This is a genomic window from Vibrio sp. Vb0349 (assembly GCF_033338975.1).
In genome coordinates this window covers 1-53,190 of the sequence record NZ_JAWOTS010000025.1, presented here as the reverse complement: position 1 = coordinate 53,190, position 53,190 = coordinate 1, and the positions used below count along the sequence as shown (strand labels likewise).

The following is a 53,190-nucleotide window of genomic DNA, read 5'->3' as shown; positions in this document are numbered from 1 at the left end:
AACTGTCATCTGTAATTTCTACTATCCAATCAGCAACTTGTACGCTGAGGTAAATATGGATAGTTCAACCCCTTTTCGTCTCCCTCGTAAAACGCCGTTTGGCATTGGTGAAAACGTTGCTGAATGGGCAACCGGTTTAAACCAACTTGATAAGTTCTACGCCCAACGCCCCGTTAATGCCGATACCAAAACTTTTCTCCGCTTCACGCTGGATATCTTAGGTATCGATTATCGCATTGCTCATGGTTCACTCGACTCAGTACCTAAACAAGGTGCTACCGTCATTGTGGCGAACCATCCGCTTGGTTGTGTGGAAGGCGTCATCTTGGCCGAACTCTTGTTGATGGTACGAGACGATATCCAAATTCTAGCCAATCACTACCTGAAAACCGTGCCGGAGTTAGATCAGCTCTTCATTGGTGTCGATGTGTTTGAAGGCAAAGACGCCGTCAAATCGAATATGAAGGCCCTCAGAGCGGCTAATAAACACCTAGCAAGTGGCGGCTTATTGCTTGTCTTTCCTGCCGGTGAGGTTTCCCAGTTAGTCGATGCCAAACAGCAACGCTTGGAAGATAAAGCGTGGAGTCGAAGCGTAAGTAGCCTAATCCGCAAAAACAAAGCAACGACAGTTCCAGTATTCATCAGTGGTCAGAACTCGAAACGCTTCTATATGGCAGGGAAAATCCATCCACTTTTGCGCACCCTACTGCTCGGGCGGGAGCTACTGAACAAACAGGCGCAAACCATCAACTTATCCTTTGGCCAAGCGATAAAATTTAAAGAGCTGAACACACTTAGCGATGATCAAGTGGTGAACTATTTGCGGCTCAACACTTACTTACTCAATCGTGAAATCCAATCGGTGGAGCCCTCTTCCTCATCAGAACGGCTCTCACCAATAGCGGCAGGGTTACCCGTAGGCGAATTGCTTGAAGAACTGAACAACTTACCAAAAGAGTCCAAGCTGCTAACAAGTGGTGAGTTCGATGTTTACTGCACGGAGTCGCAGAGTATCCCTTCCCTACTGCATGAAATTGGTCGCCTACGTGAGCTCAATTTTAGACAAGTTGGCGAAGGGACTGGACTAGCAATAGACATTGACCATTTCGATCATGATTACCTGCATCTGTTTGTGTGGGACAGAGAGAACCAATGCTTGGTGGGCGCGTATCGTTTAGGTCTGGTTGATCAACTGATTGAAAAGCGCGGCGTAGCAGGTCTGTATTCACGAACGTTGTTTAACTATGACCAACGCTTTATCGACCAAATGGGTAAATCCATTGAGATGGGGCGCTCTGTGATTGCACAGCAATATCAAAAGAGCATGAGCGCGCTACTGCTGCTGTGGAAAGGCATCGCAACGTTCGTTCATCAAAACCCAGATTACACTCACCTATTTGGTCCGGTAAGCATTAGCAACGACTATAGTGATACTGCACGCCAACTGCTGGCTCAATCAATGACGCTTCACCACTACGATAACAACTGCGCAGAGTATGTCACACCTTCTAACCCACTTCCTGAGCACCACCGTGACTGGAACACCAGCATGCTCACTGCTCTGGGTGATTTACAGCTATTGTCACGTGTCATTGCCAGAATCGATGAAGGGAAAGGAGTGCCCGTTTTGCTGCGTCAGTACTTAAGCCTCAATGGCAAGCTGGTATGCTTCAACGTCGACCCTGCATTCAATAACGCTCTAGATGGATTGATTATGGTGGATTTGCGCGATGTTCAAGAAAAGACGTTGGCAAGGTATATGGGACGCGAGCAAGCTCATGACTACCTCGTCTATCATACTAAATAGCAACGATGATTAAGAACAGTGATTAAATAGAGAGTTGGGAATCACAAGAAGAACCGTGTGGCGACTCTCTTTATTTGTACCCTTTCATTAACTAATTAGGCGTGCTCCGTGAAGTGCGCCGAAAAGAATCTTATAGATACAATCTATCGAAAGATCTAGATAGCATTTATCTCACCAATTCCGTCACAAACTTTCACAAAAAACAAAAGCAGACCCAAGTCACACTTTAAATCCACCACAACTCAACACAAAACGTGATATTGATCATCGCAAGTATTTAATTCGAATTTCAAAAAAAATCAAAAGTGATCAAAGTCACAAAGTATTTTGATTTTAAATTTGTCAGAAGATCGGATTGATCACTAAGATTTTTATTGACAGATTTAAAAGTGGCTTTTTGTTATTAAGTTACAAGTTAATAAGTTGAACTTGGTCACTTAAAAACCGTTTCTCAGCCTAAGAAATGCGGGCGTAGATCACGAAAAACCCGTTGTCAGTTCCAATTGGAAAATGTGTGGTAAATTGATTGGGTACTAAGCAATCAAACAAACGGTTTTGGCGAACCGTTTACTACAACAAGATTCATCAGAACATCGAACGGGGAATTGTTATGATATCACCAGATGCCAAGATCAAGATACAAAATTTTGGTCGTTTTCTGTCAAACATGGTAATGCCAAACATCGGCGCGTTTATCGCGTGGGGCTTTATCACTGCTCTATTTATCCCAACTGGATGGCTACCAAACGAAACGTTAGCCTCTATGGTTGGCCCAATGATTACCTACTTGCTGCCACTACTTATCGGTTACACCGGTGGTAAATTAGTTGGTGGCGATCGTGGTGCGGTAGTCGGTGCAATCACAACAATGGGTGTGATTGTCGGCACAGACATCCCAATGTTTATGGGTGCAATGATGGTCGGCCCAATGGGCGGCTGGGCTATCAAGAAATTCGATAACTACATCGATGGTAAAGTAAAAAGTGGCTTCGAGATGTTGGTTAACAACTTCTCTGCGGGCATCATCGGCATGCTATGTGCGATCCTTGCTTTCATCTTTATCGGTCCATTCGTAAAAATTCTTTCTGGTGGCTTGGCGGCAGGCGTTAACTTCCTAGTTTCTGCTCACCTACTACCACTAACTTCAATCTTCGTTGAACCTGCGAAGATCCTGTTCCTAAACAACGCGATCAACCACGGTATCTTCTCTCCGCTAGGTATCCAACAAGCGTCTGAGACAGGTCAATCGATCTTCTTCCTAATCGAAGCAAACCCAGGTCCTGGTCTTGGTATCCTGCTAGCTTACATGGTGTTTGGTAAAGGTACGGCTCGTCAAACTGCAGGTGGTGCATCAATCATCCACTTCTTCGGCGGTATCCACGAGATTTACTTCCCATACATCCTAATGAACCCTCGCCTAATCCTTGCGGCTATCGCAGGTGGTATGACTGGCGTATTCGTACTAACTATCTTTAACGCAGGTATCGTTTCTCCAGCATCACCAGGTTCAATCTTTGCAATCTTGTTGATGACTCAGAAAGGCTCAATCGTTGGTATTCTAGCGTCTATAGCTGCAGCAACAGGCGTGTCATTCGCCGTAGCAGCACTGCTAATGAAGACACAAACGTCAACAGAAGAAGACGGTGATGAAGCAGCACTAGAAAAAGCAACATCACAAATGAAAGACATGAAATCTGCATCTAAAAACGATGCGGTGGTAAACAGCCAAAGCAAAGGTGACGTAGACCTAGCGACAGTACAAAGCATCATTGTCGCTTGTGATGCGGGCATGGGCTCGAGTGCAATGGGCGCGAGCATGCTACGCAAAAAGGTTCAAGACGCAGGTCTGAACATCCACGTAACCAACCTTGCCATTAACAGCTTACCAGAGAGTGCAGATATCGTGATTACTCATAAAGACTTAACGGATCGTGCACGTAAGCATGCTCCAAACGCACACCACATTTCATTGACTAACTTCCTAGACAGCGAGATGTACAACCAGCTAGTCACCAAACTACTAGCAGCGCAAAACCAATCCGCAGCCAATGACGACCAAATGGTAAAAGTTTCGCTCGTGGCAGCAAACGACGACAACTTCGAGCCACAGCAAACGTCGGTGTTCCAAATCCAGCGTGAAAACATTCACCTAGGTTTGAAAGCTGCCAACAAAGAAGAAGCGATTCGCTTCGCGGGCAACAAGTTGGTCGAACTTGGCTACGCAGAACCAGAATACGTAGACGCGATGTTTGAGCGTGAAGCATTGGTTCCAACTTACCTAGGCGAATCTATCGCAGTGCCTCACGGCACGGTAGAAGCGAAAGACCGCGTTAAGAAAACCGGCATTGTAATCTGCCAATACCCATCGGGTATCCAATTTACTGAAGACGACGATGATGTAGCGAAACTGGTTATCGGCATTGCCGCTAAGAACGATGAGCACATCCAGGTGATTACCACCATTACGAACGCGCTCGATGAGCCGGAGGCAATTGAGAAGCTAACCAGCACCAACGATGTGGAAGAGATTCTGAACATCCTTGGCGGTCAACAAGCGGCTTAATTACCCCTTTAATTTGCTCCTGAGGCAAATGAGGTCAGCTGTCACCCCCTATGCGGTTGGCCTCCCCCTAGTTTCGTAAGTCAACATTTTAGACATTGGTAGGTAAGAATTATGAAAAACGCAGTTCATTTTGGCGCAGGTAACATTGGTCGTGGCTTCATCGGAAAACTCTTAGCAGATGCAGAAGTCGAGGTCACATTTGCAGACGTTGACGCTCCACTCGTCGACCAACTGAGTCACAAGCAAGAATACAAAGTAAAAGTGGTCGGTACTGAGTGCCAAATCGACACAGTAACTCACGTCACCGCGGTAAACTCAGCCAGTGAAGATGTCATCGACCGCATTGTAAAAACCGACTTGGTAACAACAGCGGTTGGCCCTAACGTACTGGACATCATTGCAAAAACCATCGCTACCGGCATTGCTAAACGCTTTGCAGCAGGTAACGATAAACCATTGAACATCATCGCGTGCGAAAACATGGTTCGTGGCACGACTCACCTAAAAGGTGAAGTGTACAAACATTTGGATGAATCATTACACGCGAAAGCAGACGAGCTAGTTGGCTTCGTCGACTCTGCAGTGGACCGCATCGTACCACCAGCAGAAGCGGCGAACGATGACCCACTAGAAGTCACTGTAGAGAGTTTTAGCGAATGGATTGTGGATGAGCAGCAATTCAAGGGCGAAATCCCTGACATAGCTGGCATGGAAAGAACCAACAACCTAATGGCATTCGTAGAACGCAAGCTATTCACTCTCAATACAGGCCACTGCATTACCGCTTACCTAGGTTGCTTGAAAGGCCATCGCACCATTCGTGAAGCAATTGAAGACCCAAGCATTCACGCTGAAGTAAAACAGGCGATGCAAGAGAGTGGTGAAGTGCTGATCAAACGCTACGGCTTCGACCGTGACATGCACAACGCCTACATCGAGAAGATTTTAGGACGCTTTGCCAACCCATACTTAGTGGATGAGGTGGATCGCGTAGGTCGTCAACCAATTAGAAAATTGGGTGCAAACGATAGATTAGTGAAGCCTTTACTCGGTACAATTGAGTATGGCACTGAAAATAAAACACTTTTGAAAGGCATTGCCGCTGCGTTGAAGTACACTAACGACACCGACCCACAAGCAGTAGAACTGCAAACCTCATTAAAAGAAGTGGGTGTGAAGAAGACGCTAGCGACATACACAGGTCTTGCAGAAGACAGTGATGAAGTGGCTCAAATCGAGACACTTTACAACCAACTTTGATTTACCTAGGGGAGCTTGGCTCCCCTTCTATGTCCTTCTCTGCTTGAAGAGTTGGGATAGCTAATAATTAGAAATGTATTCAGTATATGGCAGATAACATCAACGAAACCGAGATCATTGAGCGATTAAACAGCGCCCCATCGGTACGAGGCTTTTTCATTGCAGCAGTCGACGTTTTTAACGATTCGATCGACGGGTTAGTGCAAAGAATCTTTCGTAAAGATAACTTCGCTGTTCAATCGGTTGTCGGTCCGCTGCTACAAGACTCTGGACCGCTGGGCGATCTGTCTGTTCGTTTGAAGTTATTGTTTGGCTTGGGAGTGCTCCCCGATGACATTTACCACGACATCGAAGACATCATCAAACTCAAAAACCAACTCAATAGTGACGCTTCAGATTACGAATTCACTGACCCGAATATTCTAGAACCAATTAAGAAACTGCACTTGGTGAAGAAAATGGGCATGGTGCAACTGGAAGTCAGCGAACCAGATGACGACATCGACCTTGAGTTTTATCAGCTACAACTGCAACGTCAACAACAAATCATTAAGTCAGGGCTCTCACTTGCCATTGTCGAGATTTGCAATGAGCTCGGCAAAGACAGCCCTTTTTAATCGAAAAACTGGCACGGAAGCCTCCTCAACTCGCCCCTCTTTTTGCACATTCTTCTATACAACGTGCGTGAAAGCCATCACAGTCCATATTCCGATGTCTCTGTAACATCAGACCAATCTATCGCTAGTATTGAAACGGTATCGCATGCTTTCAATCGAAGACACTAAAACTAAGTGGGAGTTTTTCCAGAAACACCACTGGGTATCTCCAGAATTTTCCCGCACTCCCGTCCTCGAGTCGTGGGAGCGTTGCATAAAGCAATGCAGCCCTTACACCTGGTCAAAACCACATATTGCCTCTGGATTTACCTTCTCATCTCTAATGAAGCGCAACGAACATCTCATCGAATGCGCCACGACCGTACTTGAAGACACTTACGACATGCTAGGGGACGAAGACCTGGTATTGATGGTAACCGATGGCAACGGCTGTATCCTCTCTACCGTCGGGCACGACTCTATGCGACAAGAGATGCAAGCACTCGGCATAAAACAAGGCTGCTTTCTCTCCGAAGGAAAGATAGGCACAAATGCAGTCAATCTCTGTATCAATACTCATATCCCGTGTGAAGTTTTTGCTGCCGAACATTTCAATCGCCACTTGCACTCTTATGCCTCTGTAGCGGCGCCTGTTTTCGACCAATTTGGCAAATTACGCGGTACAACATGCCTTTTCAGAAAAGCGGAAAACTATAAGAAAGAAGACTTAGTCATCATCGCGTCGAGCGCGAAAGAAGTCAGCTTGCAAATCCACATTCAGTCGGAACAAGAAAACATGAACCGCCTCACTTGTGCGCATAACGCAACGTTAGAGTGCATGGATGACGGCCTTATGGCCTGGGATGAAGAAAGCCGTATAACCATGGTAAATCACCAATCAGAGCGCTTGTTAAACATTGAAGCCAGTCAGATCTTGGATAAAGAAGTCTTTTCTGTTTTACGCTTCCCACCGAATGTCCTTACTAGTATTGAGTCAGGTGCGAGCATCAACCGAAAACTCACAACGGTAGAGGTTCGTGGCGAGTTTGTTGAAGCGATCATCACCTTGCGTCCACTCAACGACGGCACACACTTATTGTTCTTGCACCCTATCGATAAAATTCGCGAACTTGCTCAACAACAAATAGGTGGCAGTGTGCGCTATACGTTCAGCACTTTGCCCGTCATTTCACGAAAAATGAAGCATGTCATTACCGTGGCAAAACGGGCCATAAAGTCCAAATCACCGATTCTAATTACAGGTGAAGAAGGCGTAGGAAAAGCCACTCTCGCCATGGCGATTCATAACGAAAGCACCTACAAAGAAGGGCCGTTCATTACGCTCAACTGCCGCTCCATCAATACAGAGCAACTGGTCAAAGAAACCCTGGGGTATGACGAAGGGCAAGGCATGCCTTCAAAGTTTGAGCTCGCCCATGGCGGTACGCTCTTTTTAGAAAAGGTGGAATATCTGTCACCCGATTTACAAGCCGTGCTACTTAAGTTGTTAAAAACTGGGCTCGTCAGCCGCAGCGACAGTTTGCGATTGATCCCCGTAGATTTTCAACTTATTACCAGCACCGCTTCAGAGATCAGCGAGTATGTCACTCAGCGCTCATTTGGTCGGCAACTTTATTATGAAATCTCCTCGAACGAGCTGCATATTCCACCACTACGAAAGCGTAAAGAAGACATTGAATTTCTCGTCCAGCAGCTTATCAGCCATTACGAACGCCGCCACAATGTGACGATCTCGATAGAGCCAGTCGCACTGGAAGCGTTGATGAATTTTCGTTGGTCAGGCAACAACTCTGAATTAAGAAACCGAACTGAGCGAATTTTGCTGAACCGCAGTTCCAACTTAATCAAGCTGAACGATATTCCTGAAGACATTAAACTGAATTCTCGCCATACCGCAGAAAATACGCCAGTAATCACGTTAGAAGAAGCCGAGAGAAGAGCGATTGTTCAGGCTTGGAATCAGTGTGATGGCAAAATGCATGATATGGCGAAAGCATTGCAAATTGGCCGCACGACCTTATGGAGAAAAATTAATAAGTTTGGGCTGCAGGAGCAAATGAAGCTGTATTAAGTCGTGAATTGGCGTTCCTATAACAAAAGTAAAACCGGCGTAAGCACGCCGGTATAGATGTACTAACGATACGGTTTCGATTAAACATCGACAGACAGCTGACGAATCTGCGCTTTTAGTCCCGGGAGCATACTCGAACTGGCGCTGAATTTTCGCAACCCCACGCGAAGCAATGTTTCTGTGGCATTTGGATCGCCAGCCATCTCACCACACATACTAACCGGTATGCCCGCGCGATCGCCTGCTGCACACGTGAGCTCAATGGCTTTTAGTACCGATGGTTCAAAGTAGTTCACCAATTCAGCAACAGCGGCGTTACCTCGATCGGCAGCCATAACATATTGAGTCAAATCATTGGTGCCAATAGAGAAAAAGTCGACTTCTTGGGCTAACGCATCAGCATTTAACACCGCGGCTGGTACCTCAATCATAATACCAACGGGCAAATGAGTCACATCCAAGCCGAGTTGGTTTGCTTGATGCGCCAACAGCACTTTTACTTTTCTCACTTCTTCAACCTGAGCCACCATCGGTATCATCAATTGAATATTCGGTTGCTCGTGAAAGGCTCTCAGAATGGCTCGAAGTTGAGCGGCAAACAATGACTCATGTTGAAGGCACAACCGCACCCCTCTCAAACCTAAAAATGGATTATCTTCTGCTGGCATAGGATAAGCGGCTAAAGGCTTGTCACCGCCAACATCTAGACTACGAATCGTAAGTGGCTTATCACCAAGTGCGGCGGCAATATCACGATACACTTGGTATTGCGCTTCCTCAGTCGGCAACTCATCACTGTTTTGAAATAGAAACTCAGTCCGGAATAGACCAACGCCTTCAGCTCCTGATGTTAGTGCATCATCAATATCTTTCGGTCCACCAATATTGGCGAATACTGGAATATGGACACCATCACAGGTGACTGCGACTTGCTGAGCACTCGCTAGTGCACTCTGTCGGGAATTTTGCCACTCAATTTGCTGAGCTTCTAATTCCTGCTGTACGGAATCTGAAGGAGAAAACCATAAATGCCCTCGGAAGCCATCAATAGTCACCACTTGACCAGCACGCACAGCATCAAGGCAGCCCTGAGCTTTAACGATGGCAGGAATCCCCATCGCACGAGCAAGAATCGCACTGTGAGAGGTTTTTCCTCCTTCACTCAAACAGATACCAAGCACTTTCGATTTATCAAGCCCGGCCACATCAGAAGGCATCAGGTCGCGGGCCAACAAAATACTCGGTTCCTGAATGTCGATGGCATTAGGCGTTACACCTGTCATTTCGACCATAACTTGGCGTGCGATATCATGGACATCTGCTTCGCGTTCCCGCATGTACTGACTTTCTGCCTGGCGAAACTCTTCGGCCAACGTTTGCAGTGATTCTACCCAAGCTTGCTCGGCTATCATGCCCGTTTGAATTCGCGACTCGACCGATGCCCATAATTCTGGGTCACTGAGCATCATGCTATGAGCGGAAAATATTTCCCCTTTCAGCTGCTTCGCTTGCTCCTGCAAATGTTGAACAACCACGCCTATCGCACGCTTAACCCGTTCAATTTCATCTTGTTCACTTTGGAAATCACGTTCAGGCACTGCTGGCATTTCATGAGTAAAAAGGACAGCAGGAGCAGTAGCGATACCGTCATTGACTCGAATACCAACAACAGCACTTTCAATCTGACTTGAGGCCATGCCATCGAGCAGAGTATCTGAACTTTCTTCAGGTTCGATAATGCCTTGCTCAACCGCCTCTTTTTCTCCGAAGTGCTCATAAGCTAAGGCTTCAAATGCCTTGATTGCTTCACTGGATTGAGGTCCAAGTGCGCATAAGGTGATCGTCTCTTGACTACGAACGCCAAGTTTCGCAATGCTGTTCAAGCTTTTCGCGTTCACACGGCGCTCGCCTTTTTTCAACCATAATTGGCAGTCGAAAGGCGCGAGTGCACCAACAATGGCCGCAGCGGGACGAGCATGTAATCCATGCGGATTTTGCACTACCCAATCAAATGTCCGTTCTTGCTCAAAGTTCTCTGATACTGGCGCTATCTCAGCGGATGTTAGTGGCTGATCACCAAGATGCTCTTGTTTTACGCTTAACGCATTCTGTGCCTCTTCGACTACCGTCGATAAAGGTAGTCCGGCAGCAGCAGCCACCGACGCCGCCATGGTTCCTTCAACAATAGGTGCCGAGATAAGGGTGACATTTTCCCTCACATGATCATCAATCAGGTCCAGAGCCATTTCCGTGCTAAGCAACGCGCTGCCAAGATCCATCAACACAACAACCCCTTGTTGATCTTGTACCTGCTCAATCGCTTCCATCACGGCAATGGCATCGGTTCCGATCGGGTTCTCTGGATCATCAATCCCAGCAGCAATCGCAAGCTTGGCTTTGCCTTGCGTCATTTGGGTGGCAAGTTCTGCCACCCCTTCTGCAAGTCGACGACTATGAGATACAACTACAATTCCCACCATCTTAATTACCTGCTATTGCCTGCTGTAGTGCTTTAATCATTAACAAAGAAGAGGTTGCACCGGGATCTTGGTGACCAATACTGCGTTCACCTAAATAGCTTGCTCGCCCTTTTTTCGCCAACATTTCAATCGTGGCAACCGCGTTCGTTTCTGCTAGCTCAACCATTTCATTAAGTAAGTGATCGGCGCTCATGCCATTTTCTAACGACGCCTTCACGCTAACTAAAACGGGTAACCAAACATCACACATGGTTTTATCACCCAGCTCTGCTTTACCACGAGACACCACGCCATCCACACCGCTTTTTAGTGCATCCACTAACTCTTCAAACGTTAATTGCTCTCGAGTTCCGACAGCGGCAGCCGTACGAATAAACAGCGTGCCATACAGCGGGCCACTTGCCCCACCGACACTAGAAAGCAAGGTCATACCCGTATTCTTGAGAATGCTGCCGATATTTTGGTCCGCAAATTGCGGCAGTTTTTCAGCAACTTTTTTAAAGCCACGGTTCATATTGAGACCGTGGTCGGCGTCACCAATATCACGATCAAGGTCGGTCAGAAAATCTTGATTCTCTTGATACGTTTTTGCACATAACTCTAGCCAGTGAACGATATGTTGTTTTTCAATTTGCATGTTTGCTCTCCCCTGTTACCACTTGATCGCGGCCGTATCGACAGGAGCATCAAACAGCTCCAACATCTCTTTGTCTGCCTTTAGCAACGTAATCGAAACGCCTTCCATATCAAGTGACGTACAGAAGTTACCAACCATATTACGCACGATACGGAACCCTGCTTGCTCGCAGTTATGAGCCAGACGACGGTACACTCCGTAAAGCTCTGAAGTTGGCGTACCACCCATACCATTCACCATCACGATGTAGTCGTGTTCAGCGGCGAAAGGCTCAATGCTGGATTCCACTTCATCCCATTCACCTTCGTCACGATTCCAAATACGCAATGTGCGCTGATAAGGTGTGTTTTCAGCAACTTCAGCAAACATTTCATCCACTAACGTATCGACATCGGTGTATTTCACTCGCTTGATACCTGGTTCACCATGGATACCAACACCAAACTCCACTTCATCATCTTCCAGAACAAAAGATGGTTTACCTGCTGCGGGTACAACACAAGCATTAAGCGCCACGCCAAATGAACGACAGTGATTATTCACGCGACGAGCCAGCGCTTCACATTGCTCCAACGAATAACCTTTGTTCGCGGCAGCCCCAACTAACTTTTCAACCAATACCGTTCCAGCAACGCCACGGCGACCAGCGGTGTATAGGCTGTCTTTGACTGCAACATCGTCATCCACCAACACCGACCCAACTTTGATACCATCGGTATGAAGCAGCTCCACAGCCGTTTCAAAGTTCAACACGTCTCCGGTGTAGTTTTTAATGATAAATAGCACGCCTTCACCAGTATTCACTTGGTTGCCACATTCGTACATTTGATCTGGCGTTGGTGAAGTAAACACCTCACCAGGACAGGCGCCTGTCAGCATGCCTTTACCAATAAAACCAGCGTGCAAAGGTTCATGACCACAGCCACCACCAGAAACCAGTGCCACTTGCCCCGGCGTTTCCTCGTGCCACATGTAACGAGGCTCGTAGTTCGCTTTTAGCTCAGGGCGGGACAATGCCAGGCCTTCCATTTGCTGCAATACAACATCATCGACTTGGTTAATTAACTTTTTCATCGTTCTATCTCATTCCATTTATATTTTTATGTAGGGTATGAATTCATCTTAAACAGAGAAAAAACGTGCTCAACAAAAATCAATCTGTTTCATATTGAAACAACGACTTCGGTATTTTCGTTTCAATATGAAACGAAAAACGACAGATTAGCTTGAATAGTGATCGGCGCCATAAAGCATGCTGATGCTTATTACTTCTGAGAGTCAGTTTGACACAGAGGTCATAAAAGCATGGAACAAACCAGAGATATCCTTCACCACCTACCACACCAAACCTAATATAAACCTTATCCCTACAATGGATATTCATTGCAGTCCAAAACACACAAAAAAAGGTTAAAGGTTTGAATTATGGACAAAATTATTATCAGCCCAAGCAAATACGTCCAAGGTGAACAAGTACTTACATCTATAGCTCACTATGTGAAAACATTGGGTGAACGTCCGTTAGTAATTGCCGATGAGTTCGTGACTAACCTGGTTGGTGATGACGTCAAACAAAGTTTTGCTGACGAAAAGCTTCCACTCACTATGAACATTTTTGGTGGCGAATGTTCGCGCGTTGAGATTGAACGCATCACGGACATTTGTGCCACTCAGAAACACGATGTCATTGTCGGTATTGGTGGTGGTAAAACGTTAGATACAGCAAAGGCTGTTGCGTTTTACACAAAAATTCCTGTCGTGGTGGTTCCTACGATTGCCTCGACTGATGCGCCAACCTCAGCGCTTGCGGTGATATACACACCTGAAGGTGAATTTGCAGAATATTTGATGATCCCTAAAAACCCAGACATGGTCATCATGGATACGTCAGTCATCGCCAAGGCCCCTGTTCGCTTACTTGTATCGGGGATGGGCGACGCGCTTTCCACCTACTTTGAAGCTCGTGCCAACATGACTTCTGGTAAGGCAACAATGGCTGGTGGGTTAGCGACGCGTTCAGCACAAGCGCTTGCGAAACTTTGCTATGAAACCTTGCTTGAAGATGGTGTAAAAGCAAAAGCTGCGGTAGAAAATGGTGTGAGCACCAAAGCGGTAGAAAACATTATTGAAGCCAATACATACCTAAGCGGTATCGGTTTTGAAAGCAGTGGTCTAGCGGGTGCTCACGCTATTCATAACGGCCTAACTAAGCTTGAAGAGTGTCATCATCTCTATCATGGTGAGAAAGTCGCGTTCGGCACACTTGTTCAGCTGGTACTAGAAAACGCAGCGATGGAAGAGATTAATACGGTTCTTGCATTCTGCCGCTCTGTAGGTCTACCAACCAACTTATTTGATATGGGCGTTAAAGAGCTTAACCACGCTAAGTTGCGCGAGGTCGCCGAAGCCTCAACGGCCGAGGGAGAAACCATCCACAATATGCCATTCCCAGTGACGGCAGAAAATGTCTACTCTGCAATTCTAACCGCTCACCAGTTGGGTCAATAACTCACAAACCTTAAAATGGGTTTAAATAAAAAAGCGGCACATACTCTCGCATGTGCCGCTCAGGATTTTTGCTGTTAAGCGTAATTACTCAACCGTCACCGCTTTCGCTAGGTTACGTGGTTGGTCTACGTCCGTACCTTTGATCAGTGCTACGTAGTAAGACAGCAACTGCATAGGGATGGTGTAGTAGATCGCCGCCGTGATTTCACTAACGTGAGGCATTGTGATGATCTTCATTGTCTCATCGCCTTCGAAGCCTGCGTCTGCATCTGCGAATACGTATAGAAGGCCGCCACGCGCACGCACTTCTTCAACGTTTGATTTTAGCTTTTCAAGTAGGTCGTTGCTTGGTGCAACCACAACAACTGGCATGTCAGCATCAATTAGGGCCAGAGGACCGTGTTTCAGTTCACCCGCCGCGTACGCTTCTGCGTGGATGTACGAGATCTCTTTCAGTTTTAGAGACGCTTCCATCGCGATTGGGTAGAACTCGCCACGGCCTAGGAACAATGTGTGGTGCTTGTCTGCAAAATCCGTTGCTAGTGCTTCAATTTCTTTCTCGAAAGAAAGTGCCGCGTTGATTTGCTTAGGAAGTGCGTGTAGCGCTTCAACAATCTCTTTTTCTTTCTCTTTGCTGATGCGACCTTGCTCTTTACCCAGTGCTGTTACCAGCATAAGTAGTGCAGAAAGCTGAGTCGTGAACGCTTTGGTTGAAGCCACGCCGATTTCGACGCCAGCGCGAGTCATGAATGCAAAATCTGATTCACGAACCAAAGAGGAACCCGCTACGTTACAGATGGTCATCGCCGCCATGTAACCTTTCTCTTTTGCTAGGCGAAGTGCTGCTAGCGTATCAGCGGTTTCACCAGACTGAGACAACGTGATCAATAGGCTGTTTGGGCGAGTCACAAACTTGCGGTAACGGAATTCAGACGCGATTTCTACATCACAGCTCACGCCTGCAATGTCTTCAAACCAGTAACGTGCCGTCATACCTGCGTTGTAAGACGTACCACACGCCACGATTTGTACGTGTTCTACTTTGCTTAGAATGTCTGCCGCGTGCACACCGATCGCATCTGTCACAACAGAATCTGACGTGATACGACCTTCCATTGTGTTGATCAACGCTTTAGGTTGCTCATAGATTTCTTTTTGCATGAAGTGACGGTATTGACCTTTATCACCTGCATCATGCTCTGCATTAGATTCAACAATTTCACGCTCAACTGGCTCACCCGTTGCATCAAACACAGTGACTTCACGGCGAGTAATTTCTGCTACGTCCCCTTCTTCTAGGTACATGAAACGGCGCGTAACGTTAAGTAATGCAAGTTGGTCAGACGCTAGGAAGTTTTCACCCACACCAAAACCGATCACGATCGGGCTGCCTGAACGCGCTACTACGATGCGTGAAGGATCTTTGCGATCCAACGCTACGGTGCCGTATGCGCCTTCAAGTTGTTTTGCTGTTTTTTGTACCGCTTCTAATAGCGTTTCTGAAGTACGAAGTTCCCACTCAACCATGTGTGCGATAACTTCTGTATCCGTTTGCGATTCAAACACGTAGCCACGAGATTGAAGCAGCTCACGCAGCTCTTCATGGTTTTCGATGATGCCGTTATGTACCACTGCGATATCACCAGACATGTGTGGGTGAGCATTGATTTCAGAAGGTTCACCGTGCGTCGCCCAACGAGTGTGCGCAATGCCAGTTCCGCCGATCACTTTTGCTTCTTCTACTGCATCAGCCAATTCTTGTACTTTACCCAAGCGACGAACGCGCGTTAGGTTTGATTCGCCATCAACAACCGCAACGCCAGCAGAGTCGTAACCGCGGTACTCTAAGCGGCGTAGACCTTCAACCAAAATTTCTGCAACATCTCGTTGTGCTACTGCACCTACGATTCCACACATGTGTTTATCTCCGTTTGTAGTTTTGTTCTTCCCTAGCCATGATTTCAAATAGAGGCAGCAAGCAAAGGCCTTTATCCAGAGGGAAGTAAAATATGAAACTGATTACATTATTAGGCGCAAATGACTTTCACGCCATGTTGTTCAATCTGTACTTTATGCTCTGCTTGGATATCTGCATCGGTCACCAACACATCAACTTGATGCCAAGCGAGCTCTAAGTTTGGGATCTTACGGCCGACTTTTTCGGACTCGATCATTACGATCACTTCACGTGACGCTTCTGCCATTACCTTACTTAAGCCAACCAATTCATTAAATGTCGTGGTTCCACGCTCGAGATCGATGCCATCCGCACCGATGAATAGTTGGTCAAAGTCGTAAGCTCGTAATACAGATTCGGCTACTTTGCCTTGAAAGGACTCTGAGTGCGTATCCCAAGTACCGCCAGTCATCAGCAGTGTCGGTTCGCTCTCTAATTCATTTAGGGCGTTAGCAACATGCAACGAGTTGGTCATGACCACTAAGCCACGTTTGTCATTCAACTGTTGAATCAGCGCGGCAGTCGTGCTGCCACTGTCGATCACGATGCGATTATGATCGCGAATCAATGATGCTGCTGCTTTTGCTAAGCTTAACTTTCGAGTCGAAACATTAGCGCCCAATTCTTCGTGAATGACTTCCTTTGGGATAGCAATCGCACCGCCATAGCGGCGTAGAAGTTGGCCGTTTTTCTCTAAAGAAGCTAAATCCTTTCTAATCGTGACCTCTGAGGTTTCGAATTTCTGAGCAAGTTCATCAACGCTGACTTCTCCTAGTTCAGAAACCAAGTTAGAAATGGCGTGTCTTCTTAATTGAGTATTTCGTTTCGACATTTAAGTTTTGATTTTAAGTTTCGATGTGAAACTTATTATAGTCAAACCGAAACTTTTAAGTCCATTTATTTCGATCCAAAAAATTAATATTTCTCGATAAAACCTTGTCCTAAGACAATTCTTAAACAGTGATATTGGATTCATTCAGTGGTAGAATTCGCCACCGAAAAGAAAAAAAATTACAGAATTGAAGGCTATTTTTTTGCAACTTTCTGCATATAAAGTGGGATTAGTCACAAAAAGGTAACCAAAATCGCCGATCTTTTAGTCATAAAATGACTAAACTTGGTGAAAGACTTTCAGAATCTGAAGTTCTAATAATGAGACGAAAAATCGGTGGGTGACAGGTACTAAATGTCATCAAAAACGTCCTGACTTCAGAGTAAATAACCGACTTTCAAATTGTAACTATACTTACCGGAGAGTATCTTCCATGAAAAAGACCAAAATCGTATGTACGATTGGCCCTAAAACAGAATCTGTAGAGAAGCTAACTGAACTAGTTAACGCAGGCATGAACGTAATGCGCCTTAACTTCTCTCACGGTGACTACGAAGAACACGGCACTCGTATCGCGAACTTCCGTAAAGTAATGGAAGCTACTGGCAAACCACTAGCAATTCTTCTAGATACTAAAGGTCCAGAAATCCGCACTATCAAGCTAGAAGGCGGTAACGATGTTGATCTAGTAGCAGGTCAAGAATTCACTTTCACAACTGACACTTCAGTTGTAGGTAACAAAGATAAAGTTGCAGTAACTTACGCTGGTTTCGCAGCAGACCTAAACGTAGGTAACACTATCCTAGTAGACGACGGTCTAATCGAGATGGAAGTTATCTCTAAGACTGAAACTGAAGTTAAATGTAAAGTTCTTAACAACGGTGCACTAGGCGAAAACAAAGGTGTTAACCTTCCTGGCGTTTCTGTAAACCTACCTGCACTATCTGAAAAAGATAAGAACGACCTTAAATTTGGTTGTGAGCAAGGCGTTGACTTCGTAGCAGCTTCTTTCATCCGTAAAGCGTCTGACGTTCAAGAAATCCGTGAAGTACTTGCTGCAAACGGCGGCGAGAACATCCACATCATCTCTAAGATCGAAAACCAAGAAGGTGTTGATAACTTCGACGAGATCCTAGAGCTTTCTGACGGCATCATGGTTGCTCGTGGTGACCTAGGTGTTGAAATCCCAGCTGAAGAAGTAATCTTCGCTCAGAAAATGATGATCGAGAAGTGTAACCGTGCACGTAAGATGGTTATCACTGCAACTCAAATGCTTGATTCTATGATCAACAACCCACGTCCTACTCGTGCGGAAGCAGGCGACGTTGCTAACGCGGTAATGGACGGTACTGACGCAGTAATGCTTTCTGGTGAAACGGCGAAAGGTAAATACCCTGTTGAAGCGGTAACTATCATGGCTCAAATCGCGAACCGTACTGACTCAGCGCTAAAAGCTGAACTAGGTTCTCGTCTAGACAGCCCACGTCTTCGTATCACTGAAGCAGTATGTAAAGGCGCTGTAGACACAGCTGAGAAACTAGCAGCTCCACTTATCGTTGTTGCAACTGAAGGCGGTAAGTCTGCACGTTCAGTACGTAAGTACTTCCCAACTGCAAACATCCTAGCGCTAACAACTAACAAGAAAACTGCTGCACAGCTAGTTCTAACTAAAGGTGTTACTCCAGTAGTTGTTGATTCAATCGAAAGCACTGACGCATTCTACGTAGCGGGTAAAGAACTTGCTCTAGAATCAGGTCTAGGTAACAAAGGCGATATCGTTGTTATGGTTTCTGGCGCTCTAGTTGCTTCAGGTACTACGAACACAGCTTCTGTACACGTACTATAAGACTGAACTTTTAACACTTCAGTTTCTTGAGAAGGAGGGCTTATGCCCTCCTTTTTTATATGGCTTTCTTGCTCTCATAATAGGCTAATTGTATTATTCACCTCTATCAGAATTTCGTACTGTTTAATTTTATCGTCACGATTAAAGTTTCTATGAGGTGTATGTGTCTAGTCCCACTCTTACCGACAAAGTATTAAGAATGATCCGTCAGGATATTCTCGATGGCGAGCTTAAACCAGGTCAAAAACTCGTGGTTGCCGAACTCAAAGAGAAGTACAACGTAGGAGCGTCACCCATTCGAGAAGCATTGGTGCAATTATCTTGGAGCAAATACGTCAAACTCGAGCCGCAAAAAGGCTGCTGGGTTGCACCTGTATGTAAAGATGAGTTACATGACTTGTACGAAAGCCTGCAAATGGTCTCCGCATGCTTACTCAGTAAGGCAATTACGATTGGCGATGAAAAATGGGAACTGGATGTACTAACTGCTTATCACAAGTTATCCCGAGTAAAACCTGGCGAAAGCTTTTGCTGGAGGGAATGGGAAGAGCGCCAAAATCAGTTTCTTACTGCGCTGTTTGAAGGTGCTGGCTCTGTCAATATGTTTGGGTTTTTCCGCGATCTACTCACGCAAATTAAACGCTACCAATACTTCGCGATGCAGATTTTAGGCACAGGGAACCCTGGGCACTGTAATCTCGATGAGCAAGAAATACTGATGAAGGCATCGCTAGACAAAAAGAGTCAGGATGCTTTAGGTTATCTAGAGCGTTATTTGAGACAGTCAATACAGTGTATCGAAGCCGCCATCGACAACCAATGTCGCATACTGGCTAGCGAATAACGCTGAGACTAAAAAGCGGGGGTCTATCCCCGTTTTTTCGTTTTTGTAAAAGCACTAAGCAATATCATCATAACTATGACACAGCGATACGCAGTTACGCCCTGCACTTTTTGACTCATACAAAGCAATATCAGCACATTTATACGTTCTTGTACGATCAGAGGTTAAATCACTATACCCAGCACTGACAGTAATGCCTCTATCACTACGCATTTGAACCGCGACACGTAGCCTGTTCAATACAATTTCAGCCTCTTCTAGTGTTGTATGCGGCATAATCACTGCAAATTCCTCACCACCGACACGAGATACAAAATCTGTGCTGCGGACTTCTTCTAGGAGGGTTTCTGCGACACTACAAATCACCTTGTCTCCTTCGTCGTGGCCAAGCTCGTCATTAATACGCTTAAAATGGTCAATATCAAACAACGCCAAACAAGCAGGAGGGCTATCAGGATAGCGTTCAATAATCCCCGCATATTGCGCCAATTGCTCTTCAAATTTTCGGCGGTTCCACAACCCCGTCAAGCCATCTTTTTCGCTTAGGTTTCGTAATTTTTCTTCTAACTCTTTTTGCCCAGAGATATCCACCAGCGACGTAATGTAATAACTCACTTTACCTGATTTGGTTAAATTCGCCTGAATACGCATTATTGCAGTAAAGACTTGATTAAACTTAGTTCGACAACGAATCTCCCCTTCCCATACGTGTTCACTCTTCAGTGTTTTCCAGATACTCAGGTTTGCTTCGAGATCTTCAGGTAGAAAAATTAAATGATGTGCACTCCAACCTTGGGCATGCTTGGTTGAGTAACCCATCATGTTTTCAAACTCTTGATTAACCATGATGATTCTATGTGAAGCATCCGAGATCATCACCGCAGTCATACCATCAAGAGCAGCTCGAGCCAACTTCGATTCCATACTATGACGCCGATAATGCAGAGCAAGGGCTGCCGTCGGCAAAGTGAAGCCGAGCACCAAACTTAGAACAAAAAACGCTTCTTGGATTAAGTCATCAATATCCCTCTGAGCTCGGGATAATAACTGCTCATTGGTAAGATCAATAACCAGATGAAGAGGTTCGCTAGAAACAAACTGGATGGTGCGATACGCGACCAAATTCGAACCATTGTAAGCATAGCCCGAATCTTTTGAATTTAAACTACGCCAAATGTTTGGGTACATCCGGCCAAAATTAAATTGAGAGCGAGCGGGAATTATATGGCCATACAAACGAGCTGATTTAGGGCTATCAATGTAAAATCCGTCACTTTTAATCAGCTCAATATGGAAATCAAGCACTGACGAATAGTTGAGTCGAGAAGATAAATAGTCAATATCAACATTAAGGACGAGATACCCTTCGCGCTTTCCGTTAAGCGAAATAGGCATCAAAATGCGCAGTGACGGGCTATAGGGATAGACTAACTCGCCATACTCTCGTTCTAAACCTATCCCCCACGAAGCGATTTCGCCATCGTCTAAGTTCTTAGCGAATTGAAAGTAATCTCGCTCTGACTTATTTTGCAATTTGATCGCGGGCAACGCAGCGCCTGTTTCAATCTCATAATTAATCCTCACTTTTTCTCGACCAGAAACATCAAGAAAGCGAATTTGCTTATACAACTTTTGATTGATTGCGACCGAGATCCACATGTCTTCTAAGATGGAACGGTTCACCCGGTTAGGTTGGCGCAGATATTCATACAGACTTTGGCTGTGACCAAGTAGGTCACTGATCGTTTCGATTTGATCCTGAATATTGCTGTATTCACGGCCAGTATAGGCCAATTGATGTAACGCTTCTTGAGCGGTGTTCTCAACATTGTTTTCTAACAACGTCAGATATTTCTGATAGTAGTAAGCGGCAGTGAGTGCACTAAAAAATAGTGCTGTCGCCAATAAGGTGCCGACTCGCTTAGGTACTTTCACACGTCTAATGCCTATCATGCTTACTAAAACGACAATTATATCATTAATTGTTATTTTCTAAACAAAAAAGCCACTTAGATTAAGTGGCTTTTCTATATGCAATCAGAGAGTTAAGGTTTGAGGGCTCGCTCTCCTCGCGCAATGCCAACGACACCACTACGAGCAACTTCGACAACTTCGGTCACTTCGGATATCGCTTGAATGAAGGCATCTAGCTTTTCACTCGTACCCGCAAGTTGTACGGTGTATTGGGAAGCCGTGACATCCACGATCTGGCCACGAAAGATGTCTGCCGTCCGCTTCACTTCTGCTCGCGCAAAACCACTGGCTTTCACTTTCACCATCATCAGTTCACGCTCAATGTGCTCATACTCGGTGACTTCTTGCACTTTCAGCACATCGATCAATTTGTGTAACTGCTTCTGAATTTGTTCCAACTGCATCTCATCAGATGTCGTGGTAATGTTCATTCGCGACAGGGTTTCATCATCAGTCGGTGATACCGTCAAAGATTCAATGTTGTAACCACGTTGAGAGAACAAACCAACAACACGAGACAACGCACCCGGTTGGTTTTCCAATAGCAATGAAATAATGTGTCTCATATTAAGTTCTCTCCGTTTTGCTTAGCCACATTTTATCCATACCCTCACCTTTGATTTGCATCGGGTATACGTGTTCGGTTTCGTCTACGTTAATGTCCACAAACACCAGACGATCTTTCATATCCAACGCTTTTTGTAGCCCTTCTTCGAGCTGATCAGGCGTTTCGATACGAATACCGACGTGACCATAAGCTTCTGCAATCGCTGCAAAGTCAGGAACAGAACTCATGTAAGAATTAGAGTGACGGCCTTGATAAATAATGTCTTGCCACTGTTTTACCATGCCTAAGAATCGGTTGTTCAGGTTGATGATCTTCACTGGAATGTCGTATTGCATGGCTGTCGACAATTCTTGAATATTCATCTGAATACTGCCGTCACCAGTCACAACCACGACCTCTTCTTGTGGCATGGCAAACTTCACGCCCATGCCAGCCGGAAGACCAAATCCCATGGTGCCAAGACCACCAGAGTTTATCCAACGGCGCGGCTTATTGAATGGGTAGTACAACGCCGCAAACATCTGATGCTGGCCCACATCAGACGCCACATATGCGTCACCATTAGTTAGCTTGTGTAGCGTTTCAATTACTTGCTGTGGCTTGATTCGTTCTGGAGACGTTTCATAAGACAAGCAGTTGCGGTCACGCCATACTTGAATGTCATCCCACCATGCGGTGATAGCATCTTGATCATTTCCACTACCTTGCTCTGCAAGCAGCCCGAGCATGGTTGTCAGCACTTTTTCCGCAGAACCTACGATCGGCAAATCTACTTTCACGTTTTTCGAGATCGATGACGGATCGATATCAATATGCATCACTTTTGCGTTTGGGCAGTACTTTTCAAGGTTGTTGGTTGTACGGTCATCAAAACGCACACCGATACCAAAAATAAGATCCGCTTCATGCATTGCCATATTAGCTTCGTAAGTGCCGTGCATACCCAACATGCCCAGTGAGTTTTTATGTGTACCCGGGAATGCCCCCAAGCCCATCAAAGTACTCACAACGGGTAGGTTCAGTTTGTCGGAAAGCTCTAAAATATGTTCATGGGCGCCAGAAATCACCGCACCACCACCGATATAAAGCACTGGTTTTTTCGCTTCTAATAGCGATTTAAGCGCTTTTTTAATCTGGCCTTTATGGCCCGAAGTTGTCGGCTTGTAAGAGCGCATTGAAAGCGTTTCTGGATATTGATAAGGCAGTTTGATTTGCGGGTTCATTACATCTTTTGGCAAATCAATCACAACTGGACCAGGTCGACCTGTAGTCGCGATATAAAACGCTTTTTTGATTGTTTCAGGAATATCTTCCGCTTTTTTTACTAAAAAGCTGTGTTTGACCACTGGGCGGGAGACACCGACGATGTCACACTCTTGGAAAGCATCATTACCAATTAGGCTATTCGGTACGTTACCCGAGATAACGATCATTGGGATAGAGTCCATATACGCTGTTGCAATACCCGTAATGGTATTGGTCGCGCCCGGCCCCGAGCACACAAGTACGACACCCGGTTTACCGGTAGCTCGAGCGTAACCATCTGCCATATGAGTGGCGGCTTGCTCATGCCTTACAAGTACGTGTTTGATTTGATCGGTTTTGGCATGCAGTGCATCGTAGATATCCAAAACAGAGCCACCTGGGTAGCCAAAGATCTGCTCTACGTGCTCTTCTATCAGAGATTGAACCACCATCTCTGCGCCTGACAACATTGCTGTCATAATTGCTCTCCTTAGCCAGTTTCCTCACCGTAAGGTCAACGGATTGGTCTGGTTTTACATAGTCTAGGTCTTATTCGTAGCCTAATCGAAATACTTCCACGTTTTCGGCTATGTCTTGCGTTCGTCATAACATCCCGCAAGGTTACCCAACAAATGTAACGTTTTATTATCAAAGGGTCTAATGAGAGATTGATCTACTTTTTAAACAAGATACTAGTAATTAGAATGTTAGTAGGAATAGCAGCCACACATCTCCTATTTCACAGTACAACCTAAAAAGTTAACGCTCAAAAAAAGAACATTATTTCATAAGCTTTTAGCTATAGGGTGCGAAATAGCGTTATTTGACGAGAAAAACAGAAAAAATCAATACAAACAAAAATCCCCAGCAATGCGCGATCACATCACTGGGGATTTTTTCATCAATATAAAATCTAAGTCAGCTTAAGTTACTTTTTATCCGACTTTTCCTTATACATTTCTTCAATTTCATCTTGGTATTTGTCATTGATGACTTTACGACGAAGTTTTTGAGTTGGCGTTAACTCACCATCATCCATAGAGAAAGCTCTTGGTAACAATTTAAACTTCTTCACTTGTTCAAACTTTGCCAACTCTTTTTGAAGATCGTTCACACGCTTCTCAAGCATTTCGACCACCTGGTGGTGCTTAATCAACTCAACGCGATCGTGATATTTGATATTCAGCTCTTTCGCGTACTCTTCTAGCGAGTCATAGCAAGGCACGATAAGCGCAGAAACAAACTTACGAGTATCCGCAATGACTGCGATTTGCTCGATGAAGTGGTCTTTACCAATCGCACCTTCAATCATTTGTGGAGCGATGTATTTACCACCTGAAGTTTTCATCAACTCTTTGATACGATCGGTGATGAACAAGTTGCCATTTTCATCAATGTAACCAGCGTCGCCCGTTTTTAGGAAACCGTGCTCATCAAAGGTCTTTTCCGTCTCTTCTGGCATTTTGTAATAGCCACGCATCACCATTGGACCACGAACCAGAATCTCGTTGTTTTCGCCGATCTTAACCTGTGCGCCAGGCATCGACATACCAATAGAGTCGGGGTTAAAACATTTATCATCCCAACACGATACTGTCGCCGTGGTTTCAGTCATGCCATAGCCCAACTTAACGTTGATACCAATCGCATGGAAGAATCGACCGATGGTTTCATCCAGCTTTGCACCACCACAAGGCATAAAGTTGATTTGCCCGCCAAGTAGCGCACGCAGTTTGCTCAGAACCAACTTATCCGCCAAAGCGTATGACTTACGCAGCAAGAGCGATGGCTGACGTTTTTCTTGATGACAAGCGGCCATTTTTGCGCCCATGTTGACTGCCCAAGTAAACATGATCTTACGGTGAATCGGCGCGCGAGACACTTTCTCGTGAATCGCAGAGAAGATCTTCTCATAGAAACGCGGTACGGCACACATCACGGTAGGTCGCACCTGGCTCAGTGCATCACGTACTTGCATGGTGTCTTGCAAATAGCAGTTGGTCGCCCCTTTGTACAATACATAAAAGGTCCAAGCGCGCTCAAATACGTGTGACAACGGAAGGAAACATAATGACACGTCACTTTGAGAAAGGCTCAAGCGCTGATCGTGCCCTTCCAATTGCGCCGCAATGTTTGCGTAGTCCAACATAACGCCTTTTGGCTGTCCTGTTGTACCCGAGGTGTAGATGAGCGTGAGTAGATCATCTTCTTTTACCTGATCTAAACGCGCGTCCAATTCAACTTGATATGTAGTGTCGCCTTTGGCAACAAATGCTTGCCAAGAGATAACGAAATCATGATCGCCAAGTTCTATATCATCAGACATCGCAACAATGAACTCTAACTGTTCGCACTGGTCGAAAATGCTCACTGCTGCATCAAATTGAGGCTGTTCACCAACAAACAGAACTTTGACGTCTGCATTGTTAATGATGTACGCCGACTGAGCGGCAGTATTGGTTGGGTAAATAGGTACTGTCACGCTGCGTAATTGCAGTGCTGCGATATCAGCGATCGTCCATTGCGGCATGTTGTTCGAGAAAATGCCGATCTTATCTTGGACTCCTAATCCCTGAGCCAAAAGTGCAAGTGATAAAGCATCAACTTGCTGACCAAATTGCGTCCACGTAATACCTTGCCACTCCTCACCCACTTTATGCTTGAGTGCAACGCGTGTACCACCGTTCGCAATTTGTTCACGAATACGTTTAACGATATGAAAATCTAACTTGGCCATTCTTTTACTTACCTTTTGGCTTACAGGCGTAAGCTAATTGAGCGAACAAGTGTACTCACGGCTTGCTAAAACGCAACTGACCAGTATCAAACTTATCACTAATAAGAGACAACTATCACTTATACGTCGCGAACGTACCTCAAATTGCTGAATGATTACTCCATTTAACTTACTGTTTCGATTGTTGATTACGAAAACAAAAAGCCCCGAGAGACAAAAATCGCTCGGGGACCAATGAATTGTAAAAATTGATGATTATCAATATGGTCTAATCGAGAAGACCAAACGTCATCTTATTTTGCGGCAACGACTTCACCACAAGTGATCATCAGTTGATCGCGCAGCCAAATGTGGCCTTTATCTTTTTCGCTTGATTCATGCCAGCTTAAGAAGCCGCTGATTTCTTTGTTCGCAAATGGGAAATCAAGAATTTGCAGTTGATCGCTGTTTACCGCATTTTCCGCCATCCAACGTGGTGCAATAGTCACAAGCTCAGATTGACCCACCACGTATAGTAGGTTGCTTAAACTAGAACCTTCATACGCCGCTTGGCAATCCAGTTCACGGTACGCTTGCTCTGAGAAACTACGTTGGCCATGCACTTTCGATAACTTCGCATGCTTTTCGTTAAGCAGTTGCTCAGCCGTCACACCACCTTGAATGCGTGGGTGTGTTTTTGATGCGATAACCACTAATTCATCTTTGAAGATTTCAGTACTTGAGAAACCTTGCTCATCAAAACGAGCGTAGTCGATCACGAAATCAATTTCTTGGTAGCGCATACGCTCAGACAACAAACGGTCAAATTCTGCATCTAGGTGAAGCTGAACGTTTGGTGCTTGTTGATTCACTTTTGCCATGATCTTCGGAGCAAAACGCATGTCGCAAGGGCTGCAAATCGCAAGCTTGAATAAGCGAGTCGAAGATTCTGGTTGGAATACAGAGCTAGGAAGTTCATTGCGAATCAGCTGTAGTGCTTGGCGAATAGGGCCAAACAGTTGACGTGCTCGTTGCGTAGGCTGAATACCACGGCCTTGGCGCATGAATAGCTCGTCGTTAAACATCACTTTTAAGCGTGCCACGGCGTTACTTACCGCCGGCTGAGACATGCCTAGGTTATGTGCTGCACGAGTAATATTTTGCTCTTGCATTACAGCATCAAATACAGTCAGTAGGTTTAAATCTACACCACGCAAAGTGCTTTCCATACGGTAGCTAGCAATTGCGCTCATCGCGTCTTTCTTCTCTAACATTGAGTGCGCCTCTTTTGTAATCGTCAACTTTGTTCATTAAATTCATAACGAATAGAATCCCATCTCGCACAAAAGACGGCGGCTGGATTCGAATCATTTTACGAATAGATAACCTAACTTTTTATTATATTTATCGTCCGGATACTTCCGGCTCGAACTGTACTATCAACTAATCGATTGCGGTTTCGCAACTAGATTGATATTTAATCAGTAAATTTTAGCCAATTAGGTATTTATTTGTTAAATAACAAAGACTTGATAAAAACATAAAAAACTATAAAACACGTAAAAATGCATTCTTTGAGGACGTATTTAGCAAATTGATAGGACAGGCGGTCAACACAAGCATGCATTTAGCTCAGTTATTAGTTGGAATAAGAACAACAGATGACAGCTATATCTCTGATTGAATTTTGCACTTATCAGTCAAATTATCAGCAAATACACACTGAATAGAAATGAGAGAGGAAGAATAAAAATGCAGCCTTCCAAACAGAAAGGCTGCAACAAAATCGTGTCAAAAATGGAAGGAACAATGTACTTAGAACAACGTACTTAAATGTTCGACACGTAACTTGGAAAATCAACCTGCTCCCACAGCTGTCTGGATAACTCTGCTTTTGAATCCCATGCACCTTGCAGTACCCAATGAACAATAGCCTGAGCAACATCTGGGTATTTCACACTTTCGGCTTGTTGCTCCTTTAGCCACTGGCGTACTGCGGAAATGTCTAAGCTCTCCATCGACATCGCAAGCCCTAAATCTTCTAAGGTCGCAACATTGCTCTGCTGCTCGAATTGACCCGCGAGTGGCTTTAGTAACAATTTTTTCCCCAAAGACAAGGCTTCTGAAGGAAGCTCAAACCCACCATTAGCAATGACACCACTACAGCGATGCAAATGATGCTGGAAGTTGCTGTGGCATAAAGGGCGCAGTTCTATGTTTTCTACCTGCTCACATTCGATCACATCCGGGTGATAACAGATAAACGCTTGTTGATTAAAGTGGAACAATAAGTCCGAGATATCTTCAATCGATTCGAACGGTAGATACACCAACACGAAGTCGTCGTTTTCTGCTTGGCTATCGACGGTATGCACTATCGGTGGTAACAAAGGTTGATCAAAATGATGCCAATGCAAACCAAGGTGGTGTTGAGAAGGCGCAAAGTATTCAATGACGGATTTATCTAACCAACTTGCTCCCTTTAGTGGCACCGGATAACGGAAAGCATTTTGGTGGCTGATACCAATAGAAGGCTTATTTTGTTGTCTCGCTGCCCACGCAGTCACAGGTTCGAAATCATTAATGATAAGATCGTAGGACGACAGATCGAGTTGCTTAACTTCTTTGAAAAACTGCACCAAATTGTTATTCAATGCTGTTTTCGCGTAGTTTACAGAGCCTTTTTCGGTAACAAAGGTGAAGCCTCGGCGAGTCTGGTAATCGCCAAATGCTTCCATTGAAAAGTATTTTTCCGGCGCTCGCCCAGAAAACAAAAAGTCGACCTCAACATCGTGCTCTTTAAACGCATGACTCATCGCCCTTGCGCGTGCAATATGTCCGTTTCCTGTCCCTTGAACACCGTACAAGATTTTCATCAATTAGCCTCCCAACATCGCAATCGCTAATCCACCACAAAGACTGCCAAGCAGTGCACCAATGATGACATCGGTAAAAAAGTGCACACCCAATAAGATTCGCGCGGTTCCGATTAAACTTGCCCAAAAGAATGCAGCAACGCCTAGGCTCGGATAGAAATGGTCAATCAGCGTCGCCATGACAAACGCAGCGGCAGTGTGTCCTGAAGGAAGACTGTAGCGATCAGAGGGTGTAATAAAAGCAGGAAGGAGTGCATTAAGCTCTTCAGGGCGACGACGCTTAAAACTATTTTTCAGCGTCCAATAAATTGGTAGCTCGATAGCAAAAGCAAGTAAACCCGCCAGTAAAAACCAGACTCCTTGCTCCTTATCTAAATACCAAGCTAATAAACCCAACACCAAGTAAAGATGCCCGTCACCACTGTGGGAGACTCCTTTGCTGATATTGGCGACTTGTTGATTAAAACGGTGCTTAAGACAAACACTAGAGAGCGCTAAATCAAACTTAGCAATGGTTGCAATTGGCTGTGTAATTGTCTCTATGGTTCGCATGTGACCTTTCCTTACTTTGACAACGCCTTTGTGTGAAAAGTAGGAGGTTTAGGTGACAACAGCATGACGGGAGTTTGGACAATTAATGACAAAGGCCAAATTAAAGTGTGCCCAACAATTTATCTATTGGGCATAACCATAAAATAGAACACTAAGAAGGGTTTGCTGGTTGCGGTTGAGGGGTATCTATATACCAGACTTTTCTCTTCTTGCGGCAGGCGCGCAAAGAGCCTGTCGTCATGTCACCATCTTTTGTTAGCTCATAGCTCAGTGAGCGGCAAGTATAGTTTCCCGACAGTTCATGCTCTATACTCGTTTGCTCCGTTTTACTCGAGTTAGGCTCTAGTAAAGGGTTAGGCTGTGTAGATAAAATGTCACGATTTATCACATTGCTGCGCGCATAATCCTTATGGACATAACCTTTTATCACTCCTTTCTGTTCAACGAGAAACCAAGGTTGATCAACCACTTTTGCTAGCACATTAAAGACTTCCCCTTTCGATAATACGCCAAGCTTTGCCCCTTCAAGACTCGGTTTGGAGCGTAGGTTTAATGTGGTCTTAGAGCGGTAAGAGACATCCATAAACTCTACTGGGTTTGAGGTATCGACACCTTCAGTGGTTGGTCGGAAAACTTCCGCTTGCTGTTTCTCACTAGGCTGGACACGGATCTTCCACCAAGAATACGTTTCCGGATCTTTACCTTTAAACTTATTTCGGCTGTCAGACTCAAGGGCAACAAGCATCTGATTCAAGAACGATTCGCGTCCTTCATAACTCAAAAATCGATCCATTTGATCATTGATGACCATGACGCTCTGTGAGTGATCATTCATAACAACGGGGGAAGCCACTTCCACATAGGTCTGCGATTGAAACAGCTGACAACCCGACAAGCTGACCAGAGTAAGTACTATGGCTGAACGTCCAAATTGTTTTGTTAACCTCATTCTTTCCCTAACCCTTATATTTCTTTTACCTAGTGCAACTGGACTACTATAAATGGTCATTCAAAACTTTTGCCAAACAATTCGAACCTTTGTGTGACAAGTCGCAATCCCGATGCTTGTTTTGGTAATGAAACGTCGCAAACTTGATGAGAACTTACTTCTTCTAGCACGTTTCTATCGCATCATGTCGTTTCACTTAGTGCATCATTTTTTTCAAGCAAACGAAAAGACTCATCCGATATGAATAAAAAATCGACTTTAGGGTTGACGCGCTTCATGGAGTGCGGTACTAATTTGTTAACTTAATTATGTGGAAAGCTTAACAACTATGTCAGCTCATTTTTCTATCCTGCTTAGCCTCCTCCTGATCGTGACCAGTTCGCGCGGGTAGGCTGTGGAAGAAAAATAACCACACCAATTTCTAAGAACCCGCATGAGAATGCGGGTTTTTTTATATCTAAATACTGGAAGTAAACGATTCACTTGCGCGAAAGTGCAGAAATCAGGAAGGAAGCAAACATGAACGATCAGGTCATTATATTCGACACCACATTGCGTGATGGCGAGCAAGCGTTGTCAGCAAGCTTGACGGTTAAAGAAAAACTGCAGATTGCCTATGCGCTGGAAAGACTCGGCGTTGATGTTATCGAAGCTGGCTTCCCAATCTCTTCACCAGGTGATTTCGAGTCTGTACAAACCATCGCAAAAAACATAAAAAACAGTCGAGTTTGTGCCCTTTCGCGTGCCGTTGCGAAAGACATTGATGCTGCCGCTGAAGCCTTAAAAGTGGCCGACCAATTCCGTATCCACACATTTTTAGCCACTTCCACCATTCACGTAGAAGACAAACTACGCCGCAGCTACGACGATGTACTAGAAATGGCAGTCAACGCCGTTAAACATGCACGTAACTACACTGATGATGTCGAGTTTTCTTGTGAAGATGCTGGTCGAACTCCAATCGACAACCTATGTCGCATGGTAGAAGCCGCCATCAATGCAGGTGCGAGTACAATCAACATTCCAGATACCGTTGGCTACACCGTACCAAGTGAGTTTGGTGGGATTATTGAAACTCTATTTAACCGCGTTCCGAACATTGATAAAGCGATCATCTCCGTTCACTGTCACGACGATTTGGGGATGTCAGTTGCCAACTCTATTGCCGCCGTTCAAGCTGGCGCACGTCAGATAGAAGGCACGATCAATGGCATTGGAGAGCGAGCGGGTAACTGTTCACTTGAAGAGATCGCAATGATCATCAAGACTCGTCAAGAGTTTTTGGGCGTTCACACTGGCATTAAGCATGATGAAATTCACCGCACCAGTAAGTTGGTTAGCCAGCTATGCAATATGCCTATTCAAAGCAACAAAGCAATTGTGGGTGCAAATGCGTTTAGCCACTCTTCAGGCATCCACCAAGATGGCATGTTGAAGAATAAGAATACCTACGAAATCATGACCCCTGAGTCTATTGGCCTAAAAAACCAAGCTCTGAACCTAACCAGCCGCAGCGGTCGCGCTGCCGTGAAGAGCCATATGGACACCATGGGTTACAACGAAGACGAGTACAACCTAGACGCACTGTATGCGGATTTCTTGAAACTTGCTGACCGCAAAGGCCAAGTGTTCGATTACGACCTAGAAGCCCTAATGCACTTCTCGAACTTGCGTGAAGAAGATGACTTCTACAAATTGAGCTACCTAAGCGTGCAGTCTGGCAGCGTAATGGCTACCACCAGCATCAAAATGCAATGCGGTGATGAAGAAATGTGTGAAGCAGCGGTCGGTAATGGCCCAGTTGATGCGCTATACCAATGTATCTACCGCGTGACAGGCTACGACATCGTTCTGGATAAATTCGACCTAACCGCGAAAGGTGAAGGTGAAGATGGTTTGGGTCAAGCAGACATCATTGCCAACTACAAAGGTCGCAAATACCACGGTACGGGTGTTTCCACCGACATCGTTGAGGCTTCCGGCCAAGCATTATTGCACGTTATTAACAGCATTCATCGTGCAGATAAAATCGAAGAAATGAAGCAGAAAAAGATTGCGACTGTGTAATAACAACCGGGCTACACGGCTCAGGAAAGAACACGCTCGTTGAAATAATTAAGCTCAAAATTAGAAAACTTAAAGGAATAACATGACAGACAAATCGTACAAAATTGCCGTCCTACCCGGTGACGGCATTGGCCCGGAAGTAATGGCGCAGGCACATAAAGTATTGGATGCAATCGAAAAGAAACATGGTATTGCGTTTGAGCGTGACGAGCATGATGTAGGTGGTATCGCGATCGACAATCACGGTTGTCCACTTCCAGAGAGCACAATAAAAGCATGTGAAGAGTCTGATGCAGTCCTATTCGGCTCGGTTGGCGGCCCTAAGTGGGAGCACTTACCACCAAACGACCAACCTGAACGCGGTGCCCTACTTCCACTACGCAAACACTTCCAACTGTTCTGTAACTTACGTCCAGCGCAAATTCACTCAGGTCTTGAAGCTTTCTCACCGCTACGTGCAGACATCTCGGGTCGCGGCTTTGACATTGTGGTAGTCCGTGAACTGACGGGTGGTATCTACTTCGGCCAACCGAAAGGTCGTGAAGGTGAAGGCGCAACAGAAAAAGCATTTGATACTGAGGTGTACCACCGCTTTGAGATCGAACGTATTGCAAAAATCGCTTTTGACTCTGCTCGTCTACGTCGCAAGAAAGTGTGCTCTATCGACAAAGCGAACGTTCTACAAAGCTCTATCTTATGGCGTGAAGTAGTCGAAGAAATCGCAAAAGACTACCCAGATGTCGAGTTGTCACACATGTACATTGATAACGCGACTATGCAGCTTATCAAAGACCCTGCTCAGTTCGACGTAATGCTGTGTTCAAACATCTTCGGCGACATCATTTCTGATGAATGCGCGATGATCACAGGCTCTATGGGTATGTTGCCATCAGCAAGTCTAAACGAAAGCAAATTCGGTCTGTACGAGCCAGCAGGCGGCAGTGCACCAGATATCGCAGGTAAGAACATCGCTAACCCTGTGGCACAAATCCTATCTGCTGCACTGATGCTGCGTTATAGCCTAGGTGAGGAAACAGCGGCACAAGACATCGAAACGGCAGTTTCAAAAGCACTATCAGCGGGTGAGCTAACGGGTGACCTTGCTGGTGACAACCCTGCACTTTCGACGTCTGAGATGGGCGATAAGATCGCTGAGTACATCTTAAACTCTTAATACAAAACAGATTCATAATAAATACTAAATCCTCGGTCAACCAATGGCTTTCCTCTAAGTCATTGGTGCAATAGCAAGGCAGCAAGCCCATTTATATTAAGGCGTTTAGTTCGCTAAATAACTGGATAAATGGGTGTCGCTAACGCAGTTATTGCGGCAACGGCGACGAGGAAAGGAAGCAAACAATGGGCAAAACATTATACGAAAAAGTCTACGACGCACACGTTGCCGTCGCAGCAGAAGGGGAAAACCCAATCTTGTACATCGACCGTCACTTGGTACATGAAGTGACGTCTCCGCAAGCATTTGACGGCTTGCGTGAAAAAGGTCGCAAAGTGCGTCAGGTCAGCAAAACTTTTGCCACCATGGACCACAACGTTTCGACAACCACCAAAGATATCAACGCATCCGGTGAGATGGCTCGTATCCAGATGGAAACGCTATCGAAAAACTGTGAAGAGTTTGGCGTTACGCTTTACGACATCAACCATAAATACCAAGGTATTGTGCACGTTATGGGCCCAGAGCTTGGTATTACCCTACCGGGCATGACCATTGTTTGTGGTGACTCGCACACTGCTACACACGGTGCATTCGGCTCGCTAGCTTTTGGTATTGGTACATCAGAAGTTGAGCACGTATTAGCAACTCAAACGCTAAAACAAGCGCGCGCTAAAACGATGAAGATCGAAGTGAAAGGCAAAGTGGCTCCGGGCATTACTGCGAAAGACATTGTGCTAGCAATCATCGGTGAAACTACAGCTGCTGGCGGTACAGGCTACGTGGTTGAATTCTGTGGTGAAGCGATCACTGACCTTTCAATGGAAGGTCGTATGACCGTATGTAATATGGCGATTGAGTTAGGTGCGAAAGCCGGTTTGATTGCGCCAGATGAAACCACGTTCGAATACATTAAAGGCCGTAAATTCTCACCTCAAGGTGCGGATTTTGATGCAGCAGTAGAGTACTGGAAGACATTAAAAACGGACGATGATGCTCAGTTTGATGCAGTCGTGACACTAAACGCAGCGGATATCAGACCACAAGTCACTTGGGGTACTAACCCAGGCCAAGTGATCGCAGTAGATCAACCGATCCCAGCACCAGAAAGCTTTGCCGACCCAGTAGAAAAAGCATCGGCAGAAAAAGCATTGGCTTACATGGGCCTGGAGGCAGGCAAGTCATTATCTGATTACAACGTCGATAAAGTCTTCGTTGGTTCTTGTACTAACTCACGTATCGAAGACATGCGCGCAGCCGCTGAAGTAGCGAAAGGTCGCAAAGTCGCGTCTCACGTTCAAGCGCTGATCGTTCCTGGCTCTGAGCAAGTAAAAGCGCAAGCAGAAGCGGAAGGCTTGGACGTTATCTTTAAAGAAGCGGGCTTTGAGTGGCGCCTACCAGGTTGCTCGATGTGTCTAGCAATGAACAATGACCGTTTGGGTCCACATGAACGTTGTGCGTCTACTTCAAACCGTAACTTTGAAGGCCGCCAAGGTCGTGATGGCCGTACCCACCTAGTGAGCCCTGCGATGGCAGCGGCAGCAGCAATTGCTGGTCACTTTGTTGATATTCGTGAACTGGACTAAGGAGCAAACCAATGTCAGGTTTTAAACAACACACAGGCTTAGTTGTTCCTCTAGATGCAGCGAACGTAGATACTGATGCCATCATTCCAAAACAGTTCCTACAAAAGGTCTCCCGTCTAGGGTTTGGTAAGCACCTATTCCATGACTGGCGCTTCCTAGACGATGCTGGCGAACAGCCAAATCCAGAGTTCGTGATGAACGCACCTCGCTACCAAGGCGCGTCTATCTTGCTGGCTCGTGAGAACTTCGGCTGCGGCTCATCTCGTGAGCACGCACCGTGGGCACTAGCGGATTACGGCATCAAAGCGATGATCGCACCAAGCTTTGCCGATATTTTTTACGGCAACTCGATCAACAACCAAATGGTACCAGTTCGCTTGACTGAGCAAGAAGTGGATGAAATCTTCCATTTTGTTGAGGCGAATGAAGGTGCAGAAGTCGAGGTCGACCTAGAAGCGAATGTGGTTCGTGCCAACGGCAAAGAGTACAGCTTTGAAATCGATTCGTTCCGTCGTCATTGCTTGCTAAACGGTTTGGACAACATTGGTCTAACCCTTCAGCACGAAGATAAGATTGCCGAGTACGAAGCGAATATTCCAAGCTTCTTGCGTTAAGACGCGTTAGTAAATACACAAATCAAGGGCTGGCAATTGTCGGCCCTTTTAATTATTTAGACAACTGATTTTATATCGCTTTGCTTACGGAATACCGAACGCCTCTGTTGAAATTCGTCATCCTGAACAGCGACGAAGGAGCGTGATTCAGGATCGACTACCAGAGCGCACTGTGCAGATTCATACTTTCTTTACTCAAGAGTTTGTGGGTATTAGATTCCTGGTATCGCTTATGCTCCTCAGAATGACAGCGAATAAAGGCTACTGATTACTGAAAGAAAACAAGCACTAAACTGGTCTACACTATCAACAATATCTCATTCAAAGGTATCTCTATGAAGCGTCTGTTATTGCTGTTGTGTGCTCTGGTTTCTTTCTCGACATTGTCCGCGCCTAAATCCGACTTATGGCCATATTGGAAACAATCGAATCAAGCCAACCAAACCCAAATTTCTCATCAAGAATGGCAACAACTGCTCGATACTTATTTAGTTGAACAAGGCGAGAATACCTTGTTTCGTTATAGCCAAGTCTCCTCTGTCGATAAAACTAAGCTGAAACAATACATCCAGCGTTTGGCAAAACTAGACCCTCTACAATACAACCAAGCAGAGCAATATGCCTATTGGGTAAACCTTTACAACGCCATCACGGTAGATCTTATTTTGGATAACTATCCAGTCGAATCAATCACCAAGCTAGGTGGTTTATTTAGCTTTGGTCCTTGGGGAGACGATGTGGTCGTGGTCAATGGGAAGGATCTAACTTTAAACGATATTGAACATCGAATTTTGCGTCCAATTTGGAATGACCCAAGAACGCATTACGCGGTTAACTGTGCCAGCCTAGGATGCCCTAACCTACAAGCTCAAGCATTCACTGCTGACAACACGCAAGCTCTACTGGATAGTGCCGCCAAAACATTTATCAACAGCAGCAAAGGCGTATCTATCCAAGGAAACACGGCACAGCTGTCTTCTATTTATGATTGGTTTGCAACGGACTTTGGTGGAGAAAAACAAATCTTCAAACACATCGCAAAGTATGCTCCGCAATACAAAAACTTCTCTGGCAAAGTGAAATACGAATACGATTGGGACTTGAATCAAGCCAACTAAACTGGGGGGATGTGAGGTCAATTAGCATTAGGGACATGATAGGCCAAAAGCTAAAGACACAGGCAACTCAAAGACTAAGACATGAAAAAGGGCACTGAGTGCCCTTTTTTACATCCAAATGTTTGATAGAAAACGTCCGACTACTTAAAGCCTTTAACCTTCTTAATAAGATCGTAAGCGTTTTGAATCTCTTGAGATTTCTCTTTCGCGACGTTCATCATCTCTGGTGGTAAACCTTTAGCCATCAATTTGTCCGGGTGGTGCTCGTTCATCAGTTTACGATAAGCACGCTTAACGGTTTTACTGTCTGCATCTGAAGACACATCCAGAATTTTGTACGCGTCGGCCAACTGATCCGCTTGTGAAGCTTGTTGCCAGCTACCACCTGAAGATTGGCCTTGATGCTGACCATGAAAACCGCCCTGGCTTTGGAAACGAAATGCGGCTTCTTGCATTTGCAAACGACGCTCTAATTGCTCAGAAGAGAAACCCAAACCACGTGCAATCTTGTGTAGTACATTTCGTTCACTCGGGTGGATCGAGCCATCTGCAAAGGCCGCCGAGATTTGCAGCTCTAAGAAAAATTGCAACAAGTCAAAGCGACCAGCTGTCGAAATTTTCACACGAACAAGAACATCTTCTAACGGAAAGTCGCTGTCTTTACCTTCACGAAACGCGTCTTGCGCTGCGCGACGCTGTTCGCCATGCAAATTCATGCGGTCCATCATGGCTGAAGCCAGTTGGATTTCCTCTTTGGTGACTTGGCCTTTCGCTTTTGCCACATGTCCCATTACCGCAAACGCCGCTTTAAAAAACTCTTCTTGGCGCTGAGCTTGACTTGGCCCTTTTCCAAAGCCGCCAGTAGAGAACCCGGCTTGACTCAAGCGACGTGCTTTATCGAATTGATGGCCAATAAATAAGCCAAAGAGTAAACCTAGCGGCCCGCCAAGTAACAAGCCAAAAAAGGCACCCAGAATTTTGCCAAAAATATGCATTATGTGTTCTCTATCAATGAATTTTTATCGACGACGGCGGTCTTATAGTGCCGGATGCAACGATTTCCTTTATGATAATGGAATTAGTTTTATTTCGGCTAGGCCATTTCGCCTGCTTATCTTTGCAGCTATTTTGTCGTCATTATGCCACAGTGAATCAATACGCTGGGATAAATGCGACTATAGTTGATTCATTTGGCTATTACGCTAGGGTACAACAAGCCCTATAGCCATCGAGTAGTAGTGACACAGGAAAGTTCAATTCAATGCAACATTTCTCCCGCACATTTTTAGCGGCCTCTATCAGCACCGCCTTGTTTGTACCCACCACTCAAGCTGAAGCGAATATCCATGATAGTGTGCAGGAAATGCCCGCCACAGATCAATGTTTGGTCGATACAAGTGGCGAGGAGGACGCTCTTAATACCCCAGTAGTGGTAGAAGCTGACACCCTGCAAGCCATCAATGGTGACAAAGCTCAGTACTCAGGTAATGTACAAGTCACCCAAGGCCAGAAGAAAATTACCGCAGATAGCGTAACGCTGCACCAACAAGACAACGTCGTGGTTGCCGAAGGCAACGTGACTTTCAATGACGGCCAAGTCAAAGCTCGATCTGATCGTGTTACTAACGACATTAATCAAGATACGTTTTCGCTTGAGAACACCGATTATCAGTTCCTTTGCCAACAAGGCCGAGGCACTGCAGCCTATATCGCTCGCACAGGTCAGTCGGTTTATGAACTCGAAGACGGCTCTATCACATCGTGCCCTCAAGGCGATAATTCATGGCGATTGGTTGCGTCAGGCATCGATGTTGACCAAGATGAAGAGACAGCGACGCTGCATCATCCTCGATTTGAAGTGTTAGATGTGCCTGTTTTCTATGTGCCGTATCTAACCATGCCAATTGGAGATACGCGCAAAACGGGTTTCCTCTTCCCTTCTTTATCGTACGGTTCTAGTGATGGTATGGAAGTCGAGGTGCCATTCTATTGGAACATCGCGCCTCAATATGACATGACACTCACCACGCTCTATATGCAGCAACGTGGTACAAAACTCGATACTGACTTCCGCTACCTAACAGATGGTTGGGGAAATGGGGAAATCAAAGGCGAATACCTCAATAGTGATCGCAAATATCAGGACGAGTCTCGTTGGGGCTACCAAGTTAAACACGACGGTATCATCAATAAACAGTGGATAGTCAAAGTTGATTACTCAAAAGTGAGTGATATTGATTACTTCCTCGATCTCGACTCCGACATTGGTAACCGTGAAGATGGTCAACTGGTTCAAGAAGGACAAGTACAATATCGTTCTGACTTCTGGGATGCCTCGTTAACCGTTCGTGACTTCCAAATCTTATTGAAAGAAGAGAACCGCCCTTATCGCCTGCTTCCTCAGTTAGACTTGAACTACTACACGCCATTGTGGGGAGACTACCTTAACTTTGACGTTAAGAGCCAAGTCAGCCGCTTCGATACCAGCGATGCTGCGCGACCAAATGCGACCCGTGTTCACATTGAACCAGGGCTTACATTACCACTCTCAAACTCATGGGCAACGTGGACAACAGAAGCTCGCGTGCTCTCTACGTATTACTCTCAAGACTTAACGGGTTTGACAGATGTAAACTTGCAAAACCAGTTGGATGATGAAGTTTCTCGTGTTATTCCTGAGTTCCGTACGCATGCACAACTTTACTTAGAGCGAGATACAAGCTGGATCAAGGGCTACACACAAACACTGGAGCCTCAGCTGCAGTACTTGTACGTACCTGAAGAAGATCAAACCAACATCTACAACTACGATACCACCTTGCTACAAACCGACTACTACGGGCTATTCCGCAGTCGTAAGTACAGTGGCATTGATAAAATCGCCTCGGCGAACCAGTTAAGCTACGGTGCGAGTACTCGCTTCTTTGATGATGACTATAAAGAGCGTCTTAACGTTTCATTTGGTCAGATTTACTACTTCGATAAGAAGACCAAACTGAGCAATAGTCCAAATCTTCCGGATGAGACCACCAATTACTCATCATGGGCGATTGAAGCTGATTTCAACTACAACGATTACTTGTTCTATCACGGTGGAATTCAATACGATATTGATTTGAGCTCCATGCAGTTGGCAAACAGTACCTTGGAATACCAATTCAACGGCGGCTTTATTCAGGGTAACTATCGCTACGTTACGCGTGAATACATCGAAGATACGATCATTCTCGAAAACCTAGACACAATTACTCGTAAAGGTATTTCTCAAGCAGGTATTGTAGCGGCCTACGAGTTCAACCCGAACTGGTCTGCGAGTGGTCAATACTACTACGACCTCAATGAAAATGCGGACCTAGAATGGTTAGCGAGCCTGCGTTACCAATCTGACTGTTGGTACATTGGCGTCACTTACTCAAACCAATTGCTTGGTTGGGAAGACCAAGCTATCGGCAGCACCGGGGCATCACCTGAATACGAAAATAACTTCAGCGTTAACTTCGGTATTCAAGGCTTTGCGACCAACCAGCGTGAAGACACTGCTGTCAAAGAACTGGATGGTTCTGACAACGCGATTAAGTACGGCCGCCCATTCTATCTGAACAATTAATCAAAATAGGCGTCTTAAATGAATAAGACGCCTATTCAAAAATACTGACGGAATTTTAAATGAAAATTTGGAAATCAATCTTATTCACGACCCTACTCTCTTGCGGAGCGGTTGCAGCACCAGTAGAGATCGATAAGGTTGCGGTCATCGTGAATGACGGTGTAGTTCTACAAAGCGACATCGAAACAGCGATGAAAACGCTGCAAGCCAACGCTCGTCAAAGTGGAAAGAGCTTACCTTCTACCAGCGTGTTAAAAGAACAAGTCGTTGAAAAACTTATCATTGATACGTTGCAAGGCCAAGAAGCAGACCGTATTGGTGTGCGTATTGACGACAACCGTTTAAACCAAGCGATTGCAGAGATCGCACGTAATAATGAGCAATCGGTAGAACAACTCGCTGCTTCTGTAGAAAGTGAAGGTTTAAGTTACCCAGAATTCCGCGAACAAATTCGTAAGGAAATCGCCGCATCAGAAGCCCGCAATGCACTGGTTCGTCGCCGTATTAATATCCTTCCAGCAGAGGTCGATAGCCTTGCTGAGCAACTATCACAAGAAACCAATGCAACTGTTCAATACAAAATTGGACACATTCAACTGCGCTTCTCTGACGATAAAGAAAAATCTGCTGTAGAAGCAGAAGCTAAAGCGCTCGCGAAAAAGCTAAACGAAGGTGCAGATTTTACGGAGATGGCCTACACCTACTCTAAAGGTCCTAAAGCTTTACAAGGTGGTGATTGGGGCTGGATGCGTAAAGAAGAGATGCCAACCATCTTTGCTGATCAGATCAAGATGCAAAACAAAGGCAGCATTATTGGTCCATTCCGTAGTGGCGTTGGTTTCCACATCCTAAAAATAGAGGATGTAAAAGGCCTAGAAACGGTTGCGGTAACGGAAGTAAATGCGCGTCATATTTTGATTAAACCAACCGTGATTCTGAGCGACGAAGGGGCGAAGAAGCAACTGAATGAATTTGTACGCCGCATCAAAGCCGGTGAAGCAACGTTCGCTCAATTGGCAACACAATACAGTCAAGATCCTGGCTCGGCAGCACAAGACGGTGAACTAGGTTATCAAACACCAGATCTTTACGTGCCAGAATTTAAGCACCAAGTAGAAACTCTGCCAGTTGGCTCAATCAGCGAACCGTTCAAAACCGTTCACGGCTGGCATATCGTTGAAGTGTTGGATCGTCGCCAAGTTGACCGCACTGACTCAGCGATGAAGAACAAAGCTTACCGTATTCTATTTAATCGTAAATTTAATGAAGAAGCGGGCGCATGGATGCAAGAGCTACGCGCAAGTGCGTTTGTTGAAATCGTGGATGACAACAATGACAACTAATACAATTCGTAGAATTGTCGTAACCGCAGGGGAACCTGCGGGTATCGGCCCAGACTTAGTGCTTGCCCTATCGAAAGAAGATTGGGCGCACCAAATTGTCGTCTGTGCCGATAAGAATATGCTGACGGAGCGAGCCAAGCAGCTTGGCATCGAAGTCCAACTGTCTGATTACAATCCAGAAGAAGCACCTAAAACACAAAAAGCGGGCACGCTTATCGTTGACCATATCCAAATATCGGAACCTGCGGTCGCAGGCGAGCTCAATGAAGCGAATGGCCACTATGTACTAAAAACGCTAGAAAGAGCGGCTTTAGGCTGTATGAATGATGAATTTGATGCTATTGTCACCGGCCCTGTTCATAAGGGGGTGATTAATCGCGCAGGTGTTGCATTCAGTGGTCATACTGAATTTTTCGCCGAGAAGTCACAAACGCCGCTAGTCGTAATGATGCTAGCAACGGAAGGACTACGCGTGGCGCTGGTTACAACACATATTCCTTTAGCTTATGTGTCCAAAGCTGTCACCGAAGAGCGATTAGAAAAAATCATCGATATTCTTCATACAGACCTTGTAGAAAAGTTTGCTATCGCACAACCAAACATCTACGTTTGCGGGCTTAACCCTCATGCTGGCGAAGATGGCTGCTTAGGTCGTGAAGAGATCGAGACCATAACTCCGACACTGGAAAAAATTCGACAAGAAAAAGGTATCAACCTGATCGGCCCTCTGCCGGCTGATACCATTTTCAATGAAAAATATTTAAATGATGCTGATGCTGTTTTAGGCATGTACCATGATCAAGTGTTGCCAGTATTAAAATACAAAGGCTTTGGTCGTTCAGTAAACATTACTCTTGGTCTACCTTTTATTAGAACATCGGTGGACCACGGTACTGCATTAGATCTGGCAGGGACAGGTCAAGCGGATACAGGGAGTTTCCGAACAGCGCTCACGCATGCGATAGATTTGGTAGAGAAGAAACAATGAGAAATGATGTCCATTTAGGACACAAAGCGCGTAAACGTTTTGGTCAAAACTTCCTGAACGATCCATACATTATTGATGGGATCGTATCAGCGATTAACCCAAAACCAGGTCAAAACCTGGTTGAAATCGGTCCTGGTCTTGGTGCAATCACTGAGCCGGTAGGTCGTGAAGTAGATAAGTTCACAGTTATCGAATTAGACCGCGATCTGGCGGAACGCCTACGTACTCACCCTGAACTGGCAGATAAGTTGACCATCCATGAGGGTGACGCTATGCGTTTTGACTTCACTCAACTAGTGAAGCCAAACAACAAGCTGCGCATTTTTGGTAACTTACCATACAACATCTCTACACCATTGATGTTCCACCTTTTTGAGTTCCATAAAGACATTCAAGACATGCACTTTATGCTGCAAAAAGAAGTGGTAAACCGCTTAGCCGCCGGCCCTGGCAGCAAAGCTTACGGCCGTTTAACGGTAATGGCTCAGTACTACTGTAAAGTGGTACCGGTACTGGAAGTACCGCCAACGGCATTCGTTCCACCACCGAAAGTGGATTCTGCCGTTGTTCGTTTAGTGCCTTACGAAGAGCTGCCATGCCCGGCGAAAGATCTGCGTTTGCTCGATCGCGTTTGTCGTGAAGGCTTTAACCAACGTCGTAAAACAGTTCGTAACTGCTACAAATCGTTGTTAAGCACAGAAGTACTAGAAGAGCTAGGTGTTAATCCAAGCATGCGTCCAGAGAACCTGACGCTAGAACAATTCGTCGCAATGGCGAACTGGCTTGCGGATAACCCGCAGCACTAAGAACTCAAACAATGAGCCAAACCCTTGTAGGTTTGGCTTATTATTATTGGGATATTACGTTTCTGAGGAGTGCACATGGACGTCATTCAACCTTGCATCAAAATTCAAGTTCACACCAAATACATCGAAGAACAGTCCAACCCAGAGCTACAACGCTACGTTTTCGCTTATATCATCACCATCAAAAACCTTAGCCAACAAACCGTACAGTTAGTGAGCCGCCGCTGGCTAATCACAGACTCGAATGGCAAGCAAATGACGGTTGAAGGTGACGGAGTGGTAGGCCAGCAGCCCTTTATTCCAAGCAATGATGAATACACGTACAGTAGCGGAACCGCGTTAGAAACCCCTGTCGGCGTTATGCAAGGACACTACAAAATGCTGGATGAGAAAGGGCAAGAGTTCATCACCGAAATCGAACCATTTCGCTTGGCTGTTCCAAATGTTTTAAATTAGTAAATTGGAGATTCAGTGGCTACCTATATTGTTGGTGACATCCAAGGCTGTTTTGATGAATTGCAGCGACTACTAGAAAAAGTATCTTTCTCTGCGAAAAAAGACCAACTTTGGCTTGCTGGTGATTTGGTCGCCAGAGGGCCTAAATCACTAGAAACGTTACGCTTTGTGAAGTCACTTGGCGCAAACGCAATCGTGGTGCTTGGTAATCACGACCTTCACCTTCTCGCAGTGGCTCACGGGATAAAAAAGGTCAAAGACAAAGATAAAACCGCACCTATTTTCACGGCCCCTGACAAAGAGGAACTACTGACATGGCTAGCTCAGCAACCTCTAATGGCCGAGCATGACGAGTTCGTGATGTGTCACGCTGGCATATCACCGCAGTGGAATCTAAAAACAGCGAGAAAGTGTGCCCGTGAAGTTGAGCGCATCATCCAAAGTGAAGAGCTGCCTTGGCTATTAAAAAACATGTACAGCAATCAACCGGATTCCTGGGATGACTCTCTACAGGGTTTGGACCGATACCGTTATATTATCAATGCTTTTACGCGGATGCGCTTTTGTTTCCCTGATGGTCGTTTGGATATGGATTGTAAATTGCCACCGCAACAAGTTTCCGGTAACGAACTTATTCCATGGTTTGAGGTGCCTAAACGTATCCACTTAAACAAAGCGGTGCTCTTTGGGCACTGGGCTGCACTGCAAGGTTATATGAACAGCGAAGTCATCGGGCTAGATACTGGCTGTGTTTGGGGCGGAAGCCTAACCATGATCCGTTGGGAAGATAAGAAAATTTTTACTCAGGATGCGTTAAGTTAAACACTGAATAACAGTCGATAATCCATAGTAGGAGGAATACCTGTCACTTAACACCTCCTGTAGGGTCATTCCAACGAGCCTTAACGAGACTAGAAATCGAATATCCTCGCGCTGCGAATAGATAGAAATACCTTTGACAACAAAGTACTCGTATAGAGGCTCCTGAATCTCGCTCTTTCGTCGCTTTTCAGGATGACGGTAGGTTGGGATGGCCGCTCGCTGTTATACGAACGGCATTACCGTATTAACTACGCGGTGTTAATCTCGAATTACTTTTCTAACACAGTAAAGCGCATGTTGTAGGCGTTCTTCTCATCGGCTTGATACATTTCTGAGTAAGTTTCCTTAAACTCGTCTCCCCAATCTGGGAACTGAGTATCACCATCAATGGCCGCTTCAATGTGTGTTACATACAGTTTATTGGCCATAGGCAGACAAGTGGTGTAAATCGCACCACCACCAATGATCATCACTTCTTCCACATCACCTGCGACTTCCAGAGCCTGCTCAATCGATGTTACGGTAGTGACACCTTCGATCTTTAGTGTCTCATCACGGCTAATAACAATATTCAAGCGACCAGGTAAAGGGCGACCAATAGACTCATAGGTTTTGCGTCCCATCACAACCGGTTTTCCCATGGTACAACGCTTAAACCAAGCGAAATCGGCGGGAAGGTGCCAAGGCATTTGATTGTCTTTGCCAATGATGCGATTGTCGGCCATCGCGGCAATCATACTAATGATCATGTTAGGTCCTTATACAATAGGTCTGCGGCGATAGAATAACAGCCCTGGAACCGCAAGACCAACTGCTAAACCTGCAATAATAAACATGGCCTTAAGAAAGTTTTCCATACAGGTTGCGACAAGCTCGGGTGAGTAGCCAACATGATTGATTTCTACCATAGCGATCATTGCTTTGTACGCAAACACACCCGGCACCATCGGGATCAAAGCAGCCACAGTAAACACTTTTGGATGCGCGAGAAAACGGTGAGACCAGTACACACCAATCATCCCAACTAACGTCGCAGCAAAAAAGGTTGCCCACTCAATAGGAATGCCAAACTGCATCATCAAGTAGCGGCTACCATGACCAATCGCGCCACCAACAGCGCAATACACTAAGGCTCTTTGTGGCACGTTAAAAACCAATGCAAATCCTACGGCGGGAATCGCCGCAAAAAACATGTCATTCAAAAGGCCAAACATCAAATCAAATAAACTCATTAGATAGCCCACCCCCAAATTCCAGTTACACTCATCGCAGCAACGATCCCCAAACATGTCGCCAACGTTAGTAAACTAGCCATCACAAATCGAGCAATCCCCATATTAATGTGGCCTTTCAACATATCTGCGACAGAGTTAATGAGTGGGAAACCAGGTACAAGCATTAATACTGACGATGCCATTGCTACGGTAGGTAGATTACCGATTTGGTAAATTTCCGCCTGTGCTGAAATTAAGGTAGTCACAAAAGCGGTCGCAGCAAAGTTCAATAGAGGGTTGAAATGACGATGACCAATTTCTTGGCGAACGATCATGCCACCAGCTGAAGCTAAAAAGGTCATGATGAAGACTCCCCAATCACCACCAGCTAGATGACTGAATGCCGCACAAGACAAGCCAATCATAAACACCACCAACCAGCGGTTATAACGCTCTGGACTGATAGCGTTCAGCTTTTTCTGCGCCATGGTTGCATCGAGCAGACCACGCTCCATCATGATACAGATTCGTTGAATTTGCGTAATAACGCGCATATTGATGCCACGATCAGCGCAGCTTCGGGTGGTGGTGATGCAATGCCCATCCATTACCGTCGTCACAACCAATGCATTAGCTGATAGTGCTACCGCAACTTCATTCACCCCACAAGCTAGGCCAATACGACGCATAATATCGCTCACAAGAGTACTTTCAGCACCATGAGCAAGTAGCATTTGTCCGGCTTGGGCGACAAGACGAGAAATCGATCGTTGAGTAGATACCGCCAACTCTCTAGGCGGTATGGTTTCTAGAGTCATAAATAAGTCTAATTCCTTTTAGGGTGTTACTCATTCATACGCGCGAGGGCCAAACTAACCCTCAAAAAACACGACGTATCGGTTATTGTGCCGTAAATCACATCACCTAAATATGATTTAGATACAAAAAAAGCCGCAATAAATAATTGCGGCTTAATGAATTATAGGCAAACAGGCATTGTTTGACCGTTCTGATTAGTCACGAACGTAGACAACGTGACCGTCATCTTCTTCATCGTCCCAGTCATCCCAATCGTCGTCGTCATCTTCAGTGATAACGTCTTTACCCGCCATCGCATCTTTATGGTAATCATCCCACATGAAGTTAACTTTATCTTCTTCAGCCACTTCTTCCTCTTCGCGAGGTAGGTTATCCATAAAGTCAGCCAGTTTGTAACAAAGCTCTTTAGTACCGTTACGATTGATCGCCGAGATCTTAAAGTACTCGTCTTCCCAACCTAGTGCGTCTAAGATTTCTTGGATCTTCTCATTCGCTTCTTCTTCAGGCATTAGATCAACTTTGTTGAACACTAACCAGCGCGGCTTACTTGCCAGTTTTTCGCTGTATTGCTCTAGTTCATCAATGATCGTCAATGCATTTTGCACCGGATCGGACTGATCAATTGGCATAATATCGATCATGTGCAGCAACACTCGACAACGCTCTAAGTGCTTCAAGAATCGAATACCAAGGCCAGCGCCATCTGCTGCACCCTCGATCAAACCAGGGATGTCTGCAACAACAAAACTTTTCTCTGGTACGACACTTACGACACCCAAGCTTGGGATCAAAGTCGTGAATGGGTAATCAGCGACTTTCGGTTTTGCTGCTGATACTGCGCGGATAAAGGTTGATTTACCAGCATTAGGTAGACCAAGCATACCCACATCAGCAAGAAGCAATAGCTCAAGGCGAATTTCGCGTACTTCACCTTTTGTACCCAATGTTCTCTGACGAGGCGCGCGGTTTACTGAAGATTTGAAACGCGTGTTACCTAGACCGTGCCAACCGCCTTTTGCGATCATCACTTTCTTACCGTGTTCAGCAACTTCCGCCACGATTTCATTTGTGTGGATATCCACAGCGCGCGTACCCACAGGTACACGAAGAACGATGTCTTTACCACGCTTACCTGTACAGTTACCACCGCGACCGTTTTCACCACGCTCAGCTTCGTAGAAGCGCTGGAAACGGTAATCAATCAGGGTATTTAGGTTTTCATCGGCTTGGATATAAACATCACCACCGTCACCGCCATCACCGCCATCAGGGCCACCTTTAGTGATGAATTTTTCACGCCAGAAACTGACAACGCCACTACCGCCATCACCAGCCTGAACTTTTACTACCGCTTCATCTACGAACTTCATCTTTTACTCCGACTACTTCGTGCGTGGATTAAATCTTACTATGTCATCCGACAATTTTAGCAGATGACAGATCTAAGCTCCCAGATTCAAATCGCTTAGGATCTTAGCGAGAAACTTCGATATGTCGACTGCCACAAATAAAAAACCCCGCCGATTCGGCAGGGCTTTTGAATTCAGCTTAAAGCTATTAAGTAATTTGGTTAAAAACCTAATTACTCAGCTTCGATGCTTACAAACTTACGGTTCTTAGGACCTTTCACTTCGAACTTCACTTTACCTTCAGTAAGAGCGAATAGAGTGTGGTCTTTACCGATACCTACGTTGTTACCAGCATGGAACTTAGTACCACGTTGACGAACGATGATGTTACCTGCAAGTACAGATTCACCACCGAAACGCTTAACACCTAGACGTTTGCTTTCTGAATCGCGGCCGTTACGAGTAGAACCACCAGCTTTTTTGTGTGCCATTGTTAAACTCTCCTAATAGATTAAGCGTTGATACCAGTGATCTTCACTTCAGTGAACCACTGACGGTGACCCTGTTGCTTACGAGAGTGCTTACGACGACGGAACTTAACGATTTTAACTTTATCGCCACGACCGTGTTGTACAACTTCAGCAACAATTTTGCCGCCCTCTACAAGAGGAGCACCAACTTTGATGTCTTCGCCGTTAGCAACAAGAAGAACTTTATCAAATTCTACAGTTGCACCAGTTTCAACGTCTAATTTCTCTAAACGAAGAGTTTGACCTTCGCTTACACGGTGTTGTTTACCACCAGATTGGAAAACAGCGTACATATTTTACTCCGCTTTTTCCGCACAGCCTTTCTTGAGGGTGTGCGCTAAACTAATCATCAATAGGGCGCAGATTCTACAGAATAGATGCTCCTATGACAAGCCATATTTTGAAAAAATTGGCGAAAAGCTAATCGCCAAAGAAAAGTGCGGCAATCATGCCCTTTAGTAATGTATTAATCAACGTTTTTTAGTGTATTATTCGACAATTATATAAATCGAATAAGCCTTGCAGGGTCTAACTTCAGCCGGATATACGATGGATTTTAAAACTATCCAAGCGCTTACTGCCGATGACATGGCAAAAGTGAATGAAACAATTCAAGCCCAACTTAATTCTGATGTCTCTTTAATCAACCAGCTCGGTTTTTATATCGTGAGTGGTGGAGGCAAACGTCTAAGACCGCTTTTAGCGATACTGTCAGCCCGTGCACTTGGTTACCAAGGCAATGGTCATACAATGGCAGCTGCGTTTATTGAGTTCATCCATACAGCGACTTTGCTGCATGATGACGTGGTAGATGAATCAGACATGCGCCGTGGTAAAGCCACTGCGAATGCAGCATTTGGCAATGCGGCTAGCGTATTAGTTGGGGACTTTATCTATACACGCTCATTTCAGATGATGACGGAACTAGGATCCATGAAGATCCTTAAACTAATGAGCAATGCCGTAAACGTGATCGCCGAAGGTGAAGTACAGCAGTTGATGAACTGTAACGACCCTGACACGACAGAAGAAAGCTACATGCAAGTCATCTACTCTAAGACTGCGCGCTTATTTGAATCCGCAACTCAAATCGGTGCAATCTTAAATGATGCTCCTGAGCATGTTGAAATCGCAATGCAAAATTACGGTAAGTATCTAGGCACTGCGTTTCAGCTCATTGATGACGTCATGGATTACACTTCTGATGGCGAAGACATGGGTAAAAATGTGGGTGATGACTTGGCCGAAGGCAAGCCAACTTTACCTCTACTCCATGCTATGCGTAATACCACACCAGAAAACTCAATCATGATTCGTGAAGCGATTGAGAAAGCGAATGGCATGGATCGCTTAGAAGAAATTCTTGCGGTCATGAAAGAAGCAGGCTCTCTGGAATACACAACGCAAAAAGCTCTAGAAGAAGCAGACAAAGCAATCGCAGAACTATCAGTGTTGCCAGAGTCTGAATACAAACAAGCGCTTGTTACTCTGGCTCATGTCGCAGTGCAACGCACGAAGTAATCAATAGCTACCCATAACGCAAGACTTATAGCAAAAAGGAAGAGCATGCTCTTCCTTTTTTACGTTTGATACCTAATGACGACGCCCCGAGGCGCTAGTAATATCTGTCACTACCGCCATGCAGTTGTGGATCATCTTCTATTTCATCAAAGCTAACGGCGAGTTGCTGTTCAGTCCCTTGTTTGGACAACAATACCGTCTCTGCTTCATGGTCGACCACTAATATCGTACCGACGCCTTGTTGGCACTCAACAACCATGCCTTTACGGATTCGACTCGCTTCCATCATCTTCTCCTTCACTACGTGGTTTTGTTCGACCATTTTTACGAAGTTGAGAAATCAAGGATCAAAAAAGCCGATCAAGATGATCGGCTTTCTTCTTATATAGGCTTTCTAGGTTACTTTGCGAATTCAACACCAATGTTGATGTCGCCATTTAGTGTTTCTAGCATACCGTCTAATGCAGACTTTTCGTAATCGCTGAGTTTGCCGTAGCTTAGTACTTCTTCAACGCCTTCTTTACCCAGTTTTACAGGTTGCGCGAAGTAAGTCGCGTGTTCGCCGTCGCCTTCAACGTAAGCGCACTCAACTACGCCTTCTTCACCTTGAAGAGCACGAACCAGAGACAGACCAAAGCGACATGCAGCTTGGCCCATTGATAGTGTTGCACTACCACCACCCGCTTTCGCTTCTACAACTTCAGTACCTGCATTTTGAATACGTTTCGTTAATGCTTCTACTTCTTCAGCTGTAAACTCAACACCTTCTACTTGAGACAGTAGAGGTAAGATCGTTACGCCAGAGTGACCACCAATTACTGGCACGCGAACGTCACCTGGATCTTTGTCTTTTAGCTCAGCAACAAACGTTTCTGAACGGATAACATCCAACGTTGTTACACCAAATAGACGACGCTTATCATAAACACCCGCTTTTTTAAGAACTTCAGCAGCAATTGGCACTGTTGTATTTACAGGGTTTGTGATGATACCAACACAAGCTTTCGGACAAACAACCGCAATCTTCTCCGCTAGCGATTTAACGATACCAGCGTTTACATTAAATAGATCCGCACGATCCATACCTGGCTTACGCGCAACACCAGCAGAAATTAGCACAACATCCGCGCCTTCTAGTGCTGGAGTAGGATCTTCACCAGCGTAACCTTTGATAGAAACTGGCGTAGGGATGTGGCTAAGATCAGCGGCCACACCAGGAGTTACTGGAGCAATATCATATAGGGCTAGATCAGAACCAGCAGGAAGACGGTTCTTAAGTAGAAGGGCCAGGGCTTGACCGATGCCACCAGCGGCACCAATAACGGCTACTTTCATGTAGTTCTCCTTGAGAGTATTTCTCTTATAAACGTATTCGTAGGGTAGTTTGTAACCAACTTAAATAAAGCTATCGGAATCACAACTTGATTACAATCAATTAACGCTAGCTTTGCGACCTCGCGCAACTCGCTGTTACCGTGCTACAAATGGGGCTTGGATTATTCTTTTATTCTGTTGAAATGACAAGGAATTCAACAAAACAGATACAGCCCTACTTCAGCGCGCTAAAGAATTCTATGTGGTATATAGTTTACAGTGACGCATCTAACATAATCCTGGGACTCTTTGGCACCGCCTGAATATATATGCGAGAATATGCAAAATTGCTGACCCGTAATAAGAGATTTGTAATGACTATGCGCAATTCAGAAAAACAAGACAACTTAGTTCGCGCCTTTAAAGCCCTGTTAAAAGAAGAAAGCTTTGGCTCACAGGGCGAGATTGTTGACGCACTCAAACAGCAAGGGTTTGAGAGTATCAACCAATCTAAAGTCTCACGTATGCTGACTAAATTTGGCGCCGTCCGAACGCGCAATGCAAAAATGGAAATGGTTTACTGTCTTCCTGCTGAGCTAGGTGTCCCAACAGTCAGCAGCTCTCTGCGTGAACTGGTACTAGACATCGATCGTAACGCAGCGTTAGTGGTAATTCACACCGGCCCAGGTGCAGCACAGTTGATTGCTCGCTTGCTTGATTCACTCGGTAAATCCGAAGGTATTCTTGGTGTTGTCGCAGGTGACGATACCATTTTCATTACGCCAACCATGGCAATTACGACTGAGCAACTCTTCAAATCAGTGTGCGAGCTGTTCGAATATACTGGTTAAGTTCTATAAAGCTTCAATCAGCTAACTCATTGTGGGTTATAAAAGAAGTCTCATTTTGTAGCCCATAATTTATGTAAATTTTTTGCTTACTCCGCTCATTCTTTAACCACTCATTTTGTGATCAAAATCACGCAATTGATCTTTTTCATTTCAGTCACTAAACGTTAATTAAGTATTTGTTATAAAAAGAATTAAATCACAAATTGAATCCTATCTCCTGATACAAAATTCAGACTTATCAACTATAACATTTAACAATTGGATAATTTTCTGCCAATTTTTTGTTATGATTCGCTCGCTTTTTCAAACGATTGGATTGAAAAAGGTGCCGTTTCCAAATAGGAAACTCCAGAAGTGATTTATGGTTATTTCCGGGTAAATAATGAATATAAGGAAGGGAAATTCATGGCATTTAACAAACTTCTCAAAGTAGGCGCTATCGCTGCAGCCGTAATGGGCGCAGGCGCAGTTAACGCTCAAGAGTTTATTACCATCGGTACTGGCTCTGTGACAGGTGTTTACTACCCAACTGGTGGTGCTATCTGTAAGTTGGTAAATAAAGGTCGTAAAGACCACAACATCCGTTGTTCAGTAGAATCGACTGGTGGCTCAATTTACAACGTTAACACTATCCGTGCAGGCGAATTAGATTTTGGTATCGTGCAATCGGATTGGCAGTACCACGGCTACAACGGTACGAGCAAGTTTG

Annotated in this window: 44 protein-coding genes; 22 read left to right on the top strand and 22 right to left on the bottom strand. The window is 45.2% G+C overall.

Features of this window, described 5'->3' with window-relative positions; translation table 11 throughout:
* The first annotated feature begins 55 nt into the window (after window positions 1-55).
* The 5 genes from R7Q47_RS19665 to dhaR all read left to right on the top strand — a co-directional run bounded on the left by R7Q47_RS19665 (window position 56) and on the right by dhaR (window position 8,318).
* On the top strand, window positions 56-1,807 hold the full coding sequence (locus R7Q47_RS19665; protein WP_318089344.1) for a lysophospholipid acyltransferase family protein: 1,752 nt from the start codon (window positions 56-58) through the stop codon (window positions 1,805-1,807).
* Between the two features lie 610 nt (window positions 1,808-2,417).
* Complete coding sequence (locus R7Q47_RS19660) at window positions 2,418-4,370, top strand: PTS mannitol transporter subunit IICBA (RefSeq protein ID WP_318089343.1); 1,953 nt, start codon at window positions 2,418-2,420, stop codon at window positions 4,368-4,370.
* Window positions 4,371-4,481: 111 nt separating this feature from the next.
* The gene (locus tag R7Q47_RS19655; protein ID WP_053306863.1) at window positions 4,482-5,630 is read left to right on the top strand and encodes a mannitol-1-phosphate 5-dehydrogenase; all 1,149 of its coding nucleotides are present in this window, start codon (window positions 4,482-4,484) and stop codon (window positions 5,628-5,630) included.
* 86 nt (window positions 5,631-5,716) lie between these two features.
* Window positions 5,717-6,247: an MltR family transcriptional regulator gene (locus R7Q47_RS19650; protein WP_005379708.1), complete on the top strand. Its 531-nt coding sequence runs from the start codon at window positions 5,717-5,719 to the stop codon at window positions 6,245-6,247.
* A 145-nt stretch (window positions 6,248-6,392) separates the two neighbouring features.
* Entirely contained in the window at window positions 6,393-8,318 is a 1,926-nt protein-coding gene (gene dhaR / locus R7Q47_RS19645) for a dihydroxyacetone kinase operon transcriptional regulator DhaR (RefSeq protein WP_318089342.1), read from the top strand.
* 80 nt (window positions 8,319-8,398) lie between these two features.
* On the opposite strand, the gene ptsP is transcribed toward dhaR, so the two are convergent.
* Genes ptsP through dhaK form a run of 3 tightly spaced genes read right to left on the bottom strand, consistent with a single transcriptional unit; the run spans window position 8,399 to window position 12,509 of the window.
* Window positions 8,399-10,798 (bottom strand): phosphoenolpyruvate--protein phosphotransferase, encoded by a 2,400-nt coding sequence (ptsP, locus tag R7Q47_RS19640; RefSeq protein WP_318089340.1) that lies wholly within the window; start codon window positions 10,796-10,798, stop codon window positions 8,399-8,401.
* A gap of 1 nt (window position 10,799) precedes the next feature.
* Window positions 10,800-11,435, bottom strand: coding sequence for a dihydroxyacetone kinase subunit DhaL (gene dhaL / locus R7Q47_RS19635; RefSeq protein WP_005379705.1), 636 nt, complete (start codon window positions 11,433-11,435; stop codon window positions 10,800-10,802).
* Window positions 11,436-11,450: 15 nt separating this feature from the next.
* Window positions 11,451-12,509 carry a dihydroxyacetone kinase subunit DhaK gene (gene dhaK, locus R7Q47_RS19630; protein WP_005383055.1) on the bottom strand — a complete coding sequence of 353 codons (1,059 nt, stop codon included), beginning with the start codon at window positions 12,507-12,509 and terminating at the stop codon, window positions 11,451-11,453.
* A gap of 351 nt (window positions 12,510-12,860) precedes the next feature.
* Here dhaK and R7Q47_RS19625 point away from each other — a divergent pair, with 351 nt between their 5' ends.
* The gene (locus R7Q47_RS19625) at window positions 12,861-13,943 is read left to right on the top strand and encodes a glycerol dehydrogenase (protein ID WP_005379703.1); all 1,083 of its coding nucleotides are present in this window, start codon (window positions 12,861-12,863) and stop codon (window positions 13,941-13,943) included.
* Window positions 13,944-14,027: 84 nt separating this feature from the next.
* Here R7Q47_RS19625 and glmS read toward each other — a convergent pair whose 3' ends face one another.
* Both glmS and R7Q47_RS19615 read right to left on the bottom strand, forming a co-directional pair.
* Window positions 14,028-15,860 (bottom strand): glutamine--fructose-6-phosphate transaminase (isomerizing), encoded by a 1,833-nt coding sequence (gene glmS / locus R7Q47_RS19620; protein WP_005379702.1) that lies wholly within the window; start codon window positions 15,858-15,860, stop codon window positions 14,028-14,030.
* A gap of 110 nt (window positions 15,861-15,970) precedes the next feature.
* Window positions 15,971-16,732 (bottom strand): DeoR/GlpR family DNA-binding transcription regulator, encoded by a 762-nt coding sequence (locus R7Q47_RS19615; protein WP_151514452.1) that lies wholly within the window; start codon window positions 16,730-16,732, stop codon window positions 15,971-15,973.
* A 433-nt stretch (window positions 16,733-17,165) separates the two neighbouring features.
* On the opposite strand from R7Q47_RS19615, the gene pykF reads away from it, so the two are divergent.
* Window positions 17,166-18,578, top strand: a complete 1,413-nt coding sequence (gene pykF / locus R7Q47_RS19610) for a pyruvate kinase PykF (RefSeq protein ID WP_005392243.1) — start codon at window positions 17,166-17,168, stop codon at window positions 18,576-18,578.
* A 157-nt stretch (window positions 18,579-18,735) separates the two neighbouring features.
* Window positions 18,736-19,422 (top strand): GntR family transcriptional regulator, encoded by a 687-nt coding sequence (locus tag R7Q47_RS19605; RefSeq protein WP_213962887.1) that lies wholly within the window; start codon window positions 18,736-18,738, stop codon window positions 19,420-19,422.
* Between the two features lie 54 nt (window positions 19,423-19,476).
* On the opposite strand, the gene R7Q47_RS19600 is transcribed toward R7Q47_RS19605, so the two are convergent.
* The 8 genes from R7Q47_RS19600 to R7Q47_RS19565 all read right to left on the bottom strand — a co-directional run bounded on the left by R7Q47_RS19600 (window position 19,477) and on the right by R7Q47_RS19565 (window position 30,302).
* Complete coding sequence (locus tag R7Q47_RS19600; protein WP_206953635.1) at window positions 19,477-21,357, bottom strand: GGDEF domain-containing protein; 1,881 nt, start codon at window positions 21,355-21,357, stop codon at window positions 19,477-19,479.
* Between the two features lie 110 nt (window positions 21,358-21,467).
* Window positions 21,468-21,962, bottom strand: a complete 495-nt coding sequence (ilvN, locus tag R7Q47_RS19595; protein ID WP_005379697.1) for an acetolactate synthase small subunit — start codon at window positions 21,960-21,962, stop codon at window positions 21,468-21,470.
* Window position 21,963: 1 nt separating this feature from the next.
* The gene (locus R7Q47_RS19590) at window positions 21,964-23,688 is read right to left on the bottom strand and encodes an acetolactate synthase 3 large subunit (protein ID WP_005379695.1); all 1,725 of its coding nucleotides are present in this window, start codon (window positions 23,686-23,688) and stop codon (window positions 21,964-21,966) included.
* Between the two features lie 449 nt (window positions 23,689-24,137).
* On the bottom strand, window positions 24,138-25,946 hold the full coding sequence (locus R7Q47_RS19585) for an AMP-dependent synthetase/ligase (protein ID WP_154204863.1): 1,809 nt from the start codon (window positions 25,944-25,946) through the stop codon (window positions 24,138-24,140).
* A 293-nt stretch (window positions 25,947-26,239) separates the two neighbouring features.
* Complete coding sequence (gene calR / locus R7Q47_RS19580; protein ID WP_005379693.1) at window positions 26,240-27,199, bottom strand: LysR family transcriptional regulator CalR; 960 nt, start codon at window positions 27,197-27,199, stop codon at window positions 26,240-26,242.
* 555 nt (window positions 27,200-27,754) lie between these two features.
* On the bottom strand, window positions 27,755-28,801 hold the full coding sequence (locus R7Q47_RS19575; RefSeq protein WP_154204864.1) for an MJ1255/VC2487 family glycosyltransferase: 1,047 nt from the start codon (window positions 28,799-28,801) through the stop codon (window positions 27,755-27,757).
* A gap of 3 nt (window positions 28,802-28,804) precedes the next feature.
* Window positions 28,805-29,353 (bottom strand): phosphatase PAP2 family protein, encoded by a 549-nt coding sequence (locus R7Q47_RS19570; protein WP_033906038.1) that lies wholly within the window; start codon window positions 29,351-29,353, stop codon window positions 28,805-28,807.
* Between the two features lie 151 nt (window positions 29,354-29,504).
* Entirely contained in the window at window positions 29,505-30,302 is a 798-nt protein-coding gene (locus R7Q47_RS19565) for an SH3 domain-containing protein (RefSeq protein WP_154204865.1), read from the bottom strand.
* Window positions 30,303-30,821: 519 nt separating this feature from the next.
* On the opposite strand from R7Q47_RS19565, the gene leuA reads away from it, so the two are divergent.
* The 5 genes from leuA (at window position 30,822) to R7Q47_RS19540 (ending at window position 36,861) form a co-directional block, all read left to right on the top strand.
* Window positions 30,822-32,369, top strand: coding sequence for a 2-isopropylmalate synthase (gene leuA, locus R7Q47_RS19560; protein WP_005379685.1), 1,548 nt, complete (start codon window positions 30,822-30,824; stop codon window positions 32,367-32,369).
* Between the two features lie 82 nt (window positions 32,370-32,451).
* Complete coding sequence (leuB, locus tag R7Q47_RS19555; RefSeq protein WP_053303330.1) at window positions 32,452-33,543, top strand: 3-isopropylmalate dehydrogenase; 1,092 nt, start codon at window positions 32,452-32,454, stop codon at window positions 33,541-33,543.
* A 185-nt stretch (window positions 33,544-33,728) separates the two neighbouring features.
* A complete protein-coding gene (leuC, locus tag R7Q47_RS19550; protein WP_132936739.1) occupies window positions 33,729-35,129 on the top strand; it encodes a 3-isopropylmalate dehydratase large subunit in 1,401 nt (466 codons plus the stop codon).
* Between the two features lie 11 nt (window positions 35,130-35,140).
* A complete protein-coding gene (gene leuD / locus R7Q47_RS19545) occupies window positions 35,141-35,743 on the top strand; it encodes a 3-isopropylmalate dehydratase small subunit (RefSeq protein WP_042522424.1) in 603 nt (200 codons plus the stop codon).
* Between the two features lie 335 nt (window positions 35,744-36,078).
* Window positions 36,079-36,861 carry a DUF547 domain-containing protein gene (locus tag R7Q47_RS19540; RefSeq protein ID WP_170890670.1) on the top strand — a complete coding sequence of 261 codons (783 nt, stop codon included), beginning with the start codon at window positions 36,079-36,081 and terminating at the stop codon, window positions 36,859-36,861.
* A gap of 140 nt (window positions 36,862-37,001) precedes the next feature.
* Here the strand turns inward: R7Q47_RS19540 and djlA are convergent, their stop codons facing one another.
* Window positions 37,002-37,856 carry a co-chaperone DjlA gene (gene djlA / locus R7Q47_RS19535; protein WP_005383076.1) on the bottom strand — a complete coding sequence of 285 codons (855 nt, stop codon included), beginning with the start codon at window positions 37,854-37,856 and terminating at the stop codon, window positions 37,002-37,004.
* Window positions 37,857-38,122: 266 nt separating this feature from the next.
* On the opposite strand from djlA, the gene lptD reads away from it, so the two are divergent.
* From lptD to R7Q47_RS19505, 6 genes are all read left to right on the top strand, one after another.
* Window positions 38,123-40,468, top strand: coding sequence for an LPS assembly protein LptD (gene lptD / locus R7Q47_RS19530; protein WP_005379673.1), 2,346 nt, complete (start codon window positions 38,123-38,125; stop codon window positions 40,466-40,468).
* A gap of 59 nt (window positions 40,469-40,527) precedes the next feature.
* A complete protein-coding gene (surA, locus tag R7Q47_RS19525; protein ID WP_005379672.1) occupies window positions 40,528-41,811 on the top strand; it encodes a peptidylprolyl isomerase SurA in 1,284 nt (427 codons plus the stop codon).
* Window positions 41,801-42,799, top strand: a complete 999-nt coding sequence (gene pdxA, locus R7Q47_RS19520; RefSeq protein ID WP_248487298.1) for a 4-hydroxythreonine-4-phosphate dehydrogenase PdxA — start codon at window positions 41,801-41,803, stop codon at window positions 42,797-42,799. The genes surA and pdxA overlap by 11 nt, the downstream gene beginning before the upstream one ends.
* Entirely contained in the window at window positions 42,796-43,605 is an 810-nt protein-coding gene (rsmA, locus tag R7Q47_RS19515; RefSeq protein ID WP_005379669.1) for a 16S rRNA (adenine(1518)-N(6)/adenine(1519)-N(6))-dimethyltransferase RsmA, read from the top strand. Before pdxA ends, rsmA begins: the two co-directional genes overlap by 4 nt.
* A 75-nt stretch (window positions 43,606-43,680) precedes the next feature.
* Window positions 43,681-44,061, top strand: a complete 381-nt coding sequence (gene apaG / locus R7Q47_RS19510; protein ID WP_005379668.1) for a Co2+/Mg2+ efflux protein ApaG — start codon at window positions 43,681-43,683, stop codon at window positions 44,059-44,061.
* A gap of 15 nt (window positions 44,062-44,076) precedes the next feature.
* Window positions 44,077-44,883, top strand: a complete 807-nt coding sequence (locus R7Q47_RS19505; RefSeq protein WP_167415658.1) for a symmetrical bis(5'-nucleosyl)-tetraphosphatase — start codon at window positions 44,077-44,079, stop codon at window positions 44,881-44,883.
* Between the two features lie 269 nt (window positions 44,884-45,152).
* Here the strand turns inward: R7Q47_RS19505 and folA are convergent, their stop codons facing one another.
* The 6 genes from folA to rplU all read right to left on the bottom strand — a co-directional run bounded on the left by folA (window position 45,153) and on the right by rplU (window position 49,088).
* Window positions 45,153-45,632 carry a type 3 dihydrofolate reductase gene (gene folA, locus R7Q47_RS19500; protein ID WP_005379666.1) on the bottom strand — a complete coding sequence of 160 codons (480 nt, stop codon included), beginning with the start codon at window positions 45,630-45,632 and terminating at the stop codon, window positions 45,153-45,155.
* Between the two features lie 9 nt (window positions 45,633-45,641).
* A complete protein-coding gene (locus tag R7Q47_RS19495; protein ID WP_005379665.1) occupies window positions 45,642-46,115 on the bottom strand; it encodes a threonine/serine exporter family protein in 474 nt (157 codons plus the stop codon).
* Complete coding sequence (locus tag R7Q47_RS19490; protein ID WP_005383089.1) at window positions 46,115-46,915, bottom strand: threonine/serine exporter family protein; 801 nt, start codon at window positions 46,913-46,915, stop codon at window positions 46,115-46,117. Before R7Q47_RS19490 ends, R7Q47_RS19495 begins: the two co-directional genes overlap by 1 nt.
* Window positions 46,916-47,110: 195 nt before the next feature.
* A complete protein-coding gene (gene cgtA / locus R7Q47_RS19485) occupies window positions 47,111-48,286 on the bottom strand; it encodes an Obg family GTPase CgtA (protein ID WP_005383091.1) in 1,176 nt (391 codons plus the stop codon).
* A 212-nt stretch (window positions 48,287-48,498) separates the two neighbouring features.
* Window positions 48,499-48,756 carry a 50S ribosomal protein L27 gene (rpmA, locus tag R7Q47_RS19480; RefSeq protein ID WP_005383095.1) on the bottom strand — a complete coding sequence of 86 codons (258 nt, stop codon included), beginning with the start codon at window positions 48,754-48,756 and terminating at the stop codon, window positions 48,499-48,501.
* A gap of 20 nt (window positions 48,757-48,776) precedes the next feature.
* Window positions 48,777-49,088 carry a 50S ribosomal protein L21 gene (rplU, locus tag R7Q47_RS19475; RefSeq protein ID WP_005383096.1) on the bottom strand — a complete coding sequence of 104 codons (312 nt, stop codon included), beginning with the start codon at window positions 49,086-49,088 and terminating at the stop codon, window positions 48,777-48,779.
* A 256-nt stretch (window positions 49,089-49,344) separates the two neighbouring features.
* On the opposite strand from rplU, the gene ispB reads away from it, so the two are divergent.
* Window positions 49,345-50,316 carry an octaprenyl diphosphate synthase gene (ispB, locus tag R7Q47_RS19470; RefSeq protein WP_025768368.1) on the top strand — a complete coding sequence of 324 codons (972 nt, stop codon included), beginning with the start codon at window positions 49,345-49,347 and terminating at the stop codon, window positions 50,314-50,316.
* Between the two features lie 94 nt (window positions 50,317-50,410).
* Here ispB and R7Q47_RS19465 read toward each other — a convergent pair whose 3' ends face one another.
* Both R7Q47_RS19465 and mdh read right to left on the bottom strand, forming a co-directional pair.
* Window positions 50,411-50,602 carry a hypothetical protein gene (locus R7Q47_RS19465; protein WP_005379661.1) on the bottom strand — a complete coding sequence of 64 codons (192 nt, stop codon included), beginning with the start codon at window positions 50,600-50,602 and terminating at the stop codon, window positions 50,411-50,413.
* A gap of 113 nt (window positions 50,603-50,715) precedes the next feature.
* Window positions 50,716-51,651, bottom strand: a complete 936-nt coding sequence (gene mdh, locus R7Q47_RS19460) for a malate dehydrogenase (RefSeq protein WP_005379660.1) — start codon at window positions 51,649-51,651, stop codon at window positions 50,716-50,718.
* A 359-nt stretch (window positions 51,652-52,010) separates the two neighbouring features.
* On the opposite strand from mdh, the gene argR reads away from it, so the two are divergent.
* The gene (gene argR, locus R7Q47_RS19455) at window positions 52,011-52,481 is read left to right on the top strand and encodes a transcriptional regulator ArgR (RefSeq protein ID WP_005379659.1); all 471 of its coding nucleotides are present in this window, start codon (window positions 52,011-52,013) and stop codon (window positions 52,479-52,481) included.
* A gap of 405 nt (window positions 52,482-52,886) precedes the next feature.
* The coding region (locus tag R7Q47_RS19450) for a TAXI family TRAP transporter solute-binding subunit (RefSeq protein WP_318089339.1) at window positions 52,887-53,190 on the top strand (304 nt) is incomplete at its 3' end.

Coding starts and splice junctions, on each gene's coding strand:
- R7Q47_RS19665 (WP_318089344.1), top strand. CDS start 56: ATGGATAGTTCAACCCCTTTTCGTCTCCCTCGTAAAACGCCGTTTGGC.
- R7Q47_RS19660 (WP_318089343.1), top strand. CDS start 2,418: ATGATATCACCAGATGCCAAGATCAAGATACAAAATTTTGGTCGTTTT.
- R7Q47_RS19655 (WP_053306863.1), top strand. CDS start 4,482: ATGAAAAACGCAGTTCATTTTGGCGCAGGTAACATTGGTCGTGGCTTC.
- R7Q47_RS19650 (WP_005379708.1), top strand. CDS start 5,717: ATGGCAGATAACATCAACGAAACCGAGATCATTGAGCGATTAAACAGC.
- dhaR (WP_318089342.1), top strand. CDS start 6,393: ATGCTTTCAATCGAAGACACTAAAACTAAGTGGGAGTTTTTCCAGAAA.
- ptsP (WP_318089340.1), bottom strand. CDS start 10,798: ATGGTGGGAATTGTAGTTGTATCTCATAGTCGTCGACTTGCAGAAGGG.
- dhaL (WP_005379705.1), bottom strand. CDS start 11,435: ATGCAAATTGAAAAACAACATATCGTTCACTGGCTAGAGTTATGTGCA.
- dhaK (WP_005383055.1), bottom strand. CDS start 12,509: ATGAAAAAGTTAATTAACCAAGTCGATGATGTTGTATTGCAGCAAATG.
- R7Q47_RS19625 (WP_005379703.1), top strand. CDS start 12,861: ATGGACAAAATTATTATCAGCCCAAGCAAATACGTCCAAGGTGAACAA.
- glmS (WP_005379702.1), bottom strand. CDS start 15,860: ATGTGTGGAATCGTAGGTGCAGTAGCACAACGAGATGTTGCAGAAATT.
- R7Q47_RS19615 (WP_151514452.1), bottom strand. CDS start 16,732: ATGTCGAAACGAAATACTCAATTAAGAAGACACGCCATTTCTAACTTG.
- pykF (WP_005392243.1), top strand. CDS start 17,166: ATGAAAAAGACCAAAATCGTATGTACGATTGGCCCTAAAACAGAATCT.
- ilvN (WP_005379697.1), bottom strand. CDS start 21,962: ATGAGACACATTATTTCATTGCTATTGGAAAACCAACCGGGTGCGTTG.
- R7Q47_RS19590 (WP_005379695.1), bottom strand. CDS start 23,688: ATGACAGCAATGTTGTCAGGCGCAGAGATGGTGGTTCAATCTCTGATA.
- R7Q47_RS19585 (WP_154204863.1), bottom strand. CDS start 25,946: ATGGCCAAGTTAGATTTTCATATCGTTAAACGTATTCGTGAACAAATT.
- calR (WP_005379693.1), bottom strand. CDS start 27,199: ATGTTAGAGAAGAAAGACGCGATGAGCGCAATTGCTAGCTACCGTATG.
- R7Q47_RS19575 (WP_154204864.1), bottom strand. CDS start 28,801: ATGAAAATCTTGTACGGTGTTCAAGGGACAGGAAACGGACATATTGCA.
- R7Q47_RS19570 (WP_033906038.1), bottom strand. CDS start 29,353: ATGCGAACCATAGAGACAATTACACAGCCAATTGCAACCATTGCTAAG.
- R7Q47_RS19565 (WP_154204865.1), bottom strand. CDS start 30,302: ATGAGGTTAACAAAACAATTTGGACGTTCAGCCATAGTACTTACTCTG.
- leuA (WP_005379685.1), top strand. CDS start 30,822: ATGAACGATCAGGTCATTATATTCGACACCACATTGCGTGATGGCGAG.
- leuB (WP_053303330.1), top strand. CDS start 32,452: ATGACAGACAAATCGTACAAAATTGCCGTCCTACCCGGTGACGGCATT.
- leuC (WP_132936739.1), top strand. CDS start 33,729: ATGGGCAAAACATTATACGAAAAAGTCTACGACGCACACGTTGCCGTC.
- leuD (WP_042522424.1), top strand. CDS start 35,141: ATGTCAGGTTTTAAACAACACACAGGCTTAGTTGTTCCTCTAGATGCA.
- R7Q47_RS19540 (WP_170890670.1), top strand. CDS start 36,079: ATGAAGCGTCTGTTATTGCTGTTGTGTGCTCTGGTTTCTTTCTCGACA.
- djlA (WP_005383076.1), bottom strand. CDS start 37,856: ATGCATATTTTTGGCAAAATTCTGGGTGCCTTTTTTGGCTTGTTACTT.
- lptD (WP_005379673.1), top strand. CDS start 38,123: ATGCAACATTTCTCCCGCACATTTTTAGCGGCCTCTATCAGCACCGCC.
- surA (WP_005379672.1), top strand. CDS start 40,528: ATGAAAATTTGGAAATCAATCTTATTCACGACCCTACTCTCTTGCGGA.
- pdxA (WP_248487298.1), top strand. CDS start 41,801: ATGACAACTAATACAATTCGTAGAATTGTCGTAACCGCAGGGGAACCT.
- rsmA (WP_005379669.1), top strand. CDS start 42,796: ATGAGAAATGATGTCCATTTAGGACACAAAGCGCGTAAACGTTTTGGT.
- apaG (WP_005379668.1), top strand. CDS start 43,681: ATGGACGTCATTCAACCTTGCATCAAAATTCAAGTTCACACCAAATAC.
- folA (WP_005379666.1), bottom strand. CDS start 45,632: ATGATCATTAGTATGATTGCCGCGATGGCCGACAATCGCATCATTGGC.
- R7Q47_RS19495 (WP_005379665.1), bottom strand. CDS start 46,115: ATGAGTTTATTTGATTTGATGTTTGGCCTTTTGAATGACATGTTTTTT.
- R7Q47_RS19490 (WP_005383089.1), bottom strand. CDS start 46,915: ATGACTCTAGAAACCATACCGCCTAGAGAGTTGGCGGTATCTACTCAA.
- cgtA (WP_005383091.1), bottom strand. CDS start 48,286: ATGAAGTTCGTAGATGAAGCGGTAGTAAAAGTTCAGGCTGGTGATGGC.
- rpmA (WP_005383095.1), bottom strand. CDS start 48,756: ATGGCACACAAAAAAGCTGGTGGTTCTACTCGTAACGGCCGCGATTCA.
- rplU (WP_005383096.1), bottom strand. CDS start 49,088: ATGTACGCTGTTTTCCAATCTGGTGGTAAACAACACCGTGTAAGCGAA.
- ispB (WP_025768368.1), top strand. CDS start 49,345: ATGGATTTTAAAACTATCCAAGCGCTTACTGCCGATGACATGGCAAAA.
- R7Q47_RS19465 (WP_005379661.1), bottom strand. CDS start 50,602: ATGGAAGCGAGTCGAATCCGTAAAGGCATGGTTGTTGAGTGCCAACAA.
- mdh (WP_005379660.1), bottom strand. CDS start 51,651: ATGAAAGTAGCCGTTATTGGTGCCGCTGGTGGCATCGGTCAAGCCCTG.
- argR (WP_005379659.1), top strand. CDS start 52,011: ATGCGCAATTCAGAAAAACAAGACAACTTAGTTCGCGCCTTTAAAGCC.